52 protein-coding genes and 2 pseudogenes (1 of these 54 running past the window's edge) are annotated in these 56686 nt (G+C 62.0%); 14 read left to right on the forward strand and 40 right to left on the reverse strand.

The window, feature by feature from the left end:
• Positions 1–135: 135 nt before the first annotated feature.
• Complete coding sequence (locus tag AC0L2R_RS08095) at positions 136–1806, reverse strand: peptide ABC transporter substrate-binding protein (RefSeq protein ID WP_287122240.1); 1671 nt, start codon at positions 1804–1806, stop codon at positions 136–138.
• A gap of 38 nt (positions 1807–1844) precedes the next feature.
• Positions 1845–3509: an ABC transporter ATP-binding protein gene (locus AC0L2R_RS08100; protein ID WP_473508384.1), complete on the reverse strand. Its 1665-nt coding sequence runs from the start codon at positions 3507–3509 to the stop codon at positions 1845–1847.
• Positions 3510–4197: 688 nt separating this feature from the next.
• Between AC0L2R_RS08100 and AC0L2R_RS08105 the strand changes: the two genes are divergently transcribed.
• The 3 genes from AC0L2R_RS08105 to AC0L2R_RS08115 all read left to right on the forward strand — a co-directional run bounded on the left by AC0L2R_RS08105 (position 4198) and on the right by AC0L2R_RS08115 (position 7163).
• A complete protein-coding gene (locus AC0L2R_RS08105) occupies positions 4198–5523 on the forward strand; it encodes an NAD(P)/FAD-dependent oxidoreductase (RefSeq protein WP_473508385.1) in 1326 nt (441 codons plus the stop codon).
• 79 nt (positions 5524–5602) lie between these two features.
• Positions 5603–6676, forward strand: coding sequence for a tartrate dehydrogenase (locus AC0L2R_RS08110; RefSeq protein ID WP_473508386.1), 1074 nt, complete (start codon positions 5603–5605; stop codon positions 6674–6676).
• A 10-nt stretch (positions 6677–6686) separates the two neighbouring features.
• Positions 6687–7163 carry an Lrp/AsnC family transcriptional regulator gene (locus AC0L2R_RS08115; protein WP_023798454.1) on the forward strand — a complete coding sequence of 159 codons (477 nt, stop codon included), beginning with the start codon at positions 6687–6689 and terminating at the stop codon, positions 7161–7163.
• A 40-nt stretch (positions 7164–7203) separates the two neighbouring features.
• On the opposite strand, the gene AC0L2R_RS08120 is transcribed toward AC0L2R_RS08115, so the two are convergent.
• Positions 7204–8580 carry an aspartate aminotransferase family protein gene (locus tag AC0L2R_RS08120; RefSeq protein ID WP_091593965.1) on the reverse strand — a complete coding sequence of 459 codons (1377 nt, stop codon included), beginning with the start codon at positions 8578–8580 and terminating at the stop codon, positions 7204–7206.
• Between the two features lie 30 nt (positions 8581–8610).
• Positions 8611–9453, reverse strand: a complete 843-nt coding sequence (locus tag AC0L2R_RS08125; protein WP_473508387.1) for a GNAT family N-acetyltransferase — start codon at positions 9451–9453, stop codon at positions 8611–8613.
• 321 nt (positions 9454–9774) lie between these two features.
• Here AC0L2R_RS08125 and AC0L2R_RS08130 point away from each other — a divergent pair, with 321 nt between their 5' ends.
• Positions 9775–10464, forward strand: a complete 690-nt coding sequence (locus AC0L2R_RS08130) for a haloacid dehalogenase type II (protein WP_023798457.1) — start codon at positions 9775–9777, stop codon at positions 10462–10464.
• Positions 10465–11029: 565 nt separating this feature from the next.
• Here AC0L2R_RS08130 and AC0L2R_RS08135 read toward each other — a convergent pair.
• The 5 genes from AC0L2R_RS08135 to argE form a co-directional block, all read right to left on the reverse strand.
• Positions 11030–12505, reverse strand: a complete 1476-nt coding sequence (locus AC0L2R_RS08135) for an NAD-dependent succinate-semialdehyde dehydrogenase (protein WP_473508388.1) — start codon at positions 12503–12505, stop codon at positions 11030–11032.
• A gap of 18 nt (positions 12506–12523) precedes the next feature.
• Positions 12524–13567 (reverse strand): tartrate dehydrogenase, encoded by a 1044-nt coding sequence (locus tag AC0L2R_RS08140; RefSeq protein ID WP_473508389.1) that lies wholly within the window; start codon positions 13565–13567, stop codon positions 12524–12526.
• Between the two features lie 167 nt (positions 13568–13734).
• Entirely contained in the window at positions 13735–14091 is a 357-nt protein-coding gene (locus AC0L2R_RS08145) for a cupin domain-containing protein (protein ID WP_473508390.1), read from the reverse strand.
• 13 nt (positions 14092–14104) lie between these two features.
• Complete coding sequence (locus AC0L2R_RS08150; RefSeq protein ID WP_473508391.1) at positions 14105–15028, reverse strand: 2-hydroxyacid dehydrogenase; 924 nt, start codon at positions 15026–15028, stop codon at positions 14105–14107.
• Positions 15029–15044: 16 nt separating this feature from the next.
• On the reverse strand, positions 15045–16169 hold the full coding sequence (argE, locus tag AC0L2R_RS08155; RefSeq protein WP_473508392.1) for an acetylornithine deacetylase: 1125 nt from the start codon (positions 16167–16169) through the stop codon (positions 15045–15047).
• Between the two features lie 255 nt (positions 16170–16424).
• Between argE and AC0L2R_RS08160 the strand changes: the two genes are divergently transcribed.
• The gene (locus tag AC0L2R_RS08160) at positions 16425–17303 is read left to right on the forward strand and encodes a GNAT family N-acetyltransferase (RefSeq protein ID WP_473508393.1); all 879 of its coding nucleotides are present in this window, start codon (positions 16425–16427) and stop codon (positions 17301–17303) included.
• A gap of 77 nt (positions 17304–17380) precedes the next feature.
• Here AC0L2R_RS08160 and AC0L2R_RS08165 read toward each other — a convergent pair whose 3' ends face one another.
• From AC0L2R_RS08165 to AC0L2R_RS08190, 6 genes are all read right to left on the reverse strand, one after another.
• Positions 17381–18787, reverse strand: a complete 1407-nt coding sequence (locus AC0L2R_RS08165) for a MalY/PatB family protein (RefSeq protein WP_473508394.1) — start codon at positions 18785–18787, stop codon at positions 17381–17383.
• Complete coding sequence (locus tag AC0L2R_RS08170) at positions 18726–19865, reverse strand: amino acid ABC transporter permease (RefSeq protein WP_473508395.1); 1140 nt, start codon at positions 19863–19865, stop codon at positions 18726–18728. The genes AC0L2R_RS08165 and AC0L2R_RS08170 overlap by 62 nt, the downstream gene beginning before the upstream one ends.
• Before the next feature lie 3 nt (positions 19866–19868).
• Positions 19869–21056 carry an amino acid ABC transporter permease gene (locus tag AC0L2R_RS08175; RefSeq protein ID WP_473508396.1) on the reverse strand — a complete coding sequence of 396 codons (1188 nt, stop codon included), beginning with the start codon at positions 21054–21056 and terminating at the stop codon, positions 19869–19871.
• 70 nt (positions 21057–21126) lie between these two features.
• Positions 21127–22140: an amino acid ABC transporter substrate-binding protein gene (locus tag AC0L2R_RS08180; RefSeq protein ID WP_473508397.1), complete on the reverse strand. Its 1014-nt coding sequence runs from the start codon at positions 22138–22140 to the stop codon at positions 21127–21129.
• 92 nt (positions 22141–22232) lie between these two features.
• A complete protein-coding gene (locus AC0L2R_RS08185; RefSeq protein ID WP_473508398.1) occupies positions 22233–23246 on the reverse strand; it encodes a LysR family transcriptional regulator in 1014 nt (337 codons plus the stop codon).
• A gap of 257 nt (positions 23247–23503) precedes the next feature.
• Positions 23504–23743, reverse strand: a complete 240-nt coding sequence (locus AC0L2R_RS08190) for a hypothetical protein (RefSeq protein WP_473508399.1) — start codon at positions 23741–23743, stop codon at positions 23504–23506.
• A gap of 138 nt (positions 23744–23881) precedes the next feature.
• Here AC0L2R_RS08190 and AC0L2R_RS08195 point away from each other — a divergent pair, with 138 nt between their 5' ends.
• Complete coding sequence (locus AC0L2R_RS08195; protein ID WP_473508400.1) at positions 23882–24484, forward strand: cupin domain-containing protein; 603 nt, start codon at positions 23882–23884, stop codon at positions 24482–24484.
• A gap of 135 nt (positions 24485–24619) precedes the next feature.
• Here AC0L2R_RS08195 and soxA read toward each other — a convergent pair whose 3' ends face one another.
• The 8 genes from soxA to AC0L2R_RS08235 all read right to left on the reverse strand — a co-directional run bounded on the left by soxA (position 24620) and on the right by AC0L2R_RS08235 (position 30907).
• Positions 24620–25399 (reverse strand): sulfur oxidation c-type cytochrome SoxA, encoded by a 780-nt coding sequence (soxA, locus tag AC0L2R_RS08200; protein WP_473508401.1) that lies wholly within the window; start codon positions 25397–25399, stop codon positions 24620–24622.
• Complete coding sequence (gene soxZ, locus AC0L2R_RS08205; RefSeq protein ID WP_473508402.1) at positions 25399–25719, reverse strand: thiosulfate oxidation carrier complex protein SoxZ; 321 nt, start codon at positions 25717–25719, stop codon at positions 25399–25401. The genes soxA and soxZ overlap by 1 nt, the downstream gene beginning before the upstream one ends.
• Positions 25719–26219, reverse strand: a complete 501-nt coding sequence (locus tag AC0L2R_RS08210) for a SoxY-related AACIE arm protein (RefSeq protein ID WP_473508403.1) — start codon at positions 26217–26219, stop codon at positions 25719–25721. The genes soxZ and AC0L2R_RS08210 overlap by 1 nt, the downstream gene beginning before the upstream one ends.
• Positions 26220–26221: 2 nt before the next feature.
• Positions 26222–26572: a sulfur oxidation c-type cytochrome SoxX gene (gene soxX, locus AC0L2R_RS08215; RefSeq protein WP_473508404.1), complete on the reverse strand. Its 351-nt coding sequence runs from the start codon at positions 26570–26572 to the stop codon at positions 26222–26224.
• Positions 26573–26667: 95 nt separating this feature from the next.
• A complete protein-coding gene (locus AC0L2R_RS08220; RefSeq protein WP_473508405.1) occupies positions 26668–27933 on the reverse strand; it encodes an FCSD flavin-binding domain-containing protein in 1266 nt (421 codons plus the stop codon).
• A complete protein-coding gene (locus AC0L2R_RS08225; RefSeq protein WP_473508406.1) occupies positions 27920–28264 on the reverse strand; it encodes a c-type cytochrome in 345 nt (114 codons plus the stop codon). Before AC0L2R_RS08225 ends, AC0L2R_RS08220 begins: the two co-directional genes overlap by 14 nt.
• Positions 28251–30425 carry a xanthine dehydrogenase family protein molybdopterin-binding subunit gene (locus AC0L2R_RS08230; protein WP_473508407.1) on the reverse strand — a complete coding sequence of 725 codons (2175 nt, stop codon included), beginning with the start codon at positions 30423–30425 and terminating at the stop codon, positions 28251–28253. Before AC0L2R_RS08230 ends, AC0L2R_RS08225 begins: the two co-directional genes overlap by 14 nt.
• Before the next feature lie 11 nt (positions 30426–30436).
• Positions 30437–30907 carry a (2Fe-2S)-binding protein gene (locus AC0L2R_RS08235; protein WP_023798506.1) on the reverse strand — a complete coding sequence of 157 codons (471 nt, stop codon included), beginning with the start codon at positions 30905–30907 and terminating at the stop codon, positions 30437–30439.
• A 310-nt stretch (positions 30908–31217) separates the two neighbouring features.
• On the opposite strand from AC0L2R_RS08235, the gene AC0L2R_RS08240 reads away from it, so the two are divergent.
• The 4 genes from AC0L2R_RS08240 to AC0L2R_RS08255 all read left to right on the forward strand — a co-directional run bounded on the left by AC0L2R_RS08240 (position 31218) and on the right by AC0L2R_RS08255 (position 34426).
• Positions 31218–31937, forward strand: coding sequence for a response regulator (locus AC0L2R_RS08240; RefSeq protein ID WP_023798507.1), 720 nt, complete (start codon positions 31218–31220; stop codon positions 31935–31937).
• Positions 31934–33415 carry an ATP-binding protein gene (locus AC0L2R_RS08245; protein WP_473508408.1) on the forward strand — a complete coding sequence of 494 codons (1482 nt, stop codon included), beginning with the start codon at positions 31934–31936 and terminating at the stop codon, positions 33413–33415. The genes AC0L2R_RS08240 and AC0L2R_RS08245 overlap by 4 nt, the downstream gene beginning before the upstream one ends.
• A 330-nt stretch (positions 33416–33745) precedes the next feature.
• Positions 33746–34231 carry a hypothetical protein gene (locus AC0L2R_RS08250; protein WP_473508409.1) on the forward strand — a complete coding sequence of 162 codons (486 nt, stop codon included), beginning with the start codon at positions 33746–33748 and terminating at the stop codon, positions 34229–34231.
• Positions 34232–34243: 12 nt separating this feature from the next.
• Positions 34244–34426 (forward strand): hypothetical protein, encoded by a 183-nt coding sequence (locus AC0L2R_RS08255; protein WP_473508410.1) that lies wholly within the window; start codon positions 34244–34246, stop codon positions 34424–34426.
• Between the two features lie 301 nt (positions 34427–34727).
• Here AC0L2R_RS08255 and AC0L2R_RS08260 read toward each other — a convergent pair whose 3' ends face one another.
• The 4 genes and pseudogenes from AC0L2R_RS08260 to AC0L2R_RS08275 all read right to left on the reverse strand — a co-directional run bounded on the left by AC0L2R_RS08260 (position 34728) and on the right by AC0L2R_RS08275 (position 39203).
• On the reverse strand, positions 34728–34994 hold the full coding sequence (locus tag AC0L2R_RS08260) for a BrnA antitoxin family protein (protein ID WP_473508629.1): 267 nt from the start codon (positions 34992–34994) through the stop codon (positions 34728–34730).
• A 420-nt stretch (positions 34995–35414) separates the two neighbouring features.
• Positions 35415–37202 (reverse strand): cache domain-containing protein, encoded by a 1788-nt coding sequence (locus tag AC0L2R_RS08265; protein WP_473508411.1) that lies wholly within the window; start codon positions 37200–37202, stop codon positions 35415–35417.
• A 7-nt stretch (positions 37203–37209) separates the two neighbouring features.
• Positions 37210–38208 (reverse strand): ABC transporter substrate-binding protein, encoded by a 999-nt coding sequence (locus AC0L2R_RS08270; RefSeq protein WP_473508412.1) that lies wholly within the window; start codon positions 38206–38208, stop codon positions 37210–37212.
• Between the two features lie 558 nt (positions 38209–38766).
• Positions 38767–39203 (reverse strand): annotated as a pseudogene (locus AC0L2R_RS08275) (YqaA family protein).
• A 1044-nt stretch (positions 39204–40247) separates the two neighbouring features.
• Between AC0L2R_RS08275 and AC0L2R_RS08280 the strand changes: the two are divergent.
• Positions 40248–40451 (forward strand): annotated as a pseudogene (locus AC0L2R_RS08280) (histidine kinase dimerization/phospho-acceptor domain-containing protein); the annotation flags it as partial.
• Positions 40452–40581: 130 nt separating this feature from the next.
• On the opposite strand, the gene AC0L2R_RS08285 reads toward AC0L2R_RS08280, so the two are convergent.
• From AC0L2R_RS08285 to AC0L2R_RS08335, 11 genes are all read right to left on the reverse strand, one after another.
• Positions 40582–40866, reverse strand: coding sequence for a copper-binding protein (locus tag AC0L2R_RS08285; RefSeq protein WP_091593895.1), 285 nt, complete (start codon positions 40864–40866; stop codon positions 40582–40584).
• A gap of 25 nt (positions 40867–40891) precedes the next feature.
• Positions 40892–41380: a cupredoxin domain-containing protein gene (locus tag AC0L2R_RS08290; RefSeq protein ID WP_473508413.1), complete on the reverse strand. Its 489-nt coding sequence runs from the start codon at positions 41378–41380 to the stop codon at positions 40892–40894.
• Positions 41381–41422: 42 nt separating this feature from the next.
• The gene (locus AC0L2R_RS08295) at positions 41423–42781 is read right to left on the reverse strand and encodes a multicopper oxidase family protein (protein WP_473508414.1); all 1359 of its coding nucleotides are present in this window, start codon (positions 42779–42781) and stop codon (positions 41423–41425) included.
• Positions 42782–42797: 16 nt separating this feature from the next.
• The gene (locus AC0L2R_RS08300; protein ID WP_473508415.1) at positions 42798–44255 is read right to left on the reverse strand and encodes a TolC family protein; all 1458 of its coding nucleotides are present in this window, start codon (positions 44253–44255) and stop codon (positions 42798–42800) included.
• 315 nt (positions 44256–44570) lie between these two features.
• On the reverse strand, positions 44571–45005 hold the full coding sequence (locus AC0L2R_RS08305; protein WP_473508416.1) for a hypothetical protein: 435 nt from the start codon (positions 45003–45005) through the stop codon (positions 44571–44573).
• 78 nt (positions 45006–45083) lie between these two features.
• Positions 45084–45521, reverse strand: a complete 438-nt coding sequence (locus AC0L2R_RS08310; protein WP_091593883.1) for a YqaA family protein — start codon at positions 45519–45521, stop codon at positions 45084–45086.
• A 26-nt stretch (positions 45522–45547) separates the two neighbouring features.
• Positions 45548–47536, reverse strand: coding sequence for a multicopper oxidase domain-containing protein (locus AC0L2R_RS08315; protein ID WP_473508417.1), 1989 nt, complete (start codon positions 47534–47536; stop codon positions 45548–45550).
• 66 nt (positions 47537–47602) lie between these two features.
• A complete protein-coding gene (locus AC0L2R_RS08320; RefSeq protein WP_473508418.1) occupies positions 47603–48163 on the reverse strand; it encodes a cytochrome c in 561 nt (186 codons plus the stop codon).
• Positions 48160–48558: a Cu(I)-responsive transcriptional regulator gene (gene cueR, locus AC0L2R_RS08325; RefSeq protein ID WP_027151849.1), complete on the reverse strand. Its 399-nt coding sequence runs from the start codon at positions 48556–48558 to the stop codon at positions 48160–48162. Before cueR ends, AC0L2R_RS08320 begins: the two co-directional genes overlap by 4 nt.
• Positions 48559–48567: 9 nt before the next feature.
• Positions 48568–51084 (reverse strand): heavy metal translocating P-type ATPase, encoded by a 2517-nt coding sequence (locus AC0L2R_RS08330; RefSeq protein WP_473508419.1) that lies wholly within the window; start codon positions 51082–51084, stop codon positions 48568–48570.
• 229 nt (positions 51085–51313) lie between these two features.
• Positions 51314–52480, reverse strand: a complete 1167-nt coding sequence (locus tag AC0L2R_RS08335) for an FAD-dependent monooxygenase (RefSeq protein ID WP_473508420.1) — start codon at positions 52478–52480, stop codon at positions 51314–51316.
• Between the two features lie 247 nt (positions 52481–52727).
• Between AC0L2R_RS08335 and AC0L2R_RS08340 the strand changes: the two genes are divergently transcribed.
• Positions 52728–53351, forward strand: a complete 624-nt coding sequence (locus AC0L2R_RS08340; protein WP_473508421.1) for an adenylate/guanylate cyclase domain-containing protein — start codon at positions 52728–52730, stop codon at positions 53349–53351.
• A gap of 29 nt (positions 53352–53380) precedes the next feature.
• Here AC0L2R_RS08340 and AC0L2R_RS08345 read toward each other — a convergent pair whose 3' ends face one another.
• Complete coding sequence (locus AC0L2R_RS08345; RefSeq protein ID WP_473508422.1) at positions 53381–53572, reverse strand: hypothetical protein; 192 nt, start codon at positions 53570–53572, stop codon at positions 53381–53383.
• 312 nt (positions 53573–53884) lie between these two features.
• Positions 53885–54619, reverse strand: coding sequence for a hypothetical protein (locus tag AC0L2R_RS08350; protein ID WP_473508423.1), 735 nt, complete (start codon positions 54617–54619; stop codon positions 53885–53887).
• Between the two features lie 169 nt (positions 54620–54788).
• Here AC0L2R_RS08350 and gntF point away from each other — a divergent pair, with 169 nt between their 5' ends.
• Together gntF and AC0L2R_RS08360 are read left to right on the forward strand one after the other, a co-directional pair.
• The gene (gene gntF, locus AC0L2R_RS08355; RefSeq protein ID WP_473508424.1) at positions 54789–56147 is read left to right on the forward strand and encodes a guanitoxin biosynthesis pre-guanitoxin forming N-methyltransferase GntF; all 1359 of its coding nucleotides are present in this window, start codon (positions 54789–54791) and stop codon (positions 56145–56147) included.
• 162 nt (positions 56148–56309) lie between these two features.
• Positions 56310–56686 carry the 5' portion of a FadR/GntR family transcriptional regulator gene (locus AC0L2R_RS08360; RefSeq protein ID WP_473508425.1) on the forward strand. It continues 343 nt past the right edge of the window, so only the first 377 of its 720 coding nucleotides appear in the window; its start codon is at positions 56310–56312; its stop codon lies beyond the right edge, outside the window.

The raw sequence follows: 56686 nt of genomic DNA on the forward strand, positions 1-56686 counted from the left end.
TTTGTTGGTGGTTTGTTCCGCGGGTTTTACCAAACCCCCCCCAATATAACCCCTCATCACCCCCCCGCCCCCCCCCCCCACCCCCCCGCGCCCCCCCCCCGCCCCCCCCGGGGGGGGGGGGGCGGTCTATATATGTCAGGCCTTCCAATGCCATCCGGCGGCATGCCAGGATGCGACGCGGGTGTTGGAATTTGCCTCAAAACCCTCCAGCCCCTGCTTGCGGCCGAACACGTTGGTGTAGGCAAACAGAGGCAGGAACGGCAGATCCTGACGAACGATTTCCTGCACGCGCAGATAGACGGCGCGGCGCTGTTCCCGATCGAAGGTGCGGGCGCCCTTTTCGAGCAGCGCATCGACCTCCGGGTTGGAGTATTGGCCGGTGTTCGAGCCCTTTCCGCCCTTGGCGACGATCGCCTTGCTGTGCAGGCGGTTGGTAACGTCGGGGTCGCCGGCGATGAGATTGGTTACACCGGAGATGGCTGACTCGAACTGCGATTTGAGCCAGAAATCGCCCCACATCACGGCGGAGGGCAGGTTCGAAATGGTCATCTCGACGCCGATCTCGGCGAATGTCTGCTGCAGGAACTGCTGCGTCTGCTCGCGCAAATGATTGCCGGAGGTGGTGGAGTTGGCGAACGACAGGCGCACTCCGTCCTTCACCCGAATGCCATCGGCTCCGGGTACCCAGCCGGCCTCGTCGAGGATCTGGCCCGCCCGCTCGAGGTTGAACTCCTGTGCCGGCAGGTTCGGATTGTAGTAGTACGAATTCTGCGGCATGAACGTCTCGGTCGGCTTGTGGATCCCGTAGTAAAGTGCTTCGAGGATCGCTTTCCTGTCGATTGCCAAGTAGAGCGCCTGGCGGACCGCTGGGTCCTTGAATTGCGGCTTCTCAAGATTGAGATAGATCGACTCGACCGACGCTCCAGGCTCCAGCTTGACCGCACGATCCGATAGTGTGCTGGCTTCCGCGTAGTGGTCGGCGGTTATGTATGCCTGGTCGACGAGGTCGATGTCGCCGCTCTTGAACTGGGTGTAGAGCACCGTCATGTCGGGGATGTATTTGAAGACGAGCCGCTCCAAATAGGGGCCCTCCCCGGCATAATCCGCGTTTGCGACGAGTTCGACATGGTCGCCGGCAACGCGCTGCGCCCACTTGAATGCGCCAGTGCCGACAGGCGCCTGATTGAAGGCGGCGGCGTTGGGGTCGGCCTCTTTTTCGAGGATGTGCTTGGGAACCATGAAGGTTTCGGCGAGAAACGACAAATAGGGGGCGAAAGCCTCCTCCATCCGCCAGGTCAGCTCGGTCGGCGAGACCACCTTGATGTCGCGCACCAGCGAATGGCCGGCCGTGCGCCACGCCCGGAATTTCGGGTTGGTGATGAGCTCAAGCGTGAATTTCACGTCCTCGGCCGTGAACGGCTTGCCGTCGTGCCAGCGGACATCGTCTCGCAGGCGAATGCGCCACATCAGACCGTCCTCTGAAATGCCGCCGTTTTTCTGGTTGGGCACTTCGACTGCGAGATTGGGCTGAAGAACGCCTTTGGGATCCATGCGGAAGAGCGCATCGAAAAGCGAGAAATGCACAGCGTCGTCGACCTCGATGTGCGGCATCAACGGATTGAATACGGTGGGCTCCTGCGAGAGACCGACGACGACGCGGCCGGTTGGGCTCGCCGGCGGGTTCTGGGCGAAGGCGGGCTTGCCCAACAGATTGGGCGCAATGAGGCCTGCCGCCCCGCCTATCGCCATCAATCGCAGTGCATCGCGGCGCGAGTAGCTTGATTTGGTGTTTGAGCGTTCAGTCATTGGAATTCCCCTTGTTCTGGCGGTATCCGCCGTGGCTCTTACCCATTTGCTGCAACCGGACGGGTAGACCCCGGCTGCTCTCCAGGAATCGCCGCCACCAGCTCACGTGTGTAGGCTGATTGCGGGTCGAGGAAGATTTGCGAGGGAGGACCGCGTTCTACGATCCGCCCCTTCTGCATCACCGCGATTTCGTCGCAGATCTGGCTGGCGACGCGCAGGTCGTGGGTGATGAAGATCATCGAAACGCCGGTCTCTCGCTGGATCTGGTCGAGCAGCTGCAGGATCTGGGCCTGGATCGACACGTCCAGCGCCGAGACAGCTTCGTCGGCGATCAGCAGCTTCGGCTTGAACATCAGTGCCCGGGCGATGCCGATGCGCTGGCGCTGCCCACCGGAAAATTCATGCGGAAAGCGGTCAAAGGCGCCGGCATCGAGGCCGACATGGGCCAGGAGCGCCTTCGCCTCTTCACGCGCCTGGGCATAGGGCGTCCCGTGCGCGACCGGGCCAACGGTCAGGATGTGGCCGATCGTCGAGCGCGGGTTGAGCGAGGCGAAGGGATCCTGGAAGATCATCTGGACCCGCGGCCGCAGCGGACGGAATTCGGCTTCGGAAAGCTTGGCGATGTCGCGGCCCTCGAACAGAATCCCGCCGCCGTCGCTGTCCAGCAGCTTGATCAAAAGCCGACCAAGCGACGATTTGCCGGAACCGCTTTCGCCGACAACGCCCAGCGTGCGCCCCGGCGCCAAATCGAACGAGACCTCGTTGACCGCGGGCACGACGCGCTGCGCGCTGAACAGGGAGCTGCCGCTGCGGTAGGTCTTCATCAGGCCTTCGACCTTCAGGATCGGCGCTTTGTCGGCTGTCTCCAGAGGAACGCGATCCTCGCCGGTCAGGTGCGGGACGGCTGCGATAAGGCGCCTTGTGTAGGGATGGCCCGGCGACTTCAGGACCTGCTGAGCGCTACCCTGCTCGACGATGTGACCCTTCTCCATCACCACGACGCTGTCTGCGATTTCGGCCACCACCCCGAAGTCGTGAGTGATGAACATCACGCTCATCCCCTTGCGGCGCTGAATGTCGCGGATCAGCTCCAGAATCTGCGCCTGGGTGGTCACGTCGAGCGCGGTGGTCGGTTCATCCGCGATCAGGATCGTCGGCTCGAGCGCCAGCGCCATGGCGATCATCACCCGTTGCCGCTGCCCGCCGGAGAGGCGGAACGGATACTGGTGGTACATGAGTTCCGGGTCAGGCAGCCCCACCTCGGTCAGCAACTCGATAGCCCGGCCGCGACGGGATTTGGCAGTGCCGACGCCATGCGCCGCCATAACCTCGTCGATCTGTGCACCCACGGTCATCAACGGATTGAGCGCCGACAGCGGGTCCTGGAAGATCATCGACACCACCCGGCCGCGCAGGCTGCGCAGCTTGTCCTGCGGCATGCCTACGATGTTCATTCCATCGAGGTGGATGGCGCCCGAGGAGACGCGGATCACATTGGGCAGTAGCCCCATGATGGCGTTCGCGGTGACCGACTTGCCGGATCCGGATTCGCCAATGACGCACAGGATCTGGCCGCGTTTCAGATCAAACGAGATGTTCTCGACGGCATAAGTCCGTTCCATGCCTTTCGGCAGATTCACCGTGAGGTCGCGCACCGAAAGCGCCACATCGTGGGGGGCTACAGGCTGGATCGTTGCGACCATTGCGATCATCTCCCGTTTGAACCGAGCGGGTCCACGCTGTTGCGGACCACATCATCGCGCTTTGAGCAGAAGCGCCTCACCATAGCGTCCGTCGTCTGGTCATCTCGGCGCTTCGAGCGCTGAGGCTGCGAGAGACGGATTCTGCTCATCCTGGCGGCTCCCTTGATGAAATTCGGTCCGTGGACCGGACACTGTTCCCTTTTCTTGGAGAACTCTCCGAAGGCGTAAGCCCTGCCTATCGGAAGTCCTCTGGAGCTTACCCGTTATAAGGAAGGGTTGCTCCGTTCTTTCAGCCAGTTTGACTGTTCTGTATCCGCATAGTCGTCGAAATTTGGCCCTCGGGCGGCAGGAACTTCTGAAAAGAACGTCAGGTTCGGCATTTCACTCTGCCACCGTTCCGGCGCAGAAAACCGGGATCAGACAACCAGGTCCTTCGTCCGCTAATTTGTGCGCGACAGGCCTTGCGTCACTGCGCGCCGCGTCCCGAAAAGCCCATGCCGCAGATCACGCGACTGGATGAAGTGTACTCCTGCTTGCCCCTGCGAGGTTGGGGCCAGCGAGCGCTTTTCGGCAACAATTGCCTGTTCCATGGGCTGCAAACCGCAGGAAATTCCGTCCAGGCATGAACTCCGCAGCCTGCCTCTGCGGGCCGCAGGCTAGGATGCATCAAATTACCGGAGTCCCATCCATGCCCGCGCCGCTCATTCACATTGAGTCCAGCCCATCCCTGCCTCGCGAGGCGGACGTCGTCGTCATCGGCGGCGGCGTGGTCGGCGTATTCACGGCCTATTATCTCGCACGCCGCGGCGTCAGCGTTGCCCTGCTGGAGAAGGGGCGCGTTGCCGCCGAACAGTCCAGCCGCAACTGGGGCTGGTGCCGTCAGCAGAACCGTGACGCACGCGAGTTGCCGATGGCAACCAAGAGCCTCGACCTCTGGGAAAAAGTGGCGCAGGAGACCGGCGAGGACACCGGCTTCCGCCGCTGCGGCCTGCTCTATCTCTCGCAGGACGAAAACGAGTTGGCAGGCTGGGCAAAGTGGCGCGATTTCGCAAGGACGGTTGGCGTCACGACGCATGTGCTGAGCGCAGAAGAAGCCACCGAACGGGGCAAGGCGACCGGCCGCAAATGGAAAGGCGGCGTGTTCTCGCCAACTGACGGAACGGCGGATCCTTCAAAGGCGGTGCCGGTTGCCGCGCGCGGCATCATGGCGGCCGGCGGCACCGTGCATCAGAATTGCGCGGCGCGCGGGCTGGAACTAAGCGCCGGCCGGGTCAGCGGCGTCGTTACAGAAGCCGGAACCATCCGGACGACGACCGTGGTCATGGCCGGAGGCGCGTGGGCTTCTTCCTTCTGCAACCAGCTTGGTATCCGTTTCCCGCAAGCTGCCGTGCGTCAGTCCATTCTAGCCGTAGCGCCGGGAGCAGAAGGCCTGCCGGATGCCCTGCATACCGCGCGCGTCTCGCTGACGCGGCGCAGCAACGGCGGATACGCGCTGGCGATCAGCGGGCGGGCGCGAGTCGATCCAACGCCGCAGCAGCTCAGGTTCAGCCGCGAGTTCGTGCCGATGTTCGCCCGCCGCTGGCGCAGTCTGGCCCCGGGAGCGTTCGAGGGCTGGCGTCAAGGTCATGAAAGCCTGAGGAAATGGGTACTTGACGACGTGACCCCAATGGAACGGAATCGGATTCTCGACCCCAAACCTGACATGAGGCAGATTCGCCTGACCTATCAAAGAGCCTGCGAATTGCTGCCCGAGTTCCAGCGCGTCGCGATTTCTCATGCTTGGGCGGGCTATGTCGACAGCACGCCCGATGGCGTCCCGGCAATTGGTGAAGTGGAGGAGATTCCGGGCTTTCTTCTCGCCGCGGGATTTAGCGGCCACGGCTTCGGGATCGGCCCCGGCGCTGGGCATATGATCGCCGATATCATCACCGGCAGCGAGCCGATCGTCGATCCGCGTCCCTATCGGCCGGAGCGTCTGAAGACAGCTGCGTGGGGCAAGGTCGCTGAATTCTGAGAAGACCGTTTGCCAAGCTACATCAGGTCGCACACGAGATCGAGGCCGCGAGGCGGCCAGCACTGAAGGGAAAGTGACGATGCGCGAATATGAGATTGCCGCCATTCCTGCCGACGGGATCGGCCCAGAGGTCATTGCCGCCGGACTCCAGGCGCTTGAGGCGCTGCAGCGGCGCTGCGGCGACTTCAAGCTGCGCGTCCAGCACTTCGACTGGGGCTCAGACTACTACAAGGCGCATGGTCGGATGATGCCCGAAGATGGGGTGGCGCAACTGAAGCGCTTCGACGCTATCTTCTTTGGCGCGGTAGGCGCTCCCGATGTGCCCGACGACATCACGCTCTGGGGCCTCCGGCTGCCAATCTGCCAAGGCTTTGATCAATACGCGAACGTGCGGCCGACCAGGATATTGCCCGGTATTGTTTCGCCGCTGGTCGGCGTTGGCCCTGGCGATCTGGATTGGGTGATCGTGCGGGAGAATTCCGAGGGCGAGTATTCGGGCCACGGCGGCCGAGCCCATCGCGGCCTCCCCGAGGAGGTCGGAACCGAGGTCGCGATCTTCACGCGCGTCGGCGTCACCCGCATCATGCGCTATGCATTCCGGCTGGCGCAATCACGGCCGCGAAAGCTCCTGACAGTCGTTACAAAATCCAACGCGCAGCGTCACGGCATGGTAATGTGGGACGAAATCGCAGCCGAGGTGGCGCCGGAATTCCCGGACGTCGCCTGGGACAAGATGCTGGTCGATGCTATGACAGTGCGTATGACGTTGAAACCTCGGAGCCTTGATACGATCGTCGCCACCAATCTTCACGCCGACATATTGTCGGACCTTGCGGGCGCGCTCGCGGGCAGTCTCGGCGTTGCACCGACCGCCAACATTGATCCCGAGCGGCGCTATCCCTCGATGTTCGAGCCAATTCACGGCTCGGCATTCGACATCGCCGGCAAGGGTATTGCCAACCCGGTCGCCACCTTCTGGACCGCTGCCCAGATGCTCGAACATCTGGGCGAGAGCGCAGCGGCCGCCCGGTTGATGAACGCTGTGGAATCGGTGACGAGTGAGGGCGTGCTGACGCCGGACGTCGGAGGGACAGCGACCACGCAGGAGGTGACGGACGCCGTCTGCCGGACGATCCGCGGTTCCAACGTTTGACAGGTTTCCAATGAAGCTCGACAAGATCGACATCAAGATCTTATCCCAACTGCAGAAGAACGGGCGGGTCACGAATGTCGAGCTCGCCGACCTGGTGAACCTTTCACCGAGCCCTTGCCTGATGCGGGTGAAGAAGCTTCAGACGGAAGGCTTCATCACCGGCTATTCCGCCCAGATCGATGTGTCCAAGCTCGGGCAGACTCTGACGATCTTCACCGAAGTCACGCTCAAGCACCACCAGCAGAACGACTTCGCGAGATTTCTCACCGCAATCCAGAAGGTCGATTCTGTTATCGAATGCCACCTGGTTTCAGGCGGTTACGACTATCTTGTGAAGTTTGTCACAGCGGGCATCAGCGAGTACCAGACGATCATGGAGCGCATGATCGAACTGGATATCGGAATCGACAAATATTTCAGCTTCGTCGTGCTGAAGTCACCGATCGTGAAATCCCATTTGCCTCTCGACGCGATATTCGACAGATGAGAAAGAGGCTGCCGCGCGCATGCGGCGGCAGCCTGGACGATCATCCCTTCATCGCCGACCGCACGTCCTGGTCCTCGAGGGTTTGATCCAGGGTCATCCGGGTGCGTTCGAGGATTCCATCAATATCGTCATCGGTGCAGCAGAGCGGCGGCGCAAAGCCGAGAATGCCGCTGTTGAAGGCGCGGATAACAAGGCCGTTCGCCCACGCGCGCTCGAAGATGCGGCGCCCCGGGTCGGCCGCCGCCGGCAGCGGCGTCTTGCGCTCCTTGTCGGTGACCAACTCGATTGCTGCCAGCATGCCACGGCCGCGAATGTCGCCAACCAGCGGGTGGTCGGCGAGCGAGCGAAGGCCTTCCATCAGGCGCTTGCCGGCCTTGCGCCCGTTCTCGAGCAAGCTGTCTTCGTAGAGACGCAGACATTCGAGCCCGACCGCCGCGCTCACGGGATGGGCCGAATAAGTATAGCCATGGCCGACAGGCGCTTTGCCGGCTCCGTCTGCGATCGTATTGTACACATGGTCCGAGATGAAGACGGCGCCCATCGGCACGTAGCCCGAGGTCAGTCCCTTCGCCGTGGTCATGAGATCCGGCACGACATCGTCTTCCTCACAGGCGAAGAGGGGGCCGGTACGGCCAAAGGCAGTGATGACTTCATCGACGACGAACAGGATATCGTGTTCCTTGCACACGGCGTGCAGAGCCTTCAGCCAACCTGTCGGTGGAACGAGGACACCGCCCGAACCCTGGATGGGTTCGGCGTAGAAGGCCGCAACGCGGCCCGCGCCCAGTTCCGCGATTTTGGCGCGCAGGGCCGCGACCGATGCATCGATGATCGCCTGCGGGTCGGAACCGACCGGATTGCGATAGGCGTAGTGCGAGGGAATCTTGTGCTGCCAGTCGTAAGGCACGCCGAAACCCGCATGGAAAGCCGGAATCGCGGTCAGGCCTGATCCAGCCGTCGAGGAGCCATGGTAGCCATGCTCGACCGAGATGAACTGGTCCTTCTGCGGCGTGCCCTTGGCATGGTAGTAATAGCGAATGAAGCGGATCGTGCTGTCGACTGCGTCGGAGCCGCCAAGCGTGAAATAGACGTGGTTCAAATCGCCGGGCGCCAGTTCGGCAAGCCTGGCAGCAAGGCGAATGGCAGGCTCGGATCCCAGCCCGAAATATCCCGTGGCATAGGGAAGCTCTCTTAGCTGCTTTGCGGCTGCTTCAACGACACTTTCCTGGCCGTAGCCGATGTTCACACACCATAGACCGGCGAATCCGTCCAGCAGGGTTTTCCCGCTTGCATCGGTCACCGTTGCGCCCTTGGCGGATTTGAGCACCCGCACGCCCGTCTCCTCGTGGCTCCGATAGCATGAAAACGGGTGAACCAGATGCGCGCGATCGAGTTCGATCAGTGAATTTGCCAGCATTTCTTCCTCCGATTCAACCGATTGCCTGATTTAACCAAGTGCCTGACTGACCAACGCATATGTGCGATGATGCGCCGGCTTGCTTTCCCTGTGCGTGGCCATGGAGCGTCGCATCGTGATCCCCCCGCCGACGTGCGCGAGCCCGCGCCCGGTGAGCCATTCAGCAAGATCCGTTGAGACGTCGGTATCGACACGCACGAACTTGCCCTGATGATGGGCGAGCAGAAAGTCGATCAGGGCCTTGGCCTCGGTACCGTTCCTCGCCACCACCGGGCCGATGACCAGCCCCCGGCCGAATGGCCGGATGGCGGAAAAGGCCTGGGCAACGCCTTCATCGCGAATGACAGCGAGCTTCGCGCGCTCGAAAACCCGTTTCATCAGCGCCGATCGGTCATGGCCAAATGCCTCGCGATCCAGCACCTCAAGGCGGGCAAGATCGCCGCTCTCTGCCCAGGATACACGGGCCGGCGCCGAAACTGCCAACGCCTCGCCCTGATGCTGCACGATCTCGCCAGTCGTGACGAAGCCCAGCTTCTCATAGAGCGGCAGGCCTTCCTGTGTCGCCGTCAGGCAACAGGTGCGCTCACCCGCCTTGGCCAGCGCCTCTTCCATCATCTTTCGGCCGAGTCCGCGGCCGCGCATCGCCGCATCGACGATCACCATGTTGATGGCGGCGGTATTGTCGCCGTAGGGGGTCATCATGATCGTCGCCACCACGCGTTCTTCTTCCAGGGCGACGATCCCCTGGCTGACCGACTGGGCCAGTTCCCAATCCTCGCGACGATGCGGCCAATTGACTTGGCGAGACAACTCGACAGCGCCTTCCAGGTGCCCCGGTGTCATCTCTTCAAGGATGATCTGTTGTGTGGTCATGATGAATTTCCAGCCTTCGTCTTCAGGTGCTAACGGTAGACCACCAAAGACAGCACTTCCTCCCGACCGGCAGCCAAGCGCGACGCGTTTTCACTATCCTTCGCCGCTCGTGCCGCATCTTCTGCCGAAGCAAGGCCGACAGGCCGCGCCGCTCCCAAAGCTCGAAAGGACTCCTGGCGCAACTCTCTGCCAAACCGGCGATGCAATACGAAACGATCTGCTTCAGGTCGCGGCGAATGCGGCCGTTAGTCTTCCAGATCTCCGCCTATGGTGATTGTGGTACAGGCACGCTGTGCCGAGAAAACCAGGAGGATGGTCGCCATGTCGACGTTCAGACCGAAATACATCACTTTCGATTGCTACGGCACGCTCACCAATTTCGATATGGCCGGTGCCGCGCGGCGCGTCTACGGCGAGCGCCTCTCCCCAGAGGCAATGGCCAGCTTCGTGGAGGCTTTTAGAGGCTATCGCCTTGACGAGGTGCTGGGGCCATGGAAACCCTTCCTCGAGGTGGTGCAGAATTCCATCGAACGCAGCTGCAAGCGCATCGGTATCCAGTTCAAACCCGAAGACGCCCAACGCATCTATGACGAAGTGCCGACCTGGGGTCCGCACCCCGACGTCCCGGCTGGCCTGTCCAGAGTGGCCAAGGAAATCCCACTGGTGATCCTGTCCAACTCCATGAACAGCCTGATCATGTCGAATGTGGAAAAGCTCGGCGCGCCCTTTCACACCGTCATCACCGCCGAAGAGGTTGGCGCCTACAAGCCGCTGATGAAGGGCTTTGAATACATGCTCGACAAGCTCGGCTGCGGCCCGGAGGACATCACTCATGTCTCGTCCTCCTTCCGCTACGATTTGATGACCGCCTACGATCTCGGCATCAAGAGCAAGGTCTGGGTGAACCGCGGCCACGAGCCCGCGAACCCCTTCTACGAATATACCGAGATCAAGGATATCGGCGGGCTGGCCGCCGCCGTCGGCCTGGATCCCGTTCGGGAAGTTGCTTGAGGCTGGCGGGCCTCGGCCATCGCGGCATCCGAACCATCGAAATGAGAAAGGGGCGGTTTCGACCGCCCCTTTCTCATTGCTGATGCATGTCGCACAAAAGCATGCCCTCGGAGCCTGGGATTGACCGAACCACCCCTCGCTCGTCGTCCCAAGGCAGAGCAAGGAGCGAGCGGCGCAGCGCAGACCCTGACATCCATACGGCGGTGGACCTTCGCTGCCTGACGGTCGGGCAGCCAAATCTCCAACGCTGGCGATTGGCATAAGCCACCACGACTTCGGTCGAGGTAGAGGCGATGGTCGCCCATCGCCTCTACTCGACCGAAGTGGAGGGATGCTTCGGCTAATCCCGGAGGTTTGCGATTGCCACTGAAAATCGGCCGCTGAAAAGGGGACTGTGTTCCAATGCATGTCGCGCAAAGGGATGCCCTCAGGCCTGACCCTGGGCCTGACCGAGGGTGTGCAGCGGTTTGCGATAGCGACAGCATAAACAACAATCTAAAGCGCGCCGCATGAGGCCGGTCAAACGCGACGCCCTTTAGTTCGCAGTTGCGACTCCGAAAGGCCTCTAATTAAGCCCGCCGACGTGGAGCGTCTTGACCTCGAGATATTCTTCGATCCCGAGTTGCGATCCTTCCCGCCCCACGCCTGACTGCTTGACACCGCCGAAAGGCGCAACCTCGGTCGAGATCAGGCCTGTGTTGAGCCCGACCATACCGAACTCCAGCGCCTCGGCGACACGCCATGACCGCTTGAGGTCGTCGGTGTAGAAGTAGGCGGCAAGGCCGAACGGCGTAGCGTTCGCGATGGTGATGGCCTCTTCCTCCGTCTCGAAGCGAAAAAGCGGCGCCACCGGACCGAAGGTCTCTTCCGATGCCAGGAGCATCTCGGTAGTAGCCTCCCCCAGGACGACGGGCCGCGCATATTGCCTGCCGTCAGGCACTGCCTCGCTTTGGGCGAGGATCTGCGCGCCTTTCTTCTTCGCATCCGCAATGTGACGCTCGATCTTGTCGATCGCGGCCGTGTTGATCATCGGGCCGATCTCAGTGCCCTCGTCGGTCCCCGCGCCAACCTTCATCCGCGTGACGCGCTGGCTCAGCTTTTCGGCGAACGCGTCGTAAACGCCTTCCTGCACGAGAATCCGGTTCGCGCAAACGCAGGTCTGGCCGCCATTGCGGAACTTGGATACGATCACCCCTTCAACTGCGTTATCCAGATCGGCGTCGTCAAAGACGATAAAGGGCGCGTTGCCGCCAAGCTCCAGGCTCAGCCGCTTGATGCTGTCGGCCGCGCCACGCATGAGCAGCGCACCGACGCGGGTCGAACCGGTGAACGAGATCTTGCGCACCGTCTCGTTGGCCATCAGTTCTTTGCCGATCTCTCCCGGCATGCCGGTCACGATGTTGATAACGCCTGCCGGGATGCCCGCCCGCTCCGCCAGGACGCCGAGCGCGAGCGCCGAAAAGGGTGTGAACTCCGACGGCTTGATGACAACAGTACAACCTGCAGCCAGCGCCGGCGCCACCTTGCGCGTGATCATCGCGTTCGGGAAATTCCACGGCGTGATGATGGCACAGACGCCGACTGCTTCCCTAAGAACCAGAATGCGTCGATCGGCGGTGGGTGACGGAATGGTCGAGCCACCGATGCGGCGCGCCTCTTCCGCAAACCATTTCACGAAAGATGCGCCGTAGCGGATTTCCGCCGACGCCTCGGCAAGCGGCTTACCCTGTTCGAGCGTCAGCAGAAGCGCCAAGTCCTGTTCGTGCTGGCGAATGAGGTCGTGCCAGCGCTCCAGCAATCTCGCACGCTCGGCATGAGTCGTCTTCTTCCAGCTTTTGAATGCCTCGGCCGCAGCACCGATCGCGGCCCGGGTGTCGTCGCCGCCCATGTCGGGAACGCTGCCAAGAACGGCCAGGGTGGCAGGGTTGGTGACCTCGACGGCGGCCTTTGTATCCGCTTCCCGCCACACACCGCCAATCAACGCCTGCTGGCGGAACAGGTCCGCATCGTCAAACGTGCCAATCTTCGTTATCGCATTCATGGTCTTTCCTCTGCCCTTTCAGCTCAACGCCGCAAGCACGGCTTGCGTGATTGTTTCAGTCCGGTCCTTGCCTGCGATCGTGCCAATGCCCCGCGCGGTTATGGACTCGATTACCGACATCACTTCTGCCGCAGCATGCCCCTCGCCCAGATGCTCGAGCATCATCGCACCGGACCAGATCGCGGCGATCGGATTGGCGACGCCGAGATGCGCGATGTCGGGCGCCGAACCGTGGACCGGTTCGAACATGGAAGGCGCACTGCGATCGGGATTGATATTGGCGGAGGCGGCGTAACCCAGCCCGCCCTGAATGGCCGCTCCAATATCCGTGAGGATGTCGCCAAACAGGTTCGAGGCGACGATCACGTCGAGGCTATCCGGCGCCAGCACCATGCGGGCGGCAATGGCGTCGATGTGGTAGTGCGAGACCTCGACATCGGCATAGTCCTTCGCCACCTCACGCGTGACCTCATCCCAGAAAACCATGGAATGCTTTTGGGCGTTGGATTTGGTCACGGATGCGAGCTTCTTGCCGCGCGCCCGCGCCTGTTCGAAACCGAAACGCATGATCCGTTCGACACCGGCACGCGTGAAGATTGACGTCTCAATCGCGACCTCATTGGCCGTGCCAGAATGCACGCGCCCGCCGGCGCCGGAATATTCGCCTTCCGTATTCTCGCGAATGCACAGGATGTCGAAACCATCGGAGCGGAGGGGCCCCTGAACGCCCGGCAACAGCCTGTGCGGCCGTATGTTGGCGTACTGCGTGAACCCTTTCCGGATCGGCAGCAGCAGTCCGTGAAGCGATACTGAGTCGGGCACTTCCGCGGGCCAGCCTACAGCGCCGAGATAGATCGCATCGAATTTTCGGAGTGTCTCGATGCCGTCTGGCGGCATCATTGCGCCGGTTTCCAGGTAGTAGGCGCACGACCATGGGAAGCGTGTGCCATCAAGGGCGAAACCGCCCCGTTTGGCTGCGGCCTGCATCACCTGCCATGCCGCCCCGGTCACGTCCTTGCCGATGCCGTCGCCGGGGATGAGCGCTATGTCATAGGTCTTCATCGATCGAGGTCCTCATTCGCACTAGCGGAACCATAGCGGACCGCGCGCCGCATTTTTCGTCGAGAATGAGCGGCCCGACAGCGTCGAATCGCGTCGGGCCGAACTTGGATAGTCGATTGTTCTGGAACCGCCGCGCGCTCTACTCGGCCGTACCTTGAGCACTGGACTCAGTCGTAAACGCAGACGTAGATCTTGCGCACGGTCTCGATCGTGCGCCAGACACCCACGAAACCGGGCTTCATCACGAAACTGTCGCCGGCGCGATAGGTCTTGGTCTCGCCGCCCTTCTCCTCGATTTCGATGAGGCCCGAAAGGATATGGCAGAACTCGTAGGTGGAGCCCTTGATCGAATGCGTCTCGCCGGGGGTGGCTTCCCAGACGCCGGTCAGAACCTTCTCACCTTTCGAGGCATCCTGCGCCCAGCTCTTGAAGGATGGAGTGCCGGAAATGAGCCGCTCAGGCAGCGGCAATGCCTCCTTCGGCGTGAAGGCGGGATTTGTGTCGATCGTGGTCAGCAGTGACATGTGGGTCTCCTGGTTAGTAGCCGAGTGTCCGATCGATGAGGCCGATCAGTTCTTCGCCGGCGCGGTGGCGCCGGACGTTGTCGACGGCGGCTTGCGCCGCCGTAAGTGGTTGTGTCACCGAGGCAATGTGCGGCGTTATCATCACCTTCGGATGCGACCACAGCGGATGGTCTTCCGGGAGCGGTTCCGGATCAGTGACATCAAGCATCGCCGCGGATACGTGACCGGTATCGAGCGCGTCGATCAGCGCGGCCTGGTCGAGTTGCGGACCCCTGCCGACATGCAGCAGCCGCGCCCCGGCTGGTAGCAAGGAGAAGAGTTTTGCATCGAGAATGCCGCTGGTTTCCGGCGTCAGCGGCAGCAGGCAGACGAGAATGTCCGTCTGCTTCAGAAAGCGGGGCAACTGATCGGCGCCGTGAAAACAGGTGACTCCCTCAATCCGCTTTTCGCTGCGGCTCCACCCGGCAAGCGGAAACTGGAATGGCTTCAGGCGTTCGATTGCCGCCTGCGCCAGCATGCCAAGACCAAGAAAGCCGACCCGGCGCTCAGCCGCCTGTCGAGCGGCAATCGGTTGCCAGAGGCACCTCTTCTGCTGCTCGAGATAGGCGGGCATCTCCCGGTGGAGCGCCAACACGCCAAGCGCGACGTATTCCTGCATCATGCGGATGATGCCGTCCTCGACCATGCGCACAAGCTTCACATGGCTTGGCACAACGTCTTGCTTGAATTGGTCGACGCCGGCTCCGATCGAAAACAGCACTTCCAGATTGCGATAGCGGGAGATGTCGTCCGGCACCGTCCAGGTGATGAGATAGCGCACCTTGTCCGGCTCCATCTCCTCGCCGGAATGGAAGAATTCCAGATCCGGGAGTTCGCGCGCAAAAATCTCGCGGAACACCGCAGCACGCGCCGCATCGGAGTTGAAAAGAAATGCCATGGAACCCGCCCTTCCCTCAGGCCGCGAGACGCGCGCCGAGATCGTCGATCATGCTCTGGCAGGCAGCAAGTTCACCGATCTCGATGTATTCATTGGGACGATGCGCGCGGGAAATTTCGCCAGGGCCGCAAATGATCGCATCGATACCGGCCTGCTGATAAAGCCCGGCCTCAGTGCCGTAACTGACCGCCGTGAGCGGCTCCTGCCCGGTCAGCTCTGTCAGGACTGCCGCCAGCTTGCTCCCATCCGCCGGCGCAAGGGCGGGATAGGAACTCAATTCGTGCCAGGCCACCTCGAAGCCGCTGTCGCGCAGATCGAAAAGCCGGGCTTTGACCGGCTCAAGCAGGGATGCTGGGGAAACGCCCGGCACGGCACGCACCTCGATATCGGCTGTGCAGTGGCCAGCGATGATGTTGACCGCCTGTCCACCGGCGATGACACCCACCTGCAAGGAAGAGTATGGGGGCTCGAAATTTTGATCGAGCGGGCCGCCCGTGAGCGATTGGCCGTAGGCCACTGCGTGCGAGATGACGCCGGCCATGGCGTGCACGGCATTGAGTCCGAGATCGGGGCGTGACGAGTGGCCGGATCGCCCGATCACCTCGAGCCGCGCCGCGGCCTTTCCCTTGTGCGCACGCACAGGTTGCATCCGGCTGGGCTCGCCGACAATTGCGCCAAGCGGCCTCTCGCACAGGCTCGGCAACGCAGCCAGGAGATGCGGCACACCACGGCACCCCGCCTCTTCGTCGTAGGAGAATGCGAGATGGACTGGCTGCCGCAGGTTCATTGCCGCAAGTCCTGGCAGCGCGGCCAGTGCGCAGGCGAGAAAGCCCTTCATGTCGGTGGTGCCGCGGCCGTAAAGCCTGCCGCCCTCGCGACGCAGGACGAACGGATCGGAGCTCCATTCCGGCTCGCCGGCCGGCACGACATCCATATGTCCGGAGATGATATAGCCCCGACCGGCACGCGGGCCGACCGTGACGAACAGGTTGGACCGGTCGCCCTCGGGACCGGGCAGAACCGTCACCTCGGCTCCGGCTGCCTGACAGTAGTCGCGGATCCAATCGACGATCTCACCGTTTGGCGTGCCCACAACTGAGGGAAACGCAATCAGGGTCGCGAGGATTTCTTCCACGTTCATGGCTGTCCGCTCTGCTTGCACACTGTAGGTTGCGACCAGCCTATCCCTGAGCAGCAGTGTTCCCTGCCGAATCGCGTCGTGCTTTGGCTGAAGATTGCGAAAAAACGCCTCGAACCAGCGAAACCTGCTGGCGTTCCCCTGTAATGCTGCTGCAAATGAGGCCTGTCGCAAACATGGCTATCGGCGCTAGGATTTAACACCGCGTGCCCTGGGCATTCGTTGAAAGACATTCGTTGAAGGAGCGGATCGACTGAGATGCAGAGATCAGTACGCCTGAAATCCTTTGAACTGGTCGCGCGAGACATCAACGATGTCGATGTTGATCTGCTGCATGCACTGTCGATTTCGGTCCGCTGGCCGCATCGTCCCAAGGACTGGGATTTGTTGCGCCGCGCCGGCCACGGCATCGTCGCCGTTGACGGAATCGGGCGCGTCTTCGGAAGCGCGATGTGGTTTCCCCAAGGGGACGATTTTGCCACCATCGGCCTGGTGATCACGACGCCTCGCGCACAGGCGCAGGGAGGCGGCCGATGGCTCATGGACCAGGTCCTCGAGCAGTGCGGGGATCGCAATCTGGCCCTGAATGCCACCCATGCCGCCTATCCTCTGTATGTGTCGCTCGGCTTCACGAACGAGGCGATCGTCTACATGCGCCAGGGCGAGATCCCACAAAAACTCCCGCCAATGCCAGCTCCGGATGGTGAATTAAGTGATCTGCCCAGCGGCGGACTTCGCGAGATCACCGAACTGGACGCGCGCGCATTCGGGACCAACCGTGCAAGGCTGCTTGCGTTGCTCTCGGAGGATGCCTCGATCGCCACTTTGAGTCGCGGCGGCGAGGTCGTTGGCTATTCCATGTGTCGCGAGTTCGGGCGCGGCCATGTGATTGGTCCCACAGTAGCCCGAAACGACCAGGACGCGGTCCATCTCTCAGCCGTCCATCTGAAGAAGCTGGCAGGTCGATTCGCCCGCGTCGATACGCGCGAGAAGGATGGCGTGTTTGCCGAGTTTCTTCAGCAGAGCGGCCTCGGCATTGCCGAGACAGTGACGACGATGTCCAAAGGCCGCCGCTTTCTGAACCGCGAAAGCAACGAGCCCTGGGTCTATGGATTGGCCAGCCACGCCTGGAGCTGAATGCAAGCACGCTATCGCCGATGCCGCAGGGCGGCTATCGCCGATGCCGCTGGGCCGCTCCGGTCCCGTCAACGCTCTCACAACGACTCCAGCGCCCTGGACATGCGTTCGAGCCCTCTGCGCAACAGCGGACGAGGGCAACCGACATTGAGGCGAATGAAGCCTTCACCGCCGGGTCCATAGACGCGCCCGTCGTACAAATTGACTCCGGCTCGGTCGACGAAAAACCGTTGAACGCCTCCGACCCTCCGATCGAGCCCGCGCGCATCCAGCCACACCAGGAAGGAAGCGTCCGGCCGCATCGGTGTGATGCCCGGCAGGCGATCCTCGGCGAAGTTGAGGACGAGATCGACATTGCCGCCGATGTAGCGCGTCAGCTGATCCAGCCACGGCGCGCCGGTGCTGTAGGCGACCTCTAGCGCCAGCCGCCCAAAGAAGTTGGCATTGACCATGAACGATGCCTGCATGGTGGCCAGAAGCGCCTCGCGCCGCTGCTTGTTGGCCACCGACACGGTTGCGGAGGGCACGCCGGCCAGATTGAAGGTCTTCGTTGGCGCCGTGCAGATGAATGACTTTTCCGCGGCATCCTCCGAGAGGGACGAGAAGACGATGTGCGGGCGATCCGACAATCTGATATCGCAATGGATGTCATCAGATATGACAAGGATGCCGTAGCGCTCGCAGACATCGTTCAGCGCCGTCAATTCCTGGCGCGTCCACACCTTTCCAGCTGGATTGTGCGGATTACACAACAGGAAGGCCTTGGCGCCGGCTGCCAGTTTCGCGAAGTTCTCCAGGTCGAGTTCATATCGGTTATCTTGCAACCTTAGCCTGTTAACCAGCAGCTTCCTGCCGTTCCCCTGAATCACTTCGAAATAGGGCGAGTAAATGGGAGACTGCACAATCACCCCGTCCCCGGGCTTCGTGAAGGTCCGAAGCATCGCGGCTACCGACGGCATGATCGCAGGCGCCGGCAGCAGCGATTCCAGTGCCGGCGACCAGCCGTGCCGACGCGCGAACCATGATTGCACAATCTCGTAGTGACGGGGGTCGCGGCGGGTATAGCCATAGATTCCATGGTCCGCCGCTTCCCGCAGCCGCGCGATGACGGTTTCAGGCGCGCGAAAATCCATGTCCGCGGTCCACAACGAAAGCAGATCTTCGCCCTCGACCCGAGGCGAGAATTCGTCCCACTGATTGGCCCATTTGACTGACCCAAACTGGTGGCGATCATAGATCCTGTCGAAGTCGATCATTCCAACATTTCTCTCCGCAACCGTCGGTTGCGATGCATCTGCACAAGCCATTGCCTGGTTTCCGGTGTGGTTTTCGCCGCTCGCGGCTGCTCGAACTTTTGGCGGGCTATTTGAGGATTTGCGCCACGTGCCTCGCTGCTGAAACTGCCTGTCGCACATCCGCTTCCTAGCTCTTGTGGCCGCGCGCCAACGCGCGCTCCATGGACTGCGAGTACCGGGACATTCCAAAGCAGAAGATCCAGTAGACCAGCCCGGCGAAGAGATAGCCGGTCGAGGAGATCGTCGGCCCAGCCCAGTTCGGGTCGACACGCGCCGTTTCGACGGCTCTCAGGAAGTCCGCAATGCCGACGATCGCCACCAGCGTCGTGTCCTTGAACAGCCCGATGAATGTCGAGACGATGCCTGGGATAACGATAGTGAGCGCCTGCGGCAGGATGATCAGACGCATCATGGTGAAGTAGCTGACGCCGAGCGCGTTTGCCGCCTCATATTGCCCCTTCGGAATCGCCTGAAGGCCTGCGCGCACCACCTCGGCCATGTAGGCGGACGAGAACAGCGCGATTGCAATCAGCGGACGCAGCAGCCGATCGGGCGTCAGATAGTCGGGCACGAAGAGTGGCATCATGAAATTCGCCATGAACAGCACCGTGATGAACGGCACACCCCTGACGACCTCGATGAAGATCACACACACTGCTCTGACGAGGGGAAGCTCCGATCGTCGGCCAAGCGCGAGAAGCACACCGAGCGGGAGCGAGAAGACGATGCCCACGATCGACATGAGCAGAGTGATGAGCAGCCCACCCCACAAGACGGTATCGATGACCGGCAGATCGAGCGACGCGACGCCCCTCAACAGCACGAAGGCGACGACCGGGTAGGCAACAAAGAACAGCAACGCCGCCACATTGCGCCGCGGCGCCCGTTTCCACAGCAGCCAGGCGATCAGCACGGAGCCGATCGCCAGCGTCAGGTCCACCCGCCAGCGCTCGGACAACGGGTAGGCTCCGTACCGGAGATAGTCGAATTTCTCGACGATGAACGGCCAACAGGCGCCGTCAGGGTTGGCGCGGCATTCTTGCTGTCCGCCTGCCCAGACTGCGTCCAAGACTGCAAAACTCACGAATTGATGCAAAAGCCATGCGGCGAGAACTGTGAAGCAGATCGTGAGCACGCCGGAGAACGGTGTCGAGAACAGGTTCTTTCTGATCCAGGTCGCCGGGCTCGGCCGGATTCCAGAAGGCGGCGCCATAGGCGGCAGAAGCGGAGCGCTAACCAGGGGCGGATGCAGGGACTGGCCGCTCATGCATCACCTCTCGATGATCGCGAAACGTTGATTGAACGCGTTCATGGCCATCGACATGACGAGGGAGATCGCGAGATAGACCGACAGCGTGATCGCCATCACCTGGACGGCGGCGCCGGTTTGGTTGAGCACCGTTCCCGCAAAAATCTGAACGAGGTCGGGGTAGCCGATAAACACGGCGAGTGAGGAATTCTTCGTGAGATTCAGGTACTGGCTGGTCAGCGGCGGTATGATGATGCGCAGTGCCTGCGGAACAATGACCAGGCGAAGCGTTTTGCCCGGCGCAAGCCCGAGCGCATGGGCAGCTTCGGTCTGGCCTTTCGGCACAGCCTGGATCCCGCTGCGGACAATTTCCGCGATAAAGGAAGCGGTATAGACGGACAGACCGATCAGAAGAGCCGCGAACTCCGGATAAAGCTGGTGTCCACCCCGGTAATTGAACCCTTTCAACTCTGGCGTCACGAACGACACCGGCGAACCGACCAGGAGGAAGACGATCAGAGGCAGTCCGATCAAGGCAGCGAGGCTGACCCAAAGCACGGGCAGCTGCTTTCCGGTGCGGTTCTGTGCGCGTCTGGCGTAGGACCAAAAAGCGACGCAGAAGAAGCTGGCCGCCAGGAATGCAAGTCCCACGGTACCTGCTCCTGCGTAGAGCTGGATTTCCGGAATGATGAGACCGCGATTGTTCAGATAGATGCCGCCGGGCAGTTCGATCGACGCCCTCGGCGCAGGCAGCGCTTTCAGGACTGCATTGTACCAGAACAAAAGCTGCAGCAATAACGGGATGTTGCGTATGATCTCTACATAGGAGGCCGCGACCTTTGAAACGATCCAGTTCGGTGACAGGCGGGCGATGCCGACGACAAAGCCCAAAACTGTGGCCAGGACGATCCCAAGCAGGCTCACATAGAGGGTGTTGACCACACCTACCCAAAACGCCTGGCCGTAGGTGGAGAGCGTGTCGTAGGGGATCAGTATCTGATTGATGTCGAAGCCGGCGGTCTCGTTCCAGAAGCCGAAGGACAGCGGAATCCCGCGTGCCCTCATGTTCGACGCAGTCTGAACGGCAATGCCCACGGCCAAAGCCAGCAGGCTGGCCGCCAGTAAAAGCTGATAGACGATGCCGCGGACCTTGGCGTCGTGCAAGGACAGGCTCCTGCGCGAGGGCGCGGCGAGCAGCACATCGGACATGACCCTGTTCCTGTGTTGATGTGGACTAACACGCCGGCGCAATCGCTGGCGTCTTGTGGACCAACCCAGCCTAGCGGATCGGCGGGGCGTACTGGAGACCGCCCTCACTCCAAAGAGCGTTCAGGCCGCGCTCCATCTTGAGCGGCGAGGCCTTGCCGATATTGCGATCGAACACTTCGCCATAGTTGCCGACCTGCCTGATAACGTCCACGGACCAGCTATCGCCAAGCCCGAGATCCTTTCCAAGGCTGCCCTCCGCTCCGAGCAGCCGGCGAATGTTCGGCTTGTCCGACGACTTCATTTCATCGACATTCTCAGAGGTTACACCCAGTTCCTCGGCAGCAACCATGACAAGGAGCGTCCATTTGGCCACGTTGAGCCAATGATCATCGCCCTGCCGCACGGCTGGCCCAAGCGGCTCCTTGGAGATGAGTTCAGGAAGCACGATGCTGTCGTCGGCCTTCGCCATGCGCTGGCGCGATGCATTCAAGGTGGACGTGTCGGCGGAGAGGACGTCGCAGCGGCCTTCGTCGTAGGCCTTTACGACGGCTTCTTCATCGGCAAACCCGACGGTCGAGAATGTCATCGAATGCGACCGGAAGTAATCGGCGAGATTCAATTCTGTCGTCGTGCCCTGGGTGACGCAGATGGATGCGCCATCCAGATCCTTAGCCGAACCGATGTTCTCCGCTTTGCGGACCATAAAACCCTGGCCATCGTAGAAATACGTGCCCGCAAAAAGTATTCCGAGAGACGTGTCGCGGGATGACGTCCAGGTTGCGTTATGTGCGAGTATATCGATCTCGCCCGACTGAAGCGCGGTGAAACGGTCCTTCGGCGTAAGCGGAATGAACCTTACCTTCTGCGCGTCGCCCAGAACCGCTGCTGCAACAGCGCGACAATAGTCGACCACGAAACCGGTCCATTTGCCCTCATTGTCTGGAAGGCTAAATCCGGCCGTCGCCGAGTTGGTTCCGCAGGTCAGAACTCCGTTCTTCCTGACATTTTCGATCGTCGCGGCGGACGCGTTGGATACAACGAGCCCTACCGCTGCTCCGACCAGACCCTTGAGAATTGCTTGCATCTTGGTTCCCCTTATTTTTGTGGAGCACCCAAGGTTGCGCAGGGCTCATTATTGGTCAAATTCATTCTCGTCATGATGACTATGAGGTCTGCTCATACAAATGGCTGCACTCCTAATGGTTTCAGCCGTGTGTCTCCTGTTTGTTTCTTCTGTTCTCTCTCAGAAACAATTTCTCTCTTTTTAATCTGTGACTCAGAGTAGATGTTTGAGAGAACTTCTTTGAGCCAGATCGTCCCTGGGTCCGTGGCCATCTGCGGATGAAGGAGCAACCACGCGCTCACATTTGGGATCGGCAGGGGCGGCGAAAGCAGCGTCACTTCACTCGCTTTATCAAGGATTTGGAGGATTCCGTCACCACAATGAGCAACAAGTTCGGTGCCTCGCAAAACCCACGGAAGTGCCAGATAATTCGATATCGTCGCGACCACGTTCCGCCGCAAACCAAGCTCCTTGAGCGCGGCATCCGCAAGTCCGCTGGAAACACCATCGGCGGAAACCTGCAAGTGAGACGCTGACAGGTATGTCTCCAATGACATCGCCGAACTTGCGATTTGGCTGCCGCTCCAAACTGCGCAGAAGAGACGATCCTGGCCCAGTTCGACCTTTAGGAGGCTTGGGTCATCCTTGATCACTGCTCCAGTCAAGGCACAGTCGATCTGTCGAAGATGAACCGAGGACGGGATATCGAGCCCGTTCGCTGGAATAATATTCAACGTGGCACCGGGCGCCTGCCTGGAAAACTCCCGGAGAAGACGGGGTATGATTATCATCGCATGGTAGTCGGTGAGTCCGACACGAAAGTTCCGCCGCGTGGTTGCGGGATCGAAAGTTTGATGGCGATCAATCGAGGCTCGAATCGTCGCCAATCCGGCTGAGATGTCTGGCAGAAGCTCAACCGCCCGCGGGGTCGGCCTCATAACGCCTCCATCGCGCGTGAACAGCTTGTCGCCGAAAAGGTGCCGCAGCCTGGATAAGGAGTGGCTGATCGCAGATTGCGTTCTTCCCAATTCGCATGCCGTACGCGTGACACTTCTTTCGCGCATCATGACGTCGAACACGCGCAGCAAATTCAGGTCGAGGTCATCGAAACTCATGAGATTGCCCATGAATGGTTTGTCATGAATGGCTTGTCATGAATCAGCACCGAAAAATGACCGCCACAGAGAGCCGATAAGGCCTTGGGTTTCATGATGAGGCGAGAACGCTCGATTGCTGGCCCTGCCCTCGCCAGGGATTTGCAAGCACATTGTGCACTTGCTCGGGGCCTCGAGTCTGACGGGTACATCCGTAGGAATCGATACCGGATTTCAAATGCTTGAGTGCTGCTTGCGTGGGCAGCACTCAATATAGTTTCCCGCGGATCTCACCGATGTTCACGGCGTGCCTCCTTTTCCTCGCTGTTCTGCTCCTCACCACCGTCGGGACGGTTGATTGTCACCGTGCATGCAACCAGGGTGTTCCAGTCCGGGCCGTGTTCGATGATGTTATGAAGCTCGGAAATCTCTTCAAGATAATGTTCGATCGTAATCGGGCCGTTCTGGTGGCCGTAGACAAGCACCGCTTTCCAGCGCTTGTCACCATGCAGCGTTACCACGTTACTCATGCCGAATATCTCCTGCGGTCATCGAACAAATCCGGCTGGATTGCCGTGGGCCAAAAGGTAGCGGAACCGACCCGGCATGCAGCCGGTTGAATCGGCATGAAGAGTCGTCCTCTGACAACCAGCAATGCAGGCTACATCATGAGCATTCTGCAGAGTACCAAGAAAGCTGTCGAGCAGGTTACCGGTGTCGCAAGACCGGGCAAGCAAGGAGTAACCGATCTTGTAAGGCGGCGAAAAGCAAATGAGTTTTGGTTCAAGGATGATGGCCTGGTCCCCAATCATCCGTTTTGGCCGCTTGTCGTCTATCGCAGCGCAGTGAGGCTGCCCGAAGAATTTGATCCCGCAGCCGTCTTGGAGGAGCTTTTTGAGGCCAATGGATGGGGGGATAGCTGGCGGAATGCCATCTACGACTACGTTCACTACCATTCACGAATACATGAGGTGCTCGGGGTTGCGGCCGGTACGGCCAAAGTCCGGTTTGGAGGCAAGAAGGGACGAACCCTGTCACTGAAGGCCGGCGACGTCGCGGTTCTTCCGGCCGGCACCGGGCACCAATGCCTTTCGGCGTCCGACGATTTTCTGGTTGTCGGCGCCTACCCTCCATTTGGGACCTATGACGAATGCACGACTGCCCAGGACCATGATGGCGCGCTGGCCACGATCCGGAAGGTAGGTCGTCCACGCAAGGATCCCGTCTATGGGACCAAAGGCCCGCTTCTGCAAAATTGGAAGAAGACTTGAACTAGGCGCAGATCGATCGAAGACAAGCACAGAATGCAAGAGCGTGGGAGTGCGCAGCTCAGGCTACCGGCCGAGCGCCGCATTGCAATCAACTGTCCGTCGGCGGCAGGTGAACAACCATCCCGCTGTCTGGCATCACGGCCGCACGGCCGGCGTCTCGACCAGAAGGCCGCTGGCCCGCTCTGTCAGATGGAGCTCCAGGTCGACGAGTTCGGCTGCGCCGAATTCGAAGGGCTCGGCTCTGACCCCTATCATGCAGTTGCGCAGGCGCCGCTGCAGCGAACCGACCGTCTGCCACTCCAGTCGGTAGAGCGGATAGCCGGTCGGATGCGCCTGCGGGATGACGCTGCCGCCGAGCCGTTTGCCCCAATTGTCGTCGTGGCAGGAGGCGCAGGAGAGCTCGAGCTGTCCGATGCGGCTCTGGAACAGACGCCGGCCGTTGTCGCGAAACCGCGCGAGCCGGGCGTCGGTCGCCGGTGTGATTGGCATGCCGCGCGACTGATGCGTCACATAGGCCGTCAGGGCGAGCAAGGCGTCGGACTCCGGCGCCAGCGGCTCGGCCTGCTGCCGCTCCGCTCGGCAGGAGTTGATACGTCCGGCAAGATCGATCGGCCGGCCCGTCGCCGCATCAAAGGCCGGGTAGCGCGCGGCAACGCCGCGCATCGTCTGACGCGCATCGTCATGGCAGCCGGAGCAGGCGACATCCGCCCTGCCCTGCGCCTGTTGCCAGAGCTGCTCGCCCTGCAGCACCCACAGCATGCCGGGATTGCTCATGTCGTCGGCCTGCAGCGCCTGCGTCTGCGGCGTCATGAAGTCGAAGCCGGAGCGCTTCTCGACGTCTTCGATGCCGGCGGCAGAGACAATGCTGCAAATAGCGGCGACAGCGACGGCTGCAAGCCGCCAGAGCGCATGCATCAGTTCACCGTGATTTCAGCCGACGCCGTTTGGGTCTTCCCGGCATCGTCGGTCCAGGTGAAGTCGATGGTGCCGCTCGTCGTAGCAACCAGCGTGAAGGCAATGAACGGGTTGGCCGACACCGCTGGAAAGAGATCGGCCGAAAACACCTCCTCGCCGTTGTAGGTGCAGGCGAAACGGCGGATGATGTCGCGGGGGATGTTGGAGCCGTTCGGGCCGATACGATAGCCGGTTTCCATGGGATGGGCGATCATCGCCTTGATCTCGATGACTTCGCCCTGCCTGGCCACTTTCGGCACATTGACGAGCGCGCGCGCCATTATGAAAGGTCCTCGATACAGGCAGCCAGCGTGACGATGGCGCTCGCCTGGCTCGACCAGAAGCTGCCGTCGCTCATCTCTGCGACGGCGACAACGACCTGCGAGGTCGCGAGCCGGATCCGCGTCGAGACCATGGCGCGGCCGGAGCGCGCCCCGAGGCGGAAAACTGCGACATTTTCCTCCGGGTTTTTCTCGTTGAAGACCGCGATGCGCCGGACATGGTCGTCTTCTGTCATCGGGCTCTCGGCGACGACTGCGATCCCGACCGCGTTGCCGTTCTCGACCAGGGGCGGCAGGTCGAGCCGGACGCGGCCGTCGAGAACGTTGGCTCCGCCGGTGAAGGTCCGGATCGCTTCCTCGAGGCTCGGACGGGCAACGGCCCAGCGCGGCAGGCTGATCACCAGCAGGCCGGTCATGCCGGCCCGAAGAAACTGCCGCCGTCCGACCAGGCCTGCGTAAACTCCCGGGCCTGCGTAAACTCGAAGCGGGTCTTCGTGCATGATCACCCCTTCAGCGTCGTGAGATAAGCGACGATATCCTCGATATCGGCGCCGCCCAGGATCGGCTTGCCGCGCCAGACGGTGGCAACACGCCGGCCTTGCTCATCCGCGGCCCGATAGTAGGAAGGCATGATCGTGTTCGGCACGAGCCGCTTCATGTCGACCACGCGCAGCCGGATCTGGCCTTCCGAAAGTCTTGCCCCGATGCCGGTCAGGTCGGGCGCCAGCGTGCCGTGCAGATGCGCGTCGGGAAACGGCCCGCTGTGGCAGAGCGTGCAGAGGCTGCGCTGCCGGTCCGCGATCAGCGCGGCGCCGCGCGTCGGATCACCCTTGCGGTCAACCAGAGGTTGCATGATCGCATCGCCGGTCACGACATAAGACCCCGTGTCCTCGCCGGCTGCGGGCGAGGCCGCAAGCTGCAATCCCATAAGAGCCAGAAAAGCCGGCCTCATCGTCCGAACACTTCACTGGTGATCGTCCGGAACCAGTCCTGCGCATAGGCCGCTTCCTGTTCACGGACGGAAAGCGGCGCTTCGAGCGGACTGGTGCCGCCCGCCCCCTCCACCTCGGCAAGCAGCCCGTCACGCGGCTGGTAGACGCCGGCGATCGAAATGCCATAACCGGGCGCGACCAGGCTGTAGCAGGTGTTGATGAGTTTCGGCTGCGCCGGCGGCCGCTCCCTGACCAGGGCGGCGACCGCCGCGGCGCAAGCTTTTGCCTGGGCGTTGGCGCTGAAGGCGGATTTCGGCATCGCCCCGCCGATCGCCGCGTCGCCGATGACGTGGATCGCCGGCTGCAGGCGGGACTCGAAGCTGACCGGGTCGATCGGGCACCAGCCGGTTTGGTCGGCAACGCCGGCCGACTGCGCAATCGCGCCCGCACGCTGCGGCGGGATCACATTGGCGACATCGGCCTTGTGATTGCCGAACTCGGTCACCAGCGTCCTTGTCGCCGGGTCGACTTCCGTCACCCTGCCGCCCGACGACAGCGGCACCCATTCGATCAAGCCGGGATAGAGTTCTTGCCAGGCCGCTTCGAACAGCCGCTGCTTCGAAAAGGCGTCCTTGGCGTCGAGGATGATCAGCTTGGATCTGGGTTTGCTGGTCTTGAGATAATGCGCGATCAGGCTTGCCCGCTCGTAGGGACCGGGCGGGCAGCGAACCGGATTGGCTGGCGCGGCGAGGATGACGACCCCACCGCCCGGCATCGCCGCGAGCTGGTCGCGCAGCAGCAGCGTCTGCGCCCCAGCCTTCCAGGCATGCGGCATGGTCGCCGTCGCCGCCTCGTCGTAGCCCGGCAAGGCGTCGAAGCGCAGGTCGATGCCGGGCGCCAGCACCAGCCTGGTGTAGCCGATGTCGGTACCATCCTCCAGCCGAACGCGCCGGCGCTCGGCATCGACGGCGACAGCCCGCTTGCGGATCAGCGCGATGTCGCCGAACTGGTCATAGCCGAAGGTCTGCGCCTCGATGCCGCGCAGCCCGGCAAGCACTTCATTGCTGAACGGGCAGGCCAGATAGGCGGCCTCTGGCTCGATCAGCGTCACGGCAAGATCGCGATCCAGCCGTTTCAGCGCGCGGGCGCAGCTTGCCCCGGCAAAGCCGCCGCCGACGACGATCACGCCGGGCTGTGTCTGTGCGCGCACCTGCGGCGCGGCAAGGACGGCCGCGGCGACGCTGGCCGCCACGCCGCCGATCAGGGCTCTACGGCTGGGCATGGCGTGCCGCCTCCGGCTTGGCGAGCCATTCGGCGATGGCGCGCGTCTCCTCCTCGGTAAATCCCTTGGCGATGCGGTCCATGACCGTTGCCTTGCGCTCACCGGAACGGAAGGCGTGCATCTGGGCGACGATGTCGTCTGCCGCATGGCCGTCGAGCGAAGGGATGGCTGAGCCGAGTGCCGCCGGCCCGTGACAGCCGGTGCATGCCGTAGCACCAGGCGCCGCGTCGGCCCATGCCGGCGCGCTGGCCAAAAGCGCCGCAAGCAGGACAGGCGCAAGCGCCGGTCCGCCGCGCCTGTTCTTCGCGCGCCTCATTTCATGCGAGGTCATGGTTCTTCAGCGGCAGTGTGCGGATGCGTTTTCCGGTGGCGGCGAAGATCGCATTGAGGACGGCCGGCGCGGCGACTGCGATGGTCGGCTCGCCGACGCCACCCCAGAAGCCGCCGGACGGCAGGATGATCGTCTCCACCGCAGGCATCTCGGCCATGCGCAGGACCTCGTAGCTGTCGAAGTTTTCCTGCTCCATGCGGCCGCCATTGACGGTGCATTCGCCGTAGATGCAGGCGGAAAGGCCATAGACGAAGGAACCCTCGACCTGCCGCTCGACCTGTGCCGGGTTGACGACATGACCCGGATCGGTGGCCGCCACGATGCGATGGATCCTGAGTTGCCCGTCGGTCACCGAAACCTCCGCTGCCGCCGCCACGTAACTGCCAAAACCCATGATCTGCGCCAGGCCGCGGTGAACGCCGGCCGCGGCCGGGTTGTCCCAGCCAATCCGTTCGGCGACCGCCTCCAGCACGGCGAGATGTTTTGGATGTTTGGCCATCAGCTTGCGGCGGAAGGCGAGCGGGTCGACGCCGGCCGCATGGGCGAGTTCGTCCATGAAACACTCGACGTAGAGCGCGTTCTGGTTGAGGTTGACGCCGCGCCAGAAGCCTGGCGGGATCGGCGGGTTGCGCATGGCATGGTCGACAAGCAGATTGTCGACCGTATATCCCAGCGTGCCTTCGGTGCCGCTGAGGACGAGGCCCTGGAAGACCACCGGGTCCATGCCGTTCTGCATGCCCTGCGGCCGTACCGCAGCAAGGATCGACTGGCCGGATATGCGCATGTGCAGAGCGGTCAGGTTGCCGTCCGCGTCGAGCGCGCCCGTCAGCCGGCATCGGGTGGTCGGGTGATAGGCGCCGTGCAGCATATCCTCTTCGCGCGACCACATGAGCTTTACCGGCGTTCCCGGCACCTGCCTGGCAATGCTGACCGCCTGGCGCACATAGTCCTGGAAGTTGCCGCGCCGGCCGAAGCCGCCGCCGAGATGGATCTTGTGCACCTCGCATTGCTGCACCGGCAGGCCTGCGGCCTCGGCCGCTGCAGCAAGGCTGGCCTCGCCATTCTGGGTCGGCACCCATACCTCGCAGCGCTCCGGCGTGTAGAGCGCCGTCGCGTTCATCGGCTCCATGGTCGCGTGGTTCTGGTAGGGGAAGGCATAGGTCGCCGTGACCGTCCGGCCGGCGGCGGACAGGGCAGCACCGGCGTCACCATGCTCGGCGCCGATGAAGGCGTCGTTTGCGGCGAGTCCCTCTTCGAGCATCGCCGCGATCGAGGCGCTGGTGACCTGCCTGTTGGGACCTTCGTCCCAGACGATCGGCAAGGCATCGAGAGCGGTCTTCGCCCGCCACCAGGTGTCGGCGACAACCGCAACGGCGGTCTCGTCGACCTGAACGACAGTGCGCACGCCCGGCATGCCCGCCACCGCCGCCGCGTCGAAACTCTCCACCTTGCCGCCGAAATACGGGCAGGCCCGGATCGCCGCGTTGAGCATGTTCGGCAGCTTGAGATCGCTGCCGTAGACCTGGCTGCCGTTGAGCTTGTCGGCGGTGTCGAGCCGCGGCAGCGGCTTGCCGGCTATGGTCCAGTCCTTCGGGTCCTTGAGCGTGACATTGGCGGGCGGCGTCATTCGCGCGGCGGCGGCAGCCAGCTGTCCATAAAAGGTGGCGCGATCCGACGCTGCATGCGTGACTATGCCCATCCTTGCGGTGCATTCGCTGGCCGGGACGCCCCATTCGGCGGCCGCGGCGGCGATCAGCATCTCGCGCGCAACGGCGCCGCCAATGCGCACATACTCGTGCGACTCGCGGATGCCGCGGCTGCCGCCGGTCGAGAAATTGCCCCACACGCGGTCGCGCGCCAGGTTCTGGGCCGGCGACGGGTATTCCGTCGTGACCTTGGACCAGTCGCAGTTCAGCTCCTCGGCGACGAGTTGCGCAAGGCCGGTCAGTGTCCCCTGCCCCATCTCGGAGCGGGCGATGCGGATGACCACCGTATTGTCGGGCCTGATCACCACCCAGGCATTGATCTCCGGCGCCGCCTCGCTGCCATCGGCCAGTGCCGGCTTGATGAACGGCACGTTGAATCCGAGGGACAAGCCGCCGGCTGTGGCGGCCACGCCGATGATGAAGCTGCGGCGGGAGAGGGAAATTGTGGCGTTCATGACTGCTCTCCTCAACCGCGTTGCGTGGCTTCGCCGGCCTTGGCGGCCAGCTTGATCGCGGCGCGCACCCGGTTGTAGGTGCCGCATCGGCAGATGTTGGTGATCTCGGCGTTGATGTCCTCGTCCGCGGGGTTCGGGTTCTGCATGAGCAGGCCCGCCGCAGCCATGATCATGCCGGCCTGGCAGTAGCCGCATTGCGGCACATCGAGCGCCAGCCAGGCCTGCTGGACCGGATGCGAGCTGTCCGGCGAAAGCCCCTCGATTGTGGTGATTTGCTGGTCGGGCTCGACCGCGCTCACCGGAAGCACGCAGGAGCGCGTGGCGACGCCGTCTATATGGATGGTGCAGGCGCCGCAGGCGGCAACGCCGCAACCGTACTTCGTTCCGGTAAGCCCGATCTGCTCGCGGATCACCCACAGCAGCGGCGTGTCCGGATCGACCTCAATGTCACGTGGCGTGCCGTTGATGATCAATCTGGCCATTGTGCAATCCTTTCGATCAAAGGCTGGCGAGGATCGAGTCTGATGCCGCCCCTGGCGACAAAGACCGGACGTCCCGGCTAGCGACGGGGCCAAGTTAGGCGGGAGCTGTCGCAGAACCTTGTCCCGAACACCGGCAGTTCATCGCAAGTTGTCGCGGGCGCAGTGCTCTGATACATTTCGTTACACTTCTCACGCTTTGTTGATGTCGGGCGAGATTGCCGCCATGGCGCGGAAGGTGATCATCCGTGTAGACGCAAACTAGATATCGTCGATACTGACCGACTATTCAGCGGCGACCTTGGAGCATTGCATGGAAGTGGCGCAGCACATCGCGGTCGTCGACGACCACAGGGACATCCGCGATCTCGTGGGGAAATACCTCACGCAGCAGGGTTATCGCGTCAGCGTCGCCGACAGCACGGCCGCGCTCAAGCGGCTGCTCGACCGCAGCCTGCCCGATCTTATCGTCCTCGATGTGATGATGCCTGGCGAGGACGGCATTGCCGCCTGCCGGCACGTGCGCGGAACGGTCGACGTTCCGATCATCTTCCTTACCGCCATGGCCGAGGAGGTCGACCGGATCGTCGGCCTCGAGATCGGGGCCGACGACTACCTGACGAAGCCGTTCAATCCGCGGGAATTGCTGGCGCGGATCAAGGCTGTGCTCAGGCGCGTCCACAGCCTGCCGCCGCAGCGCGGTCGGCTCAAGTCGAATGCGCTGCGCTTCGACCGCTGGACCCTGAATGTCGGCCGCCGCGAGCTGGTCGGGCTCGACGGCGTGGCGGTCGCGCTCAGCACGGCCGAATTCCGCCTTCTCACCGCTTTTATCGAGCATGTCGGGATCGTGCTCAGCCGGGATCAGTTGCTCGACCTCACCGTCGGGCGCTCGGCCGACGGTTTCGACCGGGCCGTCGACAACCAGGTGAGCCGGCTGCGCAAGAAGATCGAGGCGGACCCGAAGAATCCGATGCTGATCAAGACGCACTGGGGCGGCGGCTACTGCTTCACCGCCGAGGTGGCCCAGGCATGATGCTGTTATGGAGACGCAGCCTGGCGGCCCGCTTCCTCATGCTGGTGCTGCTTGCGCTCGCCCTGTCGCAGGCGATCACCTTCCTGATCTCGTGGGACGAGCGCGGACAGGCCCTGCACGCGGCGGCCAAGGGCGAGTTCGTCAGCCGCACGTCCTCGCTTGCCATTTTGCTGGACACGACACCGCCCTCGCTTCGACCCGACATCCTCAACGTCAGCGGCACCGCCTATACGCGCTTCTGGACCTCGCACGACGGGCCGAGCAATCCCCTCGCCTGGCAACAGGAGGCGCTGACGCAACTCGCCAAGCCGCTGCCCGGCATTGCCGCCAAATATGCCGCCTACATGAACGGGCAGGCCTCGAACGCGGTCGCTGCCGCCGATCCTTCGGTGCCGCCGCGCATGCTGGACCTGTCCGGCAGTGGCAGCCCGTTCACCCGACCTGCCAAGTTTCTTTATCTGGACGGCGCCCCAAACGGCATGGGGCTTTCCGTCCGCCTTGACGACAGCACCTGGCTGAATGCCGCCTACGCCAAGGTGATGCCGAGCGCCTTCTGGACCGCGCAATCGGCGATATCGCTGGGGCTCACCGCACTCATCCTGTCCGCCATAGCGATTTTCGGGGCGCAGGCAATCGCGCGTCCGCTGCGACGGCTCGCCAATGCCGCAGAACTGTTCGGCCGCGGCGAGGCCGTGCCGCGGCTGCCGGAATCAGGGCCGGACGACATCCGCCAGACCGCAGAGGCGTTCAACCGCATGCAGGAGCGCCTGCAGCGCTTCGTCGAGGACCGCACGCGCATGCTGGCGGCGATCAGCCACGACCTGCGCACACCGCTGACCTCGCTGCGGCTGCGCGCCGAGTTCGTCCAGGATCACGATCTCCAGGAGAAGATGCTGAAGACCATCGAGGAAATCCAGACGATGACGGAAGCAGCGCTCGCCTTCGCGCGCGAGGACGCCGCGGTGGAGGAGACGCGAACCGTCGATCTTTCGGCGCTGGTCGGCAGCCTCTGCGACGACCTCGAGGAGCTGGGCCAAAACGTCACCGTCAGTGACGGGCCAAAGGTGCTGTACCGCTGCCGGCCGGACTCGCTGCGCCGGGCGATCCGCAACCTCGTCGAAAATGCCGTCCGCTATGGCGAGCAGGCCAAGGTGAGCCTGGTCAGGCGCACCGACAGCCTGGACATCGTGGTCGAGGACGCCGGGCCCGGCATTCCGCAAGCCGACATGGAACAGGTGTTCGCGCCCTTCTTCCGCCTGGAGCAGTCGCGCAACCGGGAGACCGGCGGCGTCGGGCTCGGCCTGTCGATTGCCCGCGCCATCGCCCGCCACCACGGCGGCGATATCGTGCTGGAAAACCGGAGCAACGGCCTTCGCGCGATCATCAGGCTGCCGCTCATCGACATGGCCAGGCAGCTTGCCCCGGCGCCGGTGCCTGAGACCAGCCCTCCGACCGGACTGCGATCCTTGCCGGCTTGACCGAAACCGTCCCGCGGTCGCGCCAGGCGCTCACATTTTCCTAACATTGTGACTAATTAAACGGCGCGCCATGATCGCGGCCCGGTGCACGAGCCGGACGTCCTCGGCGGCCAGCCGGTGTTTGCGGGAACGCCTCGTCCATGACGTCGCCGACATGTTGCCAATGGCGACACGGCCGCAGTGATCCATGCCGCTCATTCGCCGCTGTCCCTTGACCAGATCGGGCTCGCCGCGAATTATGCGCTCGCCTATCCACGGCGGGTTGGCCGCCGGCGAACCCCAGCGGATGCCGTCGGCGGACCAAAACAACGGCTTGGGAGGGGAAGCGGCATGAGCGGCAGCGCCTGGATCAGTCGCGTCAGGAGCGACTCGCGGATCGGCAACAAGCAGGGTCTGCGCGCAAAGTTCTATGGCCAGGACTGGGAGCCCGCGCGCTTCGAAATCCCTGTTGCAAGTGAGAGAGTGCTTGCCGCGCTGCGTCGTCACAGACAAGGCGTCCCGCTGGAGCGAACCGAGATGACCGAAGCGGTCGCAGTGTGGGAGGAAACGCGCTTCAAGAGGGTCGGTGACCTGTTCTATGCCGGGCCGTTCATGGCCGTCAAAGGCAAGCTGGCGGAGGTGCTGTCGCGCTTCAATCTCGGCGCCGGCGGACTCGTGCCCCTGCCGGTCTACAAGGCCGATCTGGAAACGCCGGTAAACGGGGAGTTCTTCCTGCTCAATTTTGGCGGGCCTAAGGACAGCTTCCTACCAGAGCAATCCAACAGCGAAGCGATCCGAAAGCTTTATTACGACAAGGCAATACAAAGGCAAATCTGACGTGTCGAATCATTGGTCAAGGACGATGGCCTTGCTCTGTCGCCTGCCGCGCTGGAAGGCGCCGACCTTTGGAGCGAGCAGACGGTATTCAACGACATTTTTATGAGTGACGACCTGGTCGCTGCGTTGCGTGCAGCAAAAATCAAGATTGATTTCAGGCTTAGCGCAAGCCGGATCGAACGGGGCGGGCAATAGGCGCGGTGACTCAGCGCGATTTCGAACTGGGTGCCTACACCTGCCTCCTGCCGCAGCAGTTTACGGCAACAGACGAACGGAATCCGGGTCCGCTTGATAAGGTCTACGAGATCGAAACTCTGTGTACGCCACCTCCGGTGTGCTTATGGGCGGCAAGATCGTGGCGCCGCCAGTGGTTACCCAGCAATCATCGCGAGCTTTCGAGATTATCTCTGAGGCATGGCCAGCAAACCTGTCAAACCGACGTGCAGAACATATTCAATTTGGCTCGCCGCCAGCTCCGCCGGCGGCTCTGCGATGCTCAGGTGATGTCGTCCGGACGGTCGTCCTCGGCGGCGATCCGCTTCTCGACGATGGCCCGCAAAGCGTCGTTAATACGATCCTGCCAGCCCGGTCCGTCGCCCTGGAAATAATCCAGGACAGCTCGATCAATCCTGATTGAAACAAGTTCTCTGACATTTGGAGCAGCTGCGGTTTCGCGAACCGGTGCGGCCGGCTTCCTGGCGGGCTTGAAGGCGGCTTCGGCGGCAGCCAGTGGATTTGTCGGTCGGCGCGGAGGATTTGCCATTGATGGTCCTGACTCGAGATAACGAAAGGATGAGACATGCAACGCAAAACGCATCTGAATGCCTCGGCCCACTGCCTGGAACAGAGAATCGAATGTCGACGCAAGAGGCAATGGTCTCGCCTCCCCGGGAGGAGAGGAAATGCGCGCCATTGCACTATGTTCCGGCGTGTTGGTGGCTACGCCCTCGATGGCGGCGGTGCAACTGGCCCCCTGTCCATTATTGGGACATAGATTCACGGTAGCGTTTCGTCGATGCCTGATCGGCAAGGTTCGACCTTAAGCGGAAGCTCGTTCGCCCCGGCCGAATTCACGCCCATGACCCTTAGCTGCCGTCCAATCGCACGATCTCGATGGTCCGGTTTAGGGTGACGAGTTGCCATTCGCTCCAGCCGCGTGCCCAAAGATCGGTTTTCAGCCGACCTAGCTTCTCGCGCTGATTTCATTCGCATCAGGAGCGAAATCTGACTTCATGCTTCGCGTTGCAACATCATATACGGGTACTTGCTCGTCGAAGCCCTTGAGGGGACGCATGCCAAGCGCGGCTACCGGAATCTTCCCACCCACCGCCCGCGCCACGGAATGATCGATAAGGATTTGCCGATCATCAGCCGACGAACACAGTCTAGACGCCAAGTTTACGACATTGCCGATCGCGGTGTAGTCAACGCGGGCTTCATAGCCAATTCGACCGACCGTTGCCCATCCCATCGCGAGCCCTATGCCGAAACCGACTGCATGGCCCCGCAGACGCCACGCGGCGATCAGGCGCTGAACGGCCTCCTGCATGTCGATTGCCATCTCGACTGCGCGAAGCGCCGGCTCCGCGCACGGCACGGGGGCGTTGACAAGCACCATCAACCCGTCCGCCGAGAAGTTGGTCAGCGTCGCCTCGTAGCGTGTGATGATCGCGCCGAGAGCCTCGTAGTAGTCGCGCAACACCTGCATGACGTCATCGGGTTCGGCGTGGGCCGAGAACGCGGTAAAGCCGCGTAAATCGCAGAATACAGCGACCACTTCCGCCCGCTGGCCTGCGAGCACGCTCTCGTCACCGGACTTTTCCACAAGTTCCGCGACCTGCGGTGCGAGAAAGCGTTTCAGCCGCGCAATCCGCTCCGAACGATCCCGCGATATGGCGAGTTCCTGCGCCATCTGATTGAACCGGACCGCCAGCCGTTCAAGTTCATCTCCGGTGGCGATGTCGATCCGGTGATCGAACTGTCCGGCCCCGATTTTTTCGGTGCCCTCCTCCAGCAGGCGGATCGGGCCGGTCATGCGCCTGGCAAGCCAGTAGGCGAGCGCCGCCGCTAAGGCGATTGCCGCAAGCAACAGGCCGCCAGTCCGCCACAAAGAAGCATAGAGCGGTGCAAACGCCTCTGCCTGCGGCTGCTCGACGAACACAGTCCAGCCAACACTGGGGATCGGTGCCATCGCAGTCACGACGCGTTCATCCTCGGCGTTGCGGGCCGTCGTCGCCTCGCCACCTGCCGTGGCGATCTCGTCCCGCAATCTGAGCAGGGCCGCCGCCGTGTTCTCGTCGGTGCCCCGCAACACCTTGCTGATGTCTGGGTGAGCGATGATCCGGCCGGTCTGGTCGAGAACAAATGCGTGGCCGCTGCGCCCCACACGAATTTCCGAAATGACTACCCAAATGAGCTTCAGGTTGATCTCGACGACGACGACGACGGAACTCAGTCCCCACAGTGCCATGGTCATGAACGGTTCGGAGCCATCGCGATAGGTGACCGGGCCATACCATATGCCCGTCGACAGGGCTCCCACTACGGCAGGATCACCTGAGCGATCCAATCCTCCTTCAACCCTGTTCAGGCCAATGCGGGAGACGTGCAGCCGCTCCACGCCGGTACGGTCGATAAGACTTATGCTGACGATTGCAGGGGCGCGGCGCATCGCCCGCAGGGCCTCGAGCCGATGCTGTCCCAGGTTGTCGGCGGTCAAGGTCCTTTGGACCATCCAGCGGAGCTGATCCCTGATGCCGTCGAGAAAGCTCTGCATCCTGCCGGCTGCCGATCTGGTCTCGACCCGCAAGAGAGCACTGAGCATGGCACGCTGGTCGCGATAGCCGAACCAGGCGTCGCTGATGCCGCTGGCAGCTATCGGGACAATGACGGCGGCGAACAACGCGATGAAGTATTTCCGAAACAGTGGTCGGCGCACGGGAGCGGCTTCGCGATGGATCGAATCCCGCACATCATCCTCATTCGATGACTTCGTCAGCCATGACCAGTACGGTCTGCGGCAGATCGATGCCCAGGGCATTGGCCGTTTTCAGATTGATTGACAGCTCGAACTTCGTTGGCTGCTCGATCGGCAGGTCGCCTGCCTCGGAGCCCTTCAAAATGCGGTCGACATAGAAGGCGAGCCGATGTCCCATTCCGCTATAGTCCGCCGAATAGGCCATCAGGCAGCCGGCTTCGGTGAACCATGGCCCCCAGGCCATGGTCGGCAGGCGATGCTCGATCGCTAGGGCGGCAATTTGCGGCGACAGCGAGGACAGCATGAGGTCGGGCAGCACGAAGACCGCCTGCGCGCCCGCGGCCTCCATGCGCGAGAATGCAGCATCGAGTTCGTCCGGATCGCTGACCTGCTGGATATTCAAGGCAACTCCGAGCTGGTGGGCCGCACTCTTTGCGTCCTCCTCGAAGGGCAGATAGTTGACCACCGGGTTCGCCAGCACGCCGACTGTGGTCAGCTCTGGTATTGCCTCCACCAAAAGCTCCAGCCGTTTGGCGGCGAGTTCGGTGGCGTAGTAGCTGACCCCGGTGAGATTGCCACCCGGCTTTGCGAGGCTGCTCGCCAGACCCGCCGCGACCGGATTACCGCTTATGATGGTCACGATCGGAATCACATCGGTCGCTTCGTGGGCAGCATGCGCCGCCGGCTGCGACGTCGTGACGATCACGTCGACCGGGAGTTGCACCAGGTCTGCCGCCGCTGCAGCCAAGCCACTGTCGTGCTTGCTCGCGCTTCGGCACTCGAAGCTGAGTTCGCTCAGCGTGTGGCCGAGTTCGCGAAGCCCTCGCATAAACGATCCGAATTCACTAGACTCGCCCGTATACGGCATGTCGCAAGGCCACCAGGCGATAAGCCCGATCCGTGGCATCTGAGCTGGCGACTGCTGCGCAGCCGCAACAGCGGGAAAGCTCATCGCCAGCGCGCCGGCGAGATTGAGGTAGTGTCGTCGTTTCGGTTTCATCCGGGCACCCTCGCCGCCCCCCGGCACATAGTGGGTGGGATCGTGAGATGGCTAAGCGCAACCCGAAGAAGCGGCGCACAAATGAGCCGGACTTTTCAGGTCCGGCAAACATAACCGATACTGCCGCGGATTGGTATGGGTAAGGACGTTCTCCGCCCTCTCAGGCGGCTTGGGATCAGTTTGCCTTGTAGCGCGTCCCCGGGGAACGACCACTTTGATCTACAACTGCCATTCGCTGTTGTCGCCTCGAACAGCTGCTGTTGGCGCTAGCTGCTCGTTCCGATCGACGAGACGAATGGCAACATTCCACCCTAAGCGGGAGTCCAGCCACGGGGTCGAGCGTCATAGATTTTCATCGCTACCGTATATCTGTGTCCCAACAATGTACTGGGGCCAACTGGTCTTTGCGCTGCCAAATTTCCAGACGCCACCGTGGCCATGGTCAGGAATCGTGATCCGGCTCGCGGGTTCGAAGAGGAGCATTCTTCATGCCGACGCTTTGTTGCGTGCAACCAAAGGTGAACGCAACTGCCTGCTGCGATGGCTGCCGTTTCGATTTCACATCAGACCTAGCACCGCTCCGGCGACAACCACATAACGCGAAACTTTCGCGACGGCGACGATTGCGACAAAGCTCCATAGCGGCTCGCGCAAAACCCGGCGACCACGGTCAGCGGATCGCCGATCATCGGCATCCAGCTTAACAGGAGCGACCATTTTCCATAACGGCGATACCATTTCATGGCGCGGTCGAGCGTCGCCGGACGCAGCGGAAACCAAGGCTTGTCCCGGAAGCGTTCGAGCCCTCGACCAAGACTCCAGTTCACCACAGAACCCAGCACGTTGCCCAGGCTGGCGACAAGAACCAGCATTGTGGGCGAGTAAGAACCGGCAGCGAGGAGCCCGGCAAGGGCGGCCTCCGACTGCGCCGGGAGGACGGTTGCCGCAGCGAAGGCAACAGCAAACAGGCCGCCGTAGATGGCAAGGATATCCATCTAGGTTTCGCCTTGCGGAGCGGGCTTCAGGGTTGCACATCGATTACGACCATCAGTCCGCCACCGCCCTCTCCCTCAACATTGTTGTTGCTCGCATGGTGCCCGATATCCGTGATGGATAAACATTTTCCGGGCCGACGCGGCTGCTAGACGCGACACCGCCTTCCCCATCGCCCCAAAACCACAGGATAACGACTTCCGGTCGCTGGGAAGGTCAAGAGCTTTCCGCCAGTGGCCTCTGAACATTAAAGGGGCACGGATATGCGGTAGCAGGATCAAGTCATAAGCAGGGCCGCTCCATCTCCATCAGCCGCTCAGCGGCAAACCCGATCATCTCGCGCAGGATATCGGCGTCGGGGTCTTCTCTACGAGCGTGCGCAGGTTCATCATGTCGTTGGTCATCGGTGGTTCCTTCAAATCAGGTTGTGTCAGCAACTCAACCCTACCGAAGAAGATCGATGACCGCCGCTACGCCGCTCGCTCGCTACAGCGCTGTTGAGGGCGCGCGCTCGCGAGCGGCTTCGCTACCGCCGACCTACACCACGCGGTGGGACACGACCGACTGGCAGGAAAGGCCGAGCATGACCGTCTCGCGGTCTGCACTGCAGCGGTCTCAACAGGAACCGTCCAAATGCACCGTACTTTCCGGCGAATCTTAGCGACAATGTTGATAGCCTGGGGTGTCGGCTACGCTGTCGGCTACGCGCAGGCGCAAAACCCGCTCATCATCACGGCACCAGTCTCCGGTCAGACTATTGATGGGACGCTCTCCTTTTCAGGGACGGCTGCCGTCAACAGCATCACGCGGCGCGGAACTATTCGCGGGCAGACCAATACCGGGGTCGAATGCCGAGGGACAACTACCATCAACCTTACCTTTTCGCGTGGAGAAGGAACGATGGTTTGCGGACGACTCTCAACCCGATTCGTGTTCTCGCTGACCCGCAGACAACCTCCAACTGGCACAGGAACGGGAATCCTTTCCGATGGGCGAAGAGTGGTCTTGAGAATAGGACGATGACCCCAAAGCGACAGGCACGCCCGCTCAACCGCATGCAGGAGCGCCTGCAGCGCTTCGTCGAGGACTGCACGCGCATGCTGGCGGCGATCAGCCACGACCTGCGCACTCCGCTGACCTCGCTCCGGCTGCGCGCCGAGTTCGTCCAGGATCACGATCTCTAGGAAAAAATGCTGAAGACCATCGAGGAAATTCAGACGATGACGGAAGCAGCGCTCGCCTTCGCGCGCGCGGGCACCTGACGATTGGCAAGAGAATCTCTGGATAACATTCTGCGCGGCCCCCTCGTCATCAAGCGCATTTTTGCCTGATCGGACGGCGGCCGCGGGTTGATTTGCAACCCGCGGCGCTAGTCGTGGATCACTTGATATCGGTGACCGTGATGCGGCCGTTGACGCGGTCGGCTGCAAACTCGATTGCCTGACCCGCTTTGACCTTCTCGATCATGCCGTCCTCCGCGACGACGAACACCATCGTCATCGCTGGCATGTCGAGATTGGTCAGCGGCTCATGCTTGATCGTCAGCTTTTTCTGCTTGGCGTCGACTTTGACGACTTCGCCTTTCACGTATTCCTGTGCGAACGCGCTCCCGCCGATGGCGAGCGCGAGCGCGAGGGTCGAGAAAGCTCTTATCAATATCTTCATGACTGCTTCCTTTGCGATTTGGGGGTTAGTGGGCGACGGTGATATCGCCCTTCATGCCGGAATCGTAGTGACCCGGGATCAGGCAGGCGAAGCCGAATTCGCCGGCGTTGGCGAACGTCCAGATGATCTCGCCTCTGGCGCCGGGCGCCAGCCGGATCGAATTGGGATCGGCGTGCTCCATCTCGGGGAATTTCTCCATCAGCGCCTTGTGCTCCATGATCCCGTCATGGACGTCCATGACGAATTCGTGGTCGACTTGGCCCTTGTTGACGAACTCCAGGCGAACGGTCTCGCCCTTCATCACCTTGAGCACGGCCGGCTGGAACAACATTTTTCCGTCGTCCTTCTCCGACATTGAGATGTTGATGGTCCGCTTTGCCTTGCCAGCCTCGCCAGGGCTGCCGATCGGCATCGTGGCGGCTTTGTCGCCATGGCCTCCAGCGTGGGTTCCACCGGCAAGAGCTGCTCCCGAACTGACCGCCATCAAAACAGTCGCTGCGATTATATGTTTCATGCTGCACTTTCTCTCATGGTTGAGGTTGAGGGGTTTCGGTTCTCATCCCTGTTTGCCGTGACCGCCGTGCACTGCCGGGGCCATCGTTTTTGCGTCGCCTGATTTCGTCGGAGCGGGGACATCCCCCTTCCACTCGTAAGCCACGGTTCCCTCCGGGTGCTGGTACCAGCCCGGATCGGCATAATCGTTCGAGGCGAGGCCCTCGCGAACCTTCACGACCGAGAACATGCCGCCCATCTCGATGGCGCCGAATTGGCCCCAGCCGGTCATCATCGGGATCGTGTTGTCGGGAAGCGGCATCTCCATCTCGCCCATGTCGGCCATGCCGCGGTCACCCATGGCCATGTAATCGGGCTGGACCCGGCGGATTTTGTCGGTGACTTTTGAGTTGTCGACGCCGATGTACGTGGGCACGTCATGGCCCATCGCGTTCATTGTGTGGTGCGACTTATGGCAATGGATTGCCCAGTCGCCCTCATATTTGGCTTCGAACTCATATGCCCGCATGGCGCCGACGGGGATGTCGATCGACACCTCCGGCCACCGCGCCTCCGGCCGGACCCAGCCGCCATCGGTGCAGGTCACCTCGAAATCGTAGCCATGCATGTGGATCGGATGATTGGTCATGGTCAGGTTGCCCACCCGGACCCTGACCCGGTCGTTTTTCGCCACTGGAAGATGGCTGATCCCCGGAAAAACGCGGCTGTTCCATGCCCAGAGATTGAAATCCGTCATCTCCATGATGCGCGGGACGTACGACCCCGGTTCGATGTCGAAGGCGTTCAGCAGGAATACGAAATCGCGGTCCACGCGCATGAACTTCGGGTCTTTGGGATGAATGACGAAGAAGCCCATCATGCCCATGGCCATCTGGACCATTTCGTCGGCGTGCGGGTGGTACATGAATGTGCCGCTCTTCACGAGGTCGAACTCGTAGACGAAGGTCTTGCCGGGCGGGATGCCGGGCTGGGTTAGACCGGTCACTCCGTCCATGCCGTTGGGCAGGATCATGCCGTGCCAATGGATCGTCGTGTGCTCCGGCAGTTTGTTTGTTACGAAGATGCGGACTCGATCGCCCTCGACCGCCTCTATGGTCGGGCCGGGAGATTGACCGTTGTAGCCCCAGAGATAGGCAGTCATGCCGGGCGACATCTCGCGCTCGACCGGCTCGGCCACCAGATGGAACTCCTTCACGCCGTTGTTCATGCGATGCGGAAGGGTCCAGCCGTTGAGCGTCACGACCGGCTGGTAGTCGGGTCCGCTCGTCGGGAAGATCGGAGGCTGCATGTCTGGGGACTCCATGATTGCAGCGTCGGGCAGCCCCATCGCGGACGTTTTGGTCCATGCAGTGGCGCCGGCAAGCAGGGCTCCCGCGCCTAGCAACTGACGTCTTGAAAGCATTTTCTTCTCCTTGAGTTCAGTGGCCTTCGGCGCCCGCTTCGGCTGCTGCCGGTGCGTCGCCGCCCCCGGACGAGCCTGCGCCGCCACCGTGGATGGCGGTCCCGAGATTGACGTCGGCCAGCCAGAAATTGCGCTTGGCGTTGAGGGAAAGCATGATCGAGCTGATTTTCGCGCGTGTGTCCGCCAGCAGCTCGAACGTGTTGGTGATCATGCCGTTGTAGGTGAGGAGCGATTCCGCCTCGATCTTTGTTCGCAGCGGCACGACATTGTTGCGATAGTGTCGGGCAATGTCGTAGGTCGAACGATAGGCGTCATAGGCGGATCTCGCCTCCGAACGGATGTTGACCGCCTTTTCCGCCATCCGATTTGCAGCTTGCATGTAGTCAAGTTCGGCCTTGCGCATGCGTGCCTTGCCGGTGTCGAAAATCGGAATGACGAACTCGAGCTCGAGAGTGGGTGAGACACTCGTCTCGGTTCCGCCCTCCTCGGCCTCCTCGCGTTCCACCTCCACGCCGGAAAGCAGTTCCAGATCGCTGACGTAGCGCGTCGCCTCGGTCAGACCGTAGGATTTCGCCAGCGCTTCCAGCTCAAGTTTCGCGATCTCAAGGTCGACGCGATTTCTTAGCGCCTCCGCCTCGATTGCGCGTTTGGCCTTGGCGCCTTTGGGCAAGGCTGGAAGCATGTTGGGGACTGAGTAATCGACATCCGGTCCCCATAGACCCATCAGCCGGGTGAGCTCTTCCTTGGCGGTGCGGGCGGCGAGCCGCGCCTCCGCCGCCTGACCGGTGATCTCGGCATAGAAGACGTGTTCGCGGGCCTGGCCGGTCTTTGTGAAGGCGCCCGTCTCTCCAAGTTTTTGAGCGAGTTCGGAGGCAGCATCGGCGGCGGCTTGCGCCTTGCTCAGATAGGAAACGCTCTCCCAGGCCGAGACGGCGTTGATCCAGGCCCGCCGCGTGTCCGCGGCCAGTCGTAACGTTTCTTCGGCGGCGCGGAGCTGGCCCTGACGAAAACGTGCATCCGCGACTGCGATGCGCCGCTTGTGAGTCGCCAGCGCAAGGATGTTGCTGACCACCGCTCCTTCAATCGTCCGCACAGGATCGACGCCGATCATGCCGATCGAGATCGTCGGATTGACGAGCATCGATTCCTGCCACATGTCGGCCGCCGACAGGCCGATCTCGGCGTAGGCGGCCTGCAGGCCCTTGTTGTTGAGCAAGGCGACCTGCACCGCGGTGTCTGGACCGATTGTTTTCTTCTGGACGAGGCTTTTCACGCGCTCCGAAACCGTCCGCGCTCCCTCGCTGGATTGCACCCAGACGGTTTTCTTGCCGGTCACGGATTCGGCACGTGCCGCGACTGTCGTGAAACCAGCCATGGGGGCTGAGATGCCATCAAGGGCCCCGCTTGTCGTGCATCCGGCAGCGATCAGCGGGATGGTTACCATCGCAGCTATGGTCAGGGGCCGGCGCTTCATGATCCGGCTCCCGGGTTCGCAGAGGAGCGTTCTTCATTGAGACGCCGCCAATTCTGCGGGTCGACTGGCTCCCGGTGGCTATAGACGACGACCGGATGGTAGTGCGCATCACGGACGCCCATTGCCGGATCGGCCGGATTGAAGGTGGGAAGGATGTCCGGCGGCGTGGTCGCCGCACATCCGGTAACTAACAGCGATGCGAGCATCGCGGAGCTTGCGATTTTCATTGTAGACCTGAAGCATGACGTATGCGTTTGGCCGCGCGGGAACGGATTCCCGACGCTGCGCGCGAACGCCCGAAGAGGGCGCGTCAGTTCAGATGTGTTTGGGGGGCCTTATCAGCGCTGCGTATTCGCCAAGCGGCAAAGTCACGGCAACGACCGACGCAAAGCAGCGGGAGACAACATGCTCCAAGTCAGGGCATTCGACCGGCACCGCATGTGCCGGTGCACAATGGACTTCGCAGGTTTTGTCCGAGGATTGCTTGTCGCCGTGATGATGCTCCGACGTGTCCGCGTCGTCCGCCGTGGCGCCATGATGGCCCATGTCGTGCGCGGGTGTCTCGGCCTGCACATGCACTCCGGAGTGAAAACCCGTGGCGTTGGCGGTGGCAAACAGACCAGGCTGAAGAGCCGACATGACCAGGAATACGACCGCCAGCATTGCTCGGAGCGGTATGTTTCCCAAGATCGAGATTCGACCAACATTCGTCATCGTGCCCTTGGGACAATTGTTCGTCTGGTTTGTCAAGTTCGCGTGCGTAAGGTTTGTTGCAACGCAACCAAAAGTGAACGCCACTGCCTGCTGCGACGCGTCTGCATTTCGATTTCACATCAGACTCAGCACCGTTCCGGCGACAACCAGATAACGCGAAACCTTCGCCAGGGCGACGATCGCGACGAAGCTCCATAGCGGCTCGCGCAAAGCCCCAGCGACCACGGTCAGTGGGTCACCGACGATCGGCATCCAGCTTAACAAGAGCGACCATCTTCCATAGCGGTGATACCAGTTCGTGGCGCGGTTGAGCGTCGCGGGACGCAGCGGAAACCAGGGCCTGTCCCGGAAGCGTTCGATCCCTCGACCAAGACCCCAGTTCACCACAGAACCCAGGACGTTGCCCAGGCTGGCGACAAGAACCAGCATTGCGGGCGAGAAGGAATCCATGGCGAGGAGCCCTGCAAGGGCGGCCTCCGACTGCGCCGGGAGGATGGTCGCCGCAGCGAAGGCAATAGCAAACAGGCCGCCGTAGATGGCAAGGATATCCATCTACGTTTCGCCTTGCGGAGCGGGCTTCAGGGTTGCACATCGATTACGACCATCAGTCCGCCACCGCCCTTCTCTTCGACATTGTTGTTGGTCGTATGATGCCCGATATGGCAATGGATCAGCCATTTTCCGGGCCGACGTGCCTGCCAGACGACATCGTAGCGTTGCCCTGGTCCGACGTTGACTGTGTCGGCAAGGAATCGTGCCGACTCCGGGATAGTCTCGCCGTCGCGGGCGACAACTTCGAATGGACCGCCGTGGATGTGCATCGGGTGGATAAACCCATTATTGGTGCCGATGAAGCGCACTTTCAGAGTTTCGCCGACCTTCATCCTGATCGTGTCCGTCGAAGGATAGGAACGGCCGTTGATGGTGAAATAATTCGGCTGCCCGCCGTCCATCGGCATCGACGGAAAAGTCAGGCCCTCCCGCATCAGCCATTCCTGAAGCTGGATAACATAGTCGTGGTCTGCCGCAATCTCGTCCTGGGGATTGGGGGGATCGATGATGAGTGCGCCGTAGAGTCCGAGCGCCTGCTGGCGATCGACATGGTCATGCGAGTGATAGAAGTAGGTTCCCGATTGGCCCGCCGTGAATTCGTATCGGTAGCTGCCGCCGGGCGGGATCGGCTCCTGCGTGAACTCGGCCGGGCCGTCCATTTCGTTCGGCAGGATCAACCCGTGCCAGTGGATGGTCGTACTCTCCGGCAGGCGATTCGTCACATTGATGCGCACCCGGTCGCCTTGCCGGATATGCAGCCGCGGGCCGGGAACCTGCCCGTTGATCGCATAGGCGTCGACTTTCACGTCCGCGAGGATCGCCCAGCGGATGACCGAGGTTTCCAGGTCGAACACCTTTACCCCGTTCTCCATCCTGGCTTCCAGTTCCCGGTCGCCGCGAACTTCCAGGCCATGGCTGGCCGTGATCAGGCGAGGATGCACGGCGGCCATGTCCAGCATCGCTGCAGCCGGCGTGTCGCGGTCCATGATCATGCCGGGCGGCATAATGGCGCCGCCTACGTCTCGCGCGCTGAGGGCGAGGTTCACCCAATTGGCTGGAGCGATCATACCGAGCGCCAGCGCGAGTACGGACACGCCGCCGAAGGCCGCGAGTTGCGGCACAGTTGCATCCGGTTCCATACCGTCGTGACCGCCATGCGAACCACGCGACCCTCCTCCCCCATCGCCGTGGGAGGAGCCATGGCCGGATCCATGATGGCCAGGCCCGGGATTGCCGCCTGGGTTGGCATGTTTATCGAGGCGCGCGTAAGCGTGGTGCCCCACCATCCCGGCTTTCGCGCCGCTATGTGCGTGCTCGCGCCTGCCTTCCCTTGCCTTGTCGAACTCCGGTTCGCGTTCGGTCATCAGCCCGTGCTTCAGTCCACGGGCCACCATCCATACGTTGGCGGGATATGCGGTGACGAATCCAACGATCACGCCGAACGACATCACGCCCCAGAACAGGAGCTCGGTCGGTTCCATGGCCCGCATGTCGCTGCCCATCATCAGGAAGCTCATGATCGGCGCCATGCCCGCCATCATGAAATTCATGCTGATGAATTCCGGCATGAAGCTCTTGCGGACATTGTCCCAGTAGGTGCCGCCCATCATCGATTTCATGAACAACGACTGGAAGATGAACAGGCCGAATGCGAAACCGGCAACGTACTCGACAACAAGATCGATCCACATCGGCAGCCCGAGAGCGGCGGTGATTGCCGCAGCAAGGATGATGCCGGTGGCGTCTCCGGCGACGCAGTGGATCGTCGAGCCGACGCCTTGCTTCCAGAGCGGTTTGGTGAACGCCTCATGTTCGCCTGGCCGAGGCTCCTTGTCGGCCAGCACGTAGATCAGCAGCCCCAGCGGCCCCATATAAAGCGTGACCAGGATGAAACCCCATTTCATCACCACGGGTTCGGGGTTGTTGCGGAACTGGTCCCACGCAACATAGGCCGTGCTCAGGCCCGCCAGAACGAACCATACTGCGAGGAAGTAGTCGACGGGCTGTACGAACATTGCAGGATTCCTGTCGATTGTCGTCAATGTCACCTAGTCCGGCATCGGGTGAAGTCGATGCCTTGCCTACTGCCGTTTCTCCCTGAACTTGGCGTGGCAGTTCGTGCAGTTCTGCAGCATCAGATGGAATACGTGTTCGGCTGGGTTCTTCGAAGGATCGGAATCGCCCGCGCCGCCAGCCCGTTTTCCGAGCAGGCTGCTGCCCATTGCCATTCCGGGTTTCATCCTCATGGCTTCCGTAATGCCTTCGGGCGCATCGTCAGCCGCATCTGACAGCGCCGCAGCCAGGCTTTCGAGATGGCGAGCGAGCGCGGCGAATTCTTCTTGGGACTGACCGATATCCGCCTTAGCGGCTGAGGGTTCACCAAGCGAGTCCGCTGGAAATGCGTCTACCATGGCACTTCCGGACCGGCGGCGAATGGTTTCGGTTGCCGCCTTGAAGGCTGCGGCATCGTAGGCCACCTTGCCGGCAAAAATTTCGGAGATGGTCTTGGCGGCGCTCGCCATCGCCTTCATCGACGCTTGGCGCTCGGCGACGACTGGGGCGACGGCTGTCTTCGGGAGCGCCGTCCCGGCGGCGATCCCGGCGATGACAAGGACTGCTGCAATGATGGGGACGCGCCTCACTGAACCGTGCCGTGTCCAGCCAGCCCGTCGATGATCGGGCAATCAGGTCGGTCATCGCCGTTGCAATGGTCGGCCAGATGCCGAAGCATGTCCCGCAGCCCGGCGAGTTCCGCAAGTTTCCGGTCGATTTCGGCGAGCTTGGCTTCCGCTATGGCCTTCACATCCGCGCTTTCGCGCTCCTTGTCGCCGTAGAGCGAAAGGAGCTGGCGGCATTCCTCGACCGAGAAGCCTAGGCTGCGTGATCGCTGCAGGAAGCGCAGGCGATGCACGTCGGCCATCGAATAGTCCCTGTACCCGTTGTCGGCGCGATCAGGCCTGAGAAGACCGATGTCTTCGTAGTATCGGATGGTCTTTGGCGGCAGGCCGGACTGTTCTGCAGCAGTTCCTATGTTCATGGTCTGACCTCAAAGCTTCAAGGAACGAAGTCGCAGCGCGTTTCCGATCACGGAAACTGACGAAAGGCTCATTGCCGCTGCCGCGATCATCGGTGACAGCAGCGTGCCGAAGATCGGGTAGAGGATGCCCGCCGCTACCGGCACGCCGAGTGCGTTGTAGACGAAGGCGAAGAACAGGTTCTGCTTGATGTTACGGATCGTCGCCTGCGACAGCCGCCGCGCCCGGACGATGCCGTTGAGGTCGCCCTTGACCAGCGTGATGCCGGCGCTCTCGACCGCCACGTCGGCGCCGGTTCCCATGGCGATGCCGACATCGGCCGCCGCCAGCGCCGGTGCGTCGTTGACGCCGTCGCCGGCCATCGCGACGCCCGCGCCCTTCGCATGTAGTTCGTCGATCAGCGCCTTCTTGCTCTCCGGCAGCATGTCGGCGCGCACCTCGTCGATGCCGAGCTTCGCCGCCACCGCTTTCGCTGTGCGCTCGTTGTCGCCCGTCGCCATGATGATCCTGAGTCCGCTGTCATGCAGGGCGCGGATCGCTTCCACCGTCGTCACCTTGATCGGATCGGCCACGGCGACGAAACCGGCAAGCCTGCCGTCGGCCGCGACGAACATCACCGTCTTGCCGTCGGAACGCAGCGCGTCGGCACGCTCCTTCGCCACCTCCAGGCCGATGCCCAGATCGTCGATCAGCGCCTGATTGCCGAGCGAAACGGCGCGGCCCTTGACCGTTCCCGTGACGCCCTTGCCCGTGACGGCCTCGAAATCCGCTGCGTCTTCGACGGTCGCGCCGCGCTCCCGCGCGCCATCGACGATCGCCTCGGCAAGCGGGTGCTCCGAACCCTTCTCGAGGCTGGCGGCGAGGCCGAGAAGTTCGGCCTCGTCAAAGCCATCGAACCCGACGACGTCGGTCAACTTGGGCTTGCCCTCGGTCAGCGTGCCGGTCTTGTCGACGATCAGCGTGTCGACCTTGGAGAAGCGCTCCAGCGCTTCGGCCTCCTTGATCAGCACGCCAGCCTGCGCGCCGCGTCCCGTGGCGGTCATAATCGACATTGGCGTCGCCAACCCAAGCGCGCAGGGACAGGCGATGATCAGCACCGAGACGGCCGAAACGATGGCGAAGACCATGCTCGGCTGAGGCCCATAGATGGCCCAGACGATCAAGGCGACGATGGCGACCAGAACGACAGTAGGCACGAAGTAATAGGAGACGCGGTCGGCAAGTCCCTGGATGGGCGCTCTGCTGCGCTGCGCCTTGGCAACCATTTCGACGATGCGCGACAGCATCGTATCGGCGCCGACCTTTTCGGCGCGCATGACCAGCGTTCCGTTCTTGTTGAGCGTGCCGCCGGTCACAAAGTCGCCTTGCGTCTTCTCGACGGGGACAGGTTCGCCGCTCAGCATCGATTCGTCGACCGAGGAGCGGCCTTCGAGCACGGTGCCGTCGACCGGCACACTGTCGCCGGGCCGCACACGCAGCCTCTCACCAGCCTTGACTTCATCGAGCGGCACGTCTGCCTCCGAACCGTCCGCCCCGATCCGCCGTGCCGTCTTCGGCGCCAGGTCGAGCAGCGCGCGGATGGCGGAGCCAGTGCGCTCCCTTGCCTTCAGTTCCAGCACCTGGCCGAGAAAGACCAGCGCGACGATTACTGCGGCTGCCTCGAAATAGACCGGAACCGTGCCACCGTGGCCGCGAAACTGGTGCGGGAAGACATCCGGGAACAACGTCGCCACGACGCTGTAGACATAGGCGGTGCCGACGCCGATCGAGATCAGCGTCCACATGTTCGGACTGCGGTTGACGATCGACTCCCAGCCGCGATGGAAGAAGGGGATCGCCGCCCAGAGCACCACCGGGGTCACCAGCGCCAACTCAATCCAGGCTGCCGGATGTTCGCCGAGCCAGTCGCGGAACGGCAGGCCCAGCATCGGTCCCATGGTGATCAGAAGCAGCGGGATCGACAGGACGGCACTTACCCAAAAGCGGCGGGTGAAGTCGACGAGTTCCGGATTGGGACCTTCGTCGCCGGTCGGCACGCCCATCGGCTCCAGCGCCATGCCGCAGATCGGGCAGGAGCCGGGCTTGTCGCGGACAATCTCGGGATGCATCGGACAAGTATATTGCGTGCCCTTCGGCATCGGCTCCGGCGCTGGCTGGCCGCTCAGATATTTCTGAGGATCGGCCTCGAACTTGGCTTTGCACCCGGCGGAGCAGAAGTAAAAACCGTTGCCCTCATGCCGCACGAAATGCTTCGCCGTGGCGCGCTCGACTTTCATCCCGCAAACCGGATCGGTCGCATTCAGAAAGGCTTCTGGCTCCTTCTGGAACTTGGTCCGGCAGCCTTCCGAACAGAAATGATAGCTGTGGCCGCCCAAGGTCGCTGACGGCTTTCCCGCCGCTGGATCGACTGTCATGCCGCACACTGGATCGCGAGTGACGACGATTGAGGCAGCGGCCGGCGCGTGCGAGGAACAGCACGAGCCATGCGATGCGTCGGTGTGGGTGGCATCATCGTGACGGTCGATCATGGGGCACTCCTAAATGGGCAACTCCCCTTCCACCTACGGTTTCCAGTTACTGGAAGGTCAAGTGGCTTTCTGCAAAATGATCGCTTACTTCCGCCGCGAGATGGCCAGCGTGTCCCCCTGTGGGCTGCCGCAGGATGAGATGGGCGCCCCTTCACCTGCCGCCAGGGCCTTGGCCACTATGCCGCCGACAAGAAAAATTGGACGATTGGTGTGCGTTTAATCGCCGGCGCTAGGCGGCGTTCCTGACAGGCTCGAAATCTATATCGAGAACCGCCTCGAGCTGCCGGTCCATCAAACGCTCCGGTATGCTCTTTACCAGCAAGTTGCGTAGCGGGACGACAAGAGGGTTCTGCCACTGCGCCACTTTCGCATAGAGGCGCGATTCAGCCGCGACCCTATGTGCCCTGTCGAGACGGCGCTTGTCATACTCGCGGATGGCCCGGTCGGCCGGAAGTCGCCCGAACAACGCAGCAAGAACGGCCGCGTCTTCCATGGCAAGTCCGGCGCCTTGTCCCAGATCGGGCGTCACCGCATGCGCGGCGTCGCCAAGCAAAACCGCTCTTCCGCGCGTGAACGAGGGCATTGGATCGAGATCAAGAATGTCCGTCCAGATCAGCGAGTCCTCCGCGGTCCGATCGAGGACCTCCGGGACTGGCTCGTGAAATCCGGAAAACATCGCCTGCACTTCTGCAAGATCGGCCCGAGCCAGCCTGGGGTCGTCCCGTTGGTCTGCGCCACAGCAGGCAAACCAGTAGACCCTTTCGCCGGGGATCGCGGCCAGACCGATGCGTTTTCCGGCCCCCCAGCTTTCGGTAAGACGCGCCGGGTCCATTCCTTGCAGGAAACCGGGCGCGATCGCGCGCCAGCAAGCGTAGCGAGCGAAATGCTCGCGCGATTGGGGAAACAACGCTCTACGAACCGCGGAGTGAATGCCATCGCAAGCGAGCACCAGCTCGCTTTCCACGATCTCCCCATTCGCAAAGCGCAGGGCGATGTTGTCGCCAACCTGCCGAGCATCCACGCATTCCATTTCGGTGCGGATGATAGAACGTGGTAGTTCCGAAAGAAGGGCCTTGTGGAGATCGCCACGATGCAGCACGGCCATGCTGAGGTGACCATATTTCTGACTGAAGCGCTGAAAATCCGTGGATTGGAGAACTTGTCCCTTGTCGTCGAGAAGATCGAGCCTGTGTATTGGCTGCGCCTCGGCAACAACCGCTTCGTAGAGCCCGAGCGTACGAAGGGCACGAAGCGCATTGGCGCTGAGACTGAGACCCGCACCCAGAGGTTTCAGTTCGCTCGCCTGCTCGTAAATCTCGGTCTCCCATCCGAGGAGTCGCAGGCCCTTGGCAACTGCAAGTCCGGCGATGCCTGCACCAATGATGACTGCGCGCATGTTCACGCTCCCTTTCGCCTTTGCCACGCGGCAAAACACTTTGCGAGACCAAAGTGTTCCCGAGGAAACAGGCGGCTAACGCCTTCTCCAATTTCACTCGAAGGGAGGTCTGCGGTGTGGCGTACCGACGCCCTGGAGCTCTGACGATCGCGTCCGAGATTCGCGAAACCGTGTGACAGGCATTAAATAACTTCGCATGGACAGGGATATGAGCCAGACGCAGAGTTCCGTCGGCGCTTCGGCTACGGTGGCATTCATCGATCTTGCGGGCTTTAGCGCCATCGCGGACGTTTATGGAGATGCAGCGGCAATCGATGTGCTCGAGATCTTCGAGAGCATGGTCCGCGAGGCGCTTAGTGGTTATGGACCTCCGATTAAATGGATCGGTGACGAGGCAATGCTGTCGTTTCCCGAGCCGGAAGTCGCCATCCAGGGACTTGGAGCGTTGTTGCAGGCGTGCAGAAAAGAACCGCGCCTGCCGCTCACTCGGGCAGCGCTGAACCATGGGCCGGTCGTCCGCAGGGCAAATGACATCTTTGGATCGACCGTCAATATAGCAGCACGCATTGCTGCGCTTGCGTCCCCCGGCCAATTGCTGGCAACTCAACCCATTGCCGACGCCGCTGCCGCCAAAGGCATCCTGGTGAAGGATCTCGGAAAGGTGGCGCTGCGGTCGGTCGCTGACGAAATCCCTCTTTACGAGATCGAGCTTGCCCCGTCGCCTGACCCGGCCTGGATCGATCCCGTGTGCAAGATGCATGCTCCTTATGCGTCCTATCAACGGGCTGCCCCGGAAGGACCGTGGTTTTGTTCGCCGCGCTGCGAAGTGGCATATCGGAAGTCGCCGCAGACCTATCCACTGGCTCGGTGACGCGGCTGCCCTGGCGGCCCCTTCTCAGTCTATGACATATGCCACGGTGCCGAAATCGCCGCAGCATGATCGGCCGCCACGAGTGGCACATTACGACAGCCGCTCCGATCGCGCTTTCCATCATTGCTCAGCTGCCGCACGATGTTGGCGGTCTCGCGGATATCGGCTTCGCTGAGAGCGACGCCCATGGTCGAGGCGATCGCCAGGAGCCGGGTATTCATCTCGCGGTAGCCCGCGTCGCCTTTGCGCGTCAGCCGGACGAGCTTGGAGCGCCGGTGCCTCGGATTCTCGATGAATTCACGAGTCCCTCGGCCGCAAGCTCATCCGCCAGCCGCTGCATGCGCTGACGGCCGGTGGGCCGCATCTGTGCGATCTGCGGTACGGTAAGCGGACCAAGCAGCGCGAGGCTTCGCATGAAGCCGAGCACCGCCGCACCAACTGGTGATGAGCCCTGTCTTCTGGCCGAGAGCTCGTATTCTGAAGAAGCACTGGTCGGCTGCGGCAGGGATAGGCTCATTTGAGCGGCTCGATTTTCAATCGGCGCGTGGCCTGGTCGCGCCGCGCCACAGCATCCGCCCAGCGCGCCGCAGCGCCGCAGAGACAGGTTCCGACGGGTCGCTCGGGTGGTTCAGGGTCAAACACTGGTTGAGCCATATACCCTCGATCAGACTTGCGGTCGCGCTCGCCAGGTCCAGAACCGTCATCCCCTCCCCCATCGCCAAGTCAAAATGATCGAGGGCGTCAGCGAAGACGTCCTTGAGTTGAGCTACCCATTGGCGGTATTCTGCAAGACCCGTTCGGGATATGTCCTCGCTCCATAGCCCATATGGTACGGTGCTCAGCCATAGCGCCCACAAGAAAGCATAGTTTACGGTTGGCTCCGCGCCGTGCTGCGGACCGCGGTCCGACTGGCCGGAAAAGAACGCGTCAACCCATTCGTCAGCAGTGTCGAAGTCATCCGGCGATGGATACTCGATCTGCTCAATCCAGGCGATCGCACTGAGCGCCAACGCCATCGTCTCCGTCTGATAGGCGGCCTGACTGCCAAACAGATTGGTAACAGCGCCGCGCGTCTTGCCATCGTGCGCGGCGGCCGCACTGGCATCAAGTCGCGCAAATGGTCCGATCGCGATCGCGCGATCGTCCAGCTTTGCGGAATCGTCCTGGATTTGCTTCAGAACGACGAGTTCACCGATTTCGACGTATCGTTTGCGCGCATCTGCCTTTGACAGCGGCGAGCGTCCGTTGATCACTTCCACCATATCCATTCTTGCCTCTTCGATACGTGCGTACGGTACGTACTCTTAGCTTGACAGGCGGAACGTTGGCAAGCATAGTGTAGATACATACCGTACGTATTAGCAAAGAATGCGATAGCTATGGCCGAGGACGGCAGCAAGCAATGGAAGACGGCGCGCAATCGCGTCGTCGGCGCCGGTGGCTGATCTCGCCGAGACGTTCCGCTCGGCCACGCGGATCAAGAAGTGGTCGGCGACGATCGTCGCGAATGCGGTTTCGACCTACGCGCTCGACACGGTTGCCACTGCTGCGGGGGTGTTGCTCGTAGCGTCCGGCCAGCTTTCTGGCATAGGCATCCACGCCGCCGCCATCGTGCTGGGCGCCTCATACGTACTTTGGGCGTGCGGCCTTTCGTCCAGCCTGGCTGCGAACTGGCGGCTGCTGGAAATGACAGGAACCAGCAGCAGTATTCTATCCAAGTTGGCCTATGATCTCACAGGACGCAGAACCATGCGCGTCCGAATTCGCCGGTTTCTGAGCGCAGCAGGATACGTCGTCTTCGAACTTGCCAAGGAAACGCCCTACTACATCGGCGCTTTCGGTCTCGCCCTCGCCAGCGACGCTGTTTCCGGAGAAGAGGCACTGGTTTTCCTGGCCGGCGCCAATGCCGGTGCGGCGGCTTATGAATACGGGCTCGGCTGGTCGACCCGCGTGCTTCTTCAAAAGGCAGTACCCTACACGTCGTTCGAAAATGCATGGTCCCCAGCGGAATACCTCGCCGACTATTACAGTGCTGTCGAAGTCGACGAGCAACATACGATCGCCTTTTTTGCTGAGGCCGCGCAACGGATACCAGTCGGTGAATCGGTGCTCGTTTTCGGTGTCGGTCCGACGCTTCACCACGTCTTCCCGATTACGACGCAGGTCTCCGAAATTCATCTCGGAGACTATCTTCGATGCAATCTCGACGAAATCTCCCGCTGGGTCGAACAAGACGAAGGTGCGCACGACTGGAAGCCTTTCGTCAGCTACACTCTTCAATGCGAGGGCATGGCGGATCCCACCTGGGAAGATATTCTTGATCGTGAACGCCTTACGCGCAACAGGATCACAACCCTGCTGGAGGTCGACATTCGTAACAATAGGCCGCTGGCGGATGCGCAACGGCTCTATACCACCGTTCTGAGCGCCTACTGCGCAGATTCGGCCACGGCCGATCTCGAAGAGTGGCAACTATACATGAGGCGGATCATTGAATTGGTGCGGCCTGGCGGCACGCTTCTTGTTGCCGCTCTCGGCAAGACGCACAGCTATCTCGTGGGCGGCAGGGCGTTCCCAAGCCCCATGCTCGATGCGGTCGACATGGAAAGTATGCTACGGGACTGTTTTCCGAAAGGGGCATTGACGATCAGAACTGTGCATGTGCCGGAATGCGCTCAACACGGCTATTCAAGCATCATTCTCGTGGCCGGCCATCGTCGAAAACCGACGGCGACCAATGATGCTGCTTGCTCATCGACCGGCGGGCAGGTCCGCTCTGGACGGAAGTCTCCGTAATTGCCGGACAGGGCGGCGGGTGGAGACCGAGAATGGGTTCCATCGGCGTTCTCTGCTGCTTGACTCTCAGCCTTTTTCGCGGCAGGTTTCGATCAATAGGTCAGACCAATTTACCGATCCGGGATCAGCCAGATGATTCCGTTGAAGTAGAACTGGGTAACAATGCCGATCCAGGCCGTCGAACCGCGTCGACTTTACCGACAGATCGCCGATCAGCTCAGGCAGTTGATCGACGCGGGCGAGTTCGCAGTCGGCGATCGGCTGCCGACCGAGCGCGAGCTGGCCGATCAGCTTGGCATCTCCCGCCCGACCGTCCGTGAAGCGCTGATCGCGCTCGAGGTCGAGGGGCGCATACGCATTCGCGTCGGCTCGGGCATCTACGTCACCGAACCGCCGCGTGCCGAAATTTTGACGGCAGAAATGGATGAAGGCCCGTTCGAGCTGTTGCGGGCACGCGAGTTCATCGAAGGGGCGATCGCCGCCGAAGCTGCCCTCCATGCTCGGCCTATCGACATCGAACATATGGACGACGTGCTGCG

This window comes from Mesorhizobium sp. WSM4820 (assembly GCF_055811075.1).

Excerpts from the sequence above, each read along its gene's own strand:
- AC0L2R_RS08095 (WP_287122240.1), bottom strand. The coding sequence starts at position 1,806 with ATGACTGAACGCTCAAACACCAAATCAAGCTACTCGCGCCGCGATGCA.
- AC0L2R_RS08100 (WP_473508384.1), bottom strand. The coding sequence starts at position 3,509 with ATGGTCGCAACGATCCAGCCTGTAGCCCCCCACGATGTGGCGCTTTCG.
- AC0L2R_RS08105 (WP_473508385.1), top strand. The coding sequence starts at position 4,198 with ATGCCCGCGCCGCTCATTCACATTGAGTCCAGCCCATCCCTGCCTCGC.
- AC0L2R_RS08110 (WP_473508386.1), top strand. The coding sequence starts at position 5,603 with ATGCGCGAATATGAGATTGCCGCCATTCCTGCCGACGGGATCGGCCCA.
- AC0L2R_RS08115 (WP_023798454.1), top strand. The coding sequence starts at position 6,687 with ATGAAGCTCGACAAGATCGACATCAAGATCTTATCCCAACTGCAGAAG.
- AC0L2R_RS08120 (WP_091593965.1), bottom strand. The coding sequence starts at position 8,580 with ATGCTGGCAAATTCACTGATCGAACTCGATCGCGCGCATCTGGTTCAC.
- AC0L2R_RS08125 (WP_473508387.1), bottom strand. The coding sequence starts at position 9,453 with ATGACCACACAACAGATCATCCTTGAAGAGATGACACCGGGGCACCTG.
- AC0L2R_RS08130 (WP_023798457.1), top strand. The coding sequence starts at position 9,775 with ATGTCGACGTTCAGACCGAAATACATCACTTTCGATTGCTACGGCACG.
- AC0L2R_RS08135 (WP_473508388.1), bottom strand. The coding sequence starts at position 12,505 with ATGAATGCGATAACGAAGATTGGCACGTTTGACGATGCGGACCTGTTC.
- AC0L2R_RS08140 (WP_473508389.1), bottom strand. The coding sequence starts at position 13,567 with ATGAAGACCTATGACATAGCGCTCATCCCCGGCGACGGCATCGGCAAG.
- AC0L2R_RS08145 (WP_473508390.1), bottom strand. The coding sequence starts at position 14,091 with ATGTCACTGCTGACCACGATCGACACAAATCCCGCCTTCACGCCGAAG.
- AC0L2R_RS08150 (WP_473508391.1), bottom strand. The coding sequence starts at position 15,028 with ATGGCATTTCTTTTCAACTCCGATGCGGCGCGTGCTGCGGTGTTCCGC.
- argE (WP_473508392.1), bottom strand. The coding sequence starts at position 16,169 with ATGAACGTGGAAGAAATCCTCGCGACCCTGATTGCGTTTCCCTCAGTT.
- AC0L2R_RS08160 (WP_473508393.1), top strand. The coding sequence starts at position 16,425 with ATGCAGAGATCAGTACGCCTGAAATCCTTTGAACTGGTCGCGCGAGAC.
- AC0L2R_RS08170 (WP_473508395.1), bottom strand. The coding sequence starts at position 19,865 with ATGAGCGGCCAGTCCCTGCATCCGCCCCTGGTTAGCGCTCCGCTTCTG.
- AC0L2R_RS08175 (WP_473508396.1), bottom strand. The coding sequence starts at position 21,056 with ATGTCCGATGTGCTGCTCGCCGCGCCCTCGCGCAGGAGCCTGTCCTTG.
- AC0L2R_RS08180 (WP_473508397.1), bottom strand. The coding sequence starts at position 22,140 with ATGCAAGCAATTCTCAAGGGTCTGGTCGGAGCAGCGGTAGGGCTCGTT.
- AC0L2R_RS08185 (WP_473508398.1), bottom strand. The coding sequence starts at position 23,246 with ATGGGCAATCTCATGAGTTTCGATGACCTCGACCTGAATTTGCTGCGC.
- AC0L2R_RS08190 (WP_473508399.1), bottom strand. The coding sequence starts at position 23,743 with ATGAGTAACGTGGTAACGCTGCATGGTGACAAGCGCTGGAAAGCGGTG.
- AC0L2R_RS08195 (WP_473508400.1), top strand. The coding sequence starts at position 23,882 with ATGAGCATTCTGCAGAGTACCAAGAAAGCTGTCGAGCAGGTTACCGGT.
- soxA (WP_473508401.1), bottom strand. The coding sequence starts at position 25,399 with ATGCATGCGCTCTGGCGGCTTGCAGCCGTCGCTGTCGCCGCTATTTGC.
- soxZ (WP_473508402.1), bottom strand. The coding sequence starts at position 25,719 with ATGGCGCGCGCGCTCGTCAATGTGCCGAAAGTGGCCAGGCAGGGCGAA.
- AC0L2R_RS08210 (WP_473508403.1), bottom strand. The coding sequence starts at position 26,219 with ATGCACGAAGACCCGCTTCGAGTTTACGCAGGCCCGGGAGTTTACGCA.
- soxX (WP_473508404.1), bottom strand. The coding sequence starts at position 26,572 with ATGCAACCTCTGGTTGACCGCAAGGGTGATCCGACGCGCGGCGCCGCG.
- AC0L2R_RS08220 (WP_473508405.1), bottom strand. The coding sequence starts at position 27,933 with ATGCCCAGCCGTAGAGCCCTGATCGGCGGCGTGGCGGCCAGCGTCGCC.
- AC0L2R_RS08225 (WP_473508406.1), bottom strand. The coding sequence starts at position 28,264 with ATGACCTCGCATGAAATGAGGCGCGCGAAGAACAGGCGCGGCGGACCG.
- AC0L2R_RS08230 (WP_473508407.1), bottom strand. The coding sequence starts at position 30,425 with ATGAACGCCACAATTTCCCTCTCCCGCCGCAGCTTCATCATCGGCGTG.
- AC0L2R_RS08235 (WP_023798506.1), bottom strand. The coding sequence starts at position 30,907 with ATGGCCAGATTGATCATCAACGGCACGCCACGTGACATTGAGGTCGAT.
- AC0L2R_RS08240 (WP_023798507.1), top strand. The coding sequence starts at position 31,218 with ATGGAAGTGGCGCAGCACATCGCGGTCGTCGACGACCACAGGGACATC.
- AC0L2R_RS08245 (WP_473508408.1), top strand. The coding sequence starts at position 31,934 with ATGATGCTGTTATGGAGACGCAGCCTGGCGGCCCGCTTCCTCATGCTG.
- AC0L2R_RS08250 (WP_473508409.1), top strand. The coding sequence starts at position 33,746 with ATGAGCGGCAGCGCCTGGATCAGTCGCGTCAGGAGCGACTCGCGGATC.
- AC0L2R_RS08260 (WP_473508629.1), bottom strand. The coding sequence starts at position 34,994 with ATGGCAAATCCTCCGCGCCGACCGACAAATCCACTGGCTGCCGCCGAA.
- AC0L2R_RS08270 (WP_473508412.1), bottom strand. The coding sequence starts at position 38,208 with ATGAAACCGAAACGACGACACTACCTCAATCTCGCCGGCGCGCTGGCG.
- AC0L2R_RS08285 (WP_091593895.1), bottom strand. The coding sequence starts at position 40,866 with ATGAAGATATTGATAAGAGCTTTCTCGACCCTCGCGCTCGCGCTCGCC.
- AC0L2R_RS08290 (WP_473508413.1), bottom strand. The coding sequence starts at position 41,380 with ATGAAACATATAATCGCAGCGACTGTTTTGATGGCGGTCAGTTCGGGA.
- AC0L2R_RS08295 (WP_473508414.1), bottom strand. The coding sequence starts at position 42,781 with ATGCTTTCAAGACGTCAGTTGCTAGGCGCGGGAGCCCTGCTTGCCGGC.
- AC0L2R_RS08300 (WP_473508415.1), bottom strand. The coding sequence starts at position 44,255 with ATGAAGCGCCGGCCCCTGACCATAGCTGCGATGGTAACCATCCCGCTG.
- AC0L2R_RS08310 (WP_091593883.1), bottom strand. The coding sequence starts at position 45,521 with ATGGATATCCTTGCCATCTACGGCGGCCTGTTTGCTATTGCCTTCGCT.
- AC0L2R_RS08315 (WP_473508417.1), bottom strand. The coding sequence starts at position 47,536 with ATGTTCGTACAGCCCGTCGACTACTTCCTCGCAGTATGGTTCGTTCTG.
- cueR (WP_027151849.1), bottom strand. The coding sequence starts at position 48,558 with ATGAACATAGGAACTGCTGCAGAACAGTCCGGCCTGCCGCCAAAGACC.
- AC0L2R_RS08330 (WP_473508419.1), bottom strand. The coding sequence starts at position 51,084 with ATGATCGACCGTCACGATGATGCCACCCACACCGACGCATCGCATGGC.
- AC0L2R_RS08335 (WP_473508420.1), bottom strand. The coding sequence starts at position 52,480 with ATGCGCGCAGTCATCATTGGTGCAGGCATCGCCGGACTTGCAGTTGCC.
- AC0L2R_RS08345 (WP_473508422.1), bottom strand. The coding sequence starts at position 53,572 with ATGAATACCCGGCTCCTGGCGATCGCCTCGACCATGGGCGTCGCTCTC.
- AC0L2R_RS08350 (WP_473508423.1), bottom strand. The coding sequence starts at position 54,619 with ATGGATATGGTGGAAGTGATCAACGGACGCTCGCCGCTGTCAAAGGCA.